This is a genomic window from Desulfolithobacter sp. (genome assembly GCF_054025815.1).
In genome coordinates this window covers 1-57,671 of the sequence record NZ_JBPMMS010000018.1, presented here as the reverse complement: position 1 = coordinate 57,671, position 57,671 = coordinate 1, and the positions used below count along the sequence as shown (strand labels likewise).

Sequence of the window (57,671 nt, the reverse complement as noted above, 5' to 3'; positions counted from 1 at the left end):
TCGTTGAACCGTTTGGGGCCCTGGCAGGCTTCCCGGGACAGCTGTCCGGATCCTGATCTTTTTTTGAAGCGATCAAGCAGGCTGGTCAGGCGGGAGGGGCTCGATTTCGAAGACATGGTAACCATAACTGTTGATGACCCGGGTGGGTCCGGGGCCGGCATCGGTTATCCTGTCGGCGTTATGACCGAACAGGGCATGGATGTGGCCATGGATAAAGTACCTGGGCCGGTATTTTTTTATCAGTGCGTTGAAGCAGCGAAAGCCCCGGTGGCAGAGATCCTCGGCATCGTGGATGTGCCGGGGCGGCGCATGGGCAAAGACGATATCGAGCTGTTTCCTCCAGCGGGTGAAATAATTGGCCGGAGAAATGAAGATGCGTCGGATCATGCTGCGCATTTCGCTTTCATGGTACTGATGCACACCGCCATTGTACCAGCGCGAGCCGGGTAAGCCCAGGATTGTCAGACCGTGGGTGGTGATTATTTTGCCCGAAAGATCCGTGCAGCCCTGGGGCGGGGACTGCTGATAGCGGATATCATGGTTGCCGGGTACATAGTAGAGGTCCGCACCGGTGAATCCCCTGAGCCGGGCCAGGTATTCCGGGGCCAGGTCGCCGCAGGAGAGGATCAGCCGGACGCCGCGCGTGAGCCCGGGATCTTTCAGGAGTTCGGGGGTCTCCCGGTCGGCAACGGTCAGTATTTTCATCGGCAGGTGATTATCGGGATCACGATGCCTGTTTTTCGAACGTGTAACCAAGTTTTTCAAGGTGTGCCAGGTCGTCGTTTATCGATGGCCCGGCCGTGGTGAGGTAGTTGCCGACAATGGCGCCGTTGGCCCCGGCCGTAAAGCATCGGTACTGTTCTTTCTCAAGCTGCTGTCTGCCGCCGGCCATTCGTATGACCGCGTCCGGGTTGATCAGCCTGAACAGGGCGATGGTGGTCAGTATTTCTGTAAGAGGCGGGAGCTCAAGGTTGGCGAACGGCGTGCCGGCGATGGGTGTCAGGATGTTGATGGGAATGGACTTGACCCCCAGTTCGCGCAGCTCAAAGGCCAGCTCGATGCGGTCATCCATGGTTTCACCCATGCCGATGATACCGCCGGAGCACAGCGACATGCCGGCCTCCCTGGCATGGCGCAGGGTTTCTACCTTTTCCTCCCAGCTGTGGGTGGTGCAGACAGTGGGGAAAAAATCGCGGTTCGCTTCCAGGTTGCAGTGGTAGCGGCTTACACCCATCTCCCGCAGGCGGCGGGCTCTGGGGGAATCCAGGAGACCCATGGATGCGCAGAAGTCCATGGAGGTCCTGCGGGCCATCTCCTGGTAGATGATGGCCATCCGGTCCAGGACGGGGGTGTTGACGCTTCGGCCGCTGGTGACCAGCGAGATGCGGTGCACGCCGTGGGCATCGTTGTCCAGGGCCATTTCCATTGCCGTGTCCATGGCGACCATGTCATAGCGCTGGATGTCGGTCCGGTAGCGGGCCGACTGGGCGCAGAACCGGCAGTCCTCCGAACAGTTACCAGAGCGGGCGTTGATGATGGAGCAGAGATGGAACCGGTTGCCCATGAAGTGGCGCCGTATATCATCGGCCACCCGGTGGAGGTCCTGCGGGTCGGGACTGTGGCCAAGGCGCCGGGCTGTCTCCCGGTCCAGGTCCTGGCCGTGGATCAGTTTTTCTCGGATATCAACAAGAGACTGCATGCGCATTCCTCACGTGTAGCAGGCCGTTGAAAAACTACTACGCTTGATGATACTGCGTCAAAATTCGGCTTAAAATGTTCATGTACTTTTCGTACACTGCGCTTTTTCACCTCATTTTTCCTTGTCTCATCTTCGTTCGATACGTTTTTCAACAGCCTGGCAGGGGAGACCGGGCTATTTTTCACAGTGGGACTTGGGAATCCGGGGCGGTCCTTCAACGATCATCTCGGCAATTGTTTTCCTGACCCGGGGGTAGAGGTGGCGGCGGTTGCCGAGCAGCTCGTTTTCCAGGGCAGCCAGCCGCCTGAGCAGAGGGGTGCGGTCCATGGCCGGAGCCGCATTTTCGTCCTCATACCGCTTTTCGACGATTTCCTGGCACCGGAAACATCCCGGAAAGCGCAGGAGCTGCCCGTCGGGCCGGGTCATGGTGGCCGGGATTCCGTGCATGCGGCAGATCAGCATCCGGTGATCGTACAGGGCGCACAACCCGTTTTCGTTGAGCGGGCACATGAGCTGAGGACGTTCGCCCCGGGCAAGGATTTTTTTGCTGTCCCGGACGTATTCCTCGGCCCGTTTGAGGATACGTTCCAGCAGGGCATCGTTCACTGACCGGAGTCCTTCCCACAGGTAGGCCCACTCGCTGTAGGTGTGGTGCTGGAACCAGGAATCGCAGCAGTTGTCCGGACAACCGGTGCAGGTCATGGTGACGCGGCGGGCCACTTCGTCATATCCTTCCTGCATTTCAGCATAGATATCAGCCAGCTCCCTCGAGAGTTCGGGCGGGAGAAAAATTTCCTTCATAAGCAGATCCGTTCCGGTCCGTACTTACCGGTTTTCTTCAAAATGTTGTACCTGGTAGGTGAGCACGGTCAGTGTACCACTCATCCAGGCGTTATCCGGCAGCCCTGCCTTGCGGCAGAGATGGGCGAGAAAGAGCTCCGGCGCCGGCAGCTGCTCCCAGACCTGGGGCAGGAACGTGGCACTGGCTCCCCCGCCCTGGATGATGACCCCGTCCACGCCGGGCCGCAGTTTGCGGACCAGGTCCCTGCCATCGTCATAAACGAGTTCCCGGGGCTGGGAGAGGATCGAGATGTCGATCTGCAGCTCATCGGTTTCATCTGCTGTCACCGGCGGAAACCGGGGATCATGAAAGGCCGCATTGATGGCATTACGCTCCACGCCCGCGGCAATCGGCTCGGAGCCCACCAGGCTGCCGATACAGCCCCGCAGCATGCCGTGTTTGTTCAGGGTGACAAAGACCCCTCGTTTTTCCTGCAGGGCCGGATCGCGGAGTTCATCCGCACTCACCGGATCCCGGACCGGCAGTCCGAGCCGCTCCATGATAGTCTGTCTGGCCAGTCGCAGCAAGATCTGGCCCTGTTTCTCTGTCAGCATGGCGTGCCCTCCCTTTTGTTTTTTTACGATTGAGACGGCTTTTGGTGGACCGCTGTTCTTCGTTAATCGGGAATTGCGGATAATTAAAACGTTATGCCCTTGCCGGAGCATGTCAACTTGATTTGCCGCCTCAGGCCTGATGTTGCGGGCGCGAATCAGGGACGGCGCATGGTATCGGTCAACGGGATTTCCCCGGCTGTGCTGAAAGGTACGGACAGGTTCAGGCTTTCTGCAAGTCGCACTTTGCCCTTCAGCACATACCGAACTGGTTTTGCTTCGGATGGGTGCCGGTTGACACCCTGGAGCGCTTTGAAGGCAGAGGAAAAGATATCCACCATGGAGGCGTACACGGTCACGGGTACCGTTGCCGCGCCAAAGGCGGGAATTCGGATCCGGCCGTCACTGATGCCGCTGGCGAAATGACGGCCGTTGATCTCCAGATCACAGGTGATGCCGGCGATGCTCAGGGGAAAATCATTGGGGTTCATGATCCGCAGCTCGACAAGAAAAACGGTTTCCAGGGGGCGGACAGTCTGGATCCTGAGGTCGGCCAGGCTGACCCTGGGGGTGCTCAGGCCGGACTGCACGGCAGCGCATCCAGCCAGGAGCATCAGCCCGAGAACCAGGGAAAGGAATCGAAGAAAAGAACGCTGTTGCAGGATGATCATCTGGGGCTCTCCTGTGGTGGTAGGGAAGCCTTGATTCTAAACAGATGCGGGCCGGCTGTCAATGAGACAGCTCTGGCTTGACGTTCCAGGCAAGAGAGGGTACCTTTTTGTCTGCGTGCGGAGGGATGCCGGAGTGGTTGAACGGGGCGGTCTCGAAAACCGTTGTGGGTTCACGCCCACCCAGGGTTCGAATCCCTGTCCCTCCGCCAAATTCGTACACGAAAAATTTGCCTGGATCCTTGCTGCCCGCTATCGGTCACCGATAGCGGGCTTTTGCTTTTTTAGCCGGATGTGCAGCACCTTCAGATCATGCCGCTCAGGGAAGTGGACCAAACTGGATCCTGTCAACGATCTGAACGCCGTTCCTATACTTGCCGGTTCAATCCTTGCTCCTTTCTTGGGAGTGGTGTGTCTTCCCGGCCCTCCGCATTTTTTTTTGTCGTTGCAGAGCTGTCGCTGTCCGTAGATCGGGATTTTCGGTTGGGCTCCTGAAGCGCCAGTGCCAGGGCTCCCAGGGGTGGCGGGGGTTGTTTTTCGAGTAGGTTTCGGTGAAGCCGAAGAAGGCGGCATGCTGGCGGAGCCACTGGTACTGGGGGGTGTCGGCAAAGCGCCAGTTGCTGGGGCTGAAGTCCACTGCCTTGCCGAGCCGGTGTTCGGAATAGCCGGGTGGGGCGACGAACCGGGCGATCTCGGCAAAGGTTTTGCCTTTTGCCAGCTGGCGGGCGAAGATTTTCTTCTGGTACCAGGTGGAGCGATAGCCTGAATCAATGGTCAGGAGAACGTCATCCTTCCGGGCCGCTTCTGCCATGGTCACCAGGGCGTCGCGGGCAGTTTTGGCCAGGTAGATGGTCCCGCCGTCATGGACGAGATGGGTGGGAACCCGGGCCAGCTCCGCAGGCGTAGGGCCTGGTTTTTCGATTTTTTGCCCCAGCCAGGCAGTGGGCACTGCATAGCTTCTGCCATCGATCACCACTGTTTCCGCCGGTGGTTCCTTTGCCTGCCTGAAAACTGTTTTTTTTGTGCTGGTGGCCGTGATCCTGATCAGGGGCTGGGGGGGATGCTTCCTGGTTTCCGGGGTGGTGAGTACCACCGGTTCCGGTGGTGGATCGTTGACAGCCTGTGGATTTGGCGGACCGGGAAGGGGGGAGACTGCAGGACGGCCCTGCCGGCCACAGGATGAGAGCAGGGGCAGACAGCAGAGCACGACGAGCAGGCCTGTGAGACAGCGGGTCTTTTTTTTCTGTACGGGCATGGTGGTGTTCTCCGGGGCCATCGCTCTGCAGGGTATCGGGGGGACAGAGCCAGGATCAGAGCCCCACTATAGCCTTTCCTTGCAGGGAAATCCAGCCGGAGGGAGATGTGGATTTCATTGTCAATGGCCGGTTGATGGTGTATAGTTTGTCCGGTCCCGGGAGGCGGCATCATGTGCGGTGCTGCCATTTTCTTTTTCCAGCAGTACAGGTGGTGGCATGAAAGTACAACCGACCAAAAAGACTAAATTTATTTTTATTACCGGTGGCGTTCTTTCTTCGCTTGGAAAGGGACTTGCCGCAGCCGCAATCGGTGCCTTGCTGGAGAGCCGGGGTATGACGGTGACCTTCCAGAAGCTTGATCCGTATATCAACGTGGATCCCGGAACCATGAATCCCTTCCAGCATGGCGAAGTCTATGTGACCGACGACGGCGCCGAGACCGATCTGGACATGGGGCATTACGAGCGCTACACCAACGCGGTCATGGCCCAGATCAACAACTACACGTCCGGCCGGATTTACTACTCGGTTATCATGAAGGAGCGGAGGGGTGAATATCTGGGCGGTACTGTCCAGGTCATCCCTCATATCACGGACGAGATCAAGGCGGCGGTTCTCCAGCTCGACGGTACCGTGGATGTGGCCATCATCGAGATCGGCGGAACCATCGGTGATATCGAGGGGCTGCCTTTTGTCGAGGCCATTCGGCAGCTGCGGGGTGATCTCGGCCGCGAATACACGCTCTTTATCCATTTGACTCTGGTCCCCTATATCAAGACCGCCGGTGAGGTCAAGACCAAGCCCACCCAGCATTCGGTCAAGGAACTGCTGGCCTCGGGAATCCAGCCCGATATCCTCATGTGCCGTACCGAGGTGCCGCTGGACAAGGGGTTGAAAAAAAAGATCGCCCTGTTTTGCAACGTGGAGCCGGAGTCGGTTATCACCGCCATTGATGTGGATACCATCTACGAGGTGCCCCTCAAGCTGCACGAGGAGGGCCTGGACGATCGGATCCTCGAAAAGCTCGGTATCTGGACCGGGGCTCCGCATATTCAGCCTTGGGAGGAACTGGTCGAGAAGATCAAGAATCCCCGACACACCGTGACCATCGGCATCACCGGCAAGTATGTCGATCTCAAGGAATCTTACAAGAGCCTGCACGAGGCCCTGGTGCATGGCGGCATTGCCAACGACGCCCGGGTTGAGCTCAAGTACATCAGTGCCGAGGATCTGGAACAGGGTGATCCCGGTGAGCTGCTTCGGGAGTGCGACGGGTTGCTGGTGCCCGGTGGTTTCGGCAGCCGCGGTATGGAGGGCAAGATCAGGGCCATCACCTATGCGCGGGAAAACAGGATTCCCTTTTTCGGTATATGCCTGGGGATGCAGCTGGCGGTGGTCGAGTTCGCCCGCAACATTGCCGGCATGCAGGGGGCCCATTCCACCGAGCTTGACCTGGAAACGGAATATCCGGTCATCTACCTCATGAAAGAATGGTATGATTTCCGCACCGGCAGAACCGAGACCAGGGACGAGAACTCCGACATGGGCGGTACCCTGCGCCTTGGAGCCTATCCCTGTAAACTTAAGCAGGGAACCCTGGCCCATGACGCCTACCGGCAGGATGAGATAAGTGAGCGCCACCGGCACCGCTACGAGTTCAACAACCGGTTTCGCGAGCAGCTCCAGGATGCCGGCCTGGAGATCAGCGGCACGTCGCCCGATGATGAGCTGGTGGAAATTGTCGAGTTGCGCGATCATCCATGGTATCTTGGCTGCCAGTTTCATCCTGAATTCAAGTCCAAGCCCATGAAACCCCATCCGTTGTTTCGGGAATTTATCCGGGCCTCGCTGGAAAACAAAAGATAAGGACAATCTCCTTGCTGTAATCGGGACCCGCTTATGCAGACCATAACACTGAGCAATCTGCCGGAAGATCGGACCATCAGGGTTGGACCAGGAGAGCCATTGCTGCTTCTTGCCGGGCCTTGTGTTCTGGAATCCGGAGAACTGGGGTGGGAGATAGCCCGGGAGATGAAGGATATCTGTACCCGGCTGGGCATTTCGTATGTCTTCAAGGGGTCTTTTGACAAGGCCAATCGCACCTCTTTGCAGTCGTTTCGCGGGCCAGGCCTTGAAAAGGGATTGCGTCAGCTGGGTCGGATCCGGGAGGAGGTCGGAGTGCCGGTGGTCTCTGATGTCCACGAACAGGGGCAGGTGGAGATGGCTGCCGAGGTGTTGGATATTATCCAGATTCCCGCCTTTCTCTGCCGGCAGACGGATTTGCTGGTGGCAGCGGCCAAGTCCGGCAGGACTGTCAATTTGAAAAAAGGACAGTTCGTCTCGCCCTGGGATATGGAACACGCGGTGGGCAAGCTTCGCGACGGTGGCTGCGACCGGATTCTTCTGACCGAGCGTGGTGCCAGTTTTGGCTACAATAACCTGGTGGTGGATATGCGCGCCCTTCCGGTCATGCGGGGCTTTGGCTGTCCGGTAATCTTTGACGCCACCCACTCGGTTCAGCTCCCCGGCGGGGGCGGTGGTAGTTCCGGTGGGCAGAGAGAATTTGTCCCGACCCTGGCCCGGGCTGCCATGGCGGCCGGAATCGACGGGTTGTTCATGGAAGTTCACCCGGATCCTGACAAGGCTTTGTGCGATGGTCCCAACAGCTGGCCGCTCGCTGATGTTGAGACGATCCTGCGCCAGCTTCTGGCTGTCCGGAGTGCGGTTGACGGGGGCCTGGATGAATAGAGATGGTTGCCATTCAGGCGCGGACGGTTACTCGGACTGCGATTTGACCGCAGCCCTGCTGGCGCGGACCAGGGAAAAGAACCGGCCGGTGGAAAGGGACGAGGCCTGGCAACTGGTCCTTCCCCGGGCCAGGCAGGTGGAGTTGCTGCTTCTGGATGTGGATGGCGTTCTCTCCGACGGGACCATTATCTATACCCATGATGGCGGCGAATCCAAGGGGTTCAACACCCAGGATGGTTTTGGCCTGCGCATGCTGCAGGACGCCGGCGTCCAGGTGGGTGTCATCACGGCCCGCAGTTCCGAGGCCGTGAGCCGGCGGTCCCGGGACCTGGGATTCTCCCATATCTACCAGGGGCGGGGTGATAAACAGAAGGTGTATGAGGAGATCCTGACCCGCACCGGCCTGCGTCCCCGGCAGACCGCCTACATGGGAGACGACTGGCTGGATCTGCCGCTTCTGACCCGGGTCGGCTTTGCCGCCGCCCCTGCCACAGCGGTTCCCGAGGTGCGCCAGCGGGTCGATTACGTTACCCGCCGTCCGGCCGGGCACGGGGCGGTACGCGAGGTCTGCGACCTGATCCTCGAGGCCCGTGGAGACCTGGCCCGGTTCCTCAGGAAATACATATGATTCTTCCGGTCAGAAATTCACGCAACCTGCTCTGGCTGCTGCCTCTGTTTCTCTTTCTCTCCGCACCGCTGTGGAAACCGTCACTCGCATCCTTTCTCAAGCCCCGGGTGACCGCCACCCCGGTCAAGGGATCCGGACCCGGAGTGAGCCAGAACTTCACCATGGATTCCGTGGCCATCACCCTGGCCAGCCAGGGCCGGATGGACTGGGTTATCCATGCCGCCCGGGCCCGGACCGGTAGAAACGAGAACGAGATCCTCATGGTTGATGTCCAGGCAGTCTATACCGGCGGGGACAGCGGCGAGAAGATGGAAATTACAAGCAGGAAAGGCACTTATTACATTTCCCGGCGTCACTTGATCCTGGAGGACAATGTGGTTCTGCAGAAGCCGACCCGCGGCGAAGAGGTGCTGACCGATCTGCTCCACTACTATGATGAGACCAAGATGGTGATCAGCCCGGTGGAGGTCGAGATAACAAGCCCGGATTTTACCCTTCGGGCCGGGCGGATGGAGTACGACCTGGTAGCGAGCTGGTATGATTTTTCTGACCGGGTGGAGGTGAATTTCTGATTTTGTCTGTAACGATATGAAATAGTGTCTGGCAAGAATTGTCGGTATAAACAGTAAGATAGAAGGTGGCCCGGAAGTTGTGAGTCAGAGGTCACTGTTAAAGTGTGATGGACTTGAAAATCAATATACTGGAAGGGATATTATGCTCCACATCAATGAACATTACCTGAAGCTGCAGGCTTCTTATCTTTTTTCCGATATTGCCAAGCGGGTGGCCGCCTTTCAGGAAGCCAATCCGGATATGGATATCATCAAACTCGGTATCGGTGATGTGACCAGGGCCCTGCCCGCGGCCTGTATTGCTGCCTTTCACAAGGCAGTGGATGAGATGGGTACCGACGCCGGGTTCCACGGTTATGGTCCGGAACAGGGCTACGCCTTTCTGCGCGAGGCCATAGCAAAACATGATTTCCAGGCCCGGGGGGCGGATATATCGGCTGACGAGATATTTGTCTCCGACGGGGCCAAGTGCGACACCGGCAACTTTCAGGAGCTGTTTTCCACCGACGCCCGGGTGGCCATTCCCGACCCGGTGTATCCGGTTTATCTCGATACCAATGTCATGGCCGGCCGCACCGGCGAGTTCAGTGATGGCCGCTACGAGGGCGTGGTGTATCTCGATTCCACGAAAGAGAACAACTATGTGCCCAAGCTGCCCTCCGAACCGGTGGACCTGATCTATCTCTGTTTTCCCAATAACCCGACCGGCTCGACCATCACTAAAGAGCAGCTCAAAATCTGGGTGGATTATGCCAGGCAGGAAAAGGCGCTGATTCTCTTTGACGCCGCCTACGAGGCCTTTATCCGCGACGATTCCCTGCCCCATTCCATTTACGAGATAGAGGGCGCGCGCGAGGTGGCTGTTGAGTTTCGTTCCTTTTCCAAGAATGCCGGCTTTACCGGCACCCGTTGCGCCTATACCGTGGTGCCCAGGGAATGCGTGGCCTATGACAGCCAGGGAAACAGGCAGCCGATTCATCCGTTGTGGAACCGGCGGCACTGCACCAAGTTCAACGGGGTCTCCTACCCGGTGCAGCGGGCGGCAGAGGCTGTGTACAGTGAGGAGGGCCAGGCCCAGGTCCGCGAACTGGTTGGCTATTATCTCGAAAATGCCGACCTCATTGCCCGGGCTGTCGGCGAGCTGGGATTTGAATATGTGGGTGGCCGGAACTCACCCTATATCTGGATATGGGGTGATCGGGATTCCTGGGAGTTCTTCGACCTTCTGCTCAACAAGGCTGGTGTGGTCTGCACCCCGGGAGCTGGTTTCGGTAAATGCGGTCAGGGCTATATCCGGCTCTCGGCTTTCAACTCCCACGAAAACGTGGCCCGGGCCATGGAGCGTATCCGTCAGGCTTTGGCTTGAGCCGGATTACTCAGTTGTCCGGCCCAGGAATTATCAAAAAAGGCCCTTTTCCCGTTGCGGGAAAGGGCCTTTTTTCTTGCTTATGATCTTGGTTTATTTCTTTTTCAGCTTGGCGTCCTTGGGATCCATCTCGTAACCCAGCGCCTTCCAGTCCATTCGTCCTTCACGGCCATGGCAGTCTCTGCACCGCAGGGCTTCCTTGGCCGGAGATACCTGATGATTGATGGGCCAGTAGGTCAGGGTCGGGGCAAAACCGTACTCGCCACTGAACTCGAGGCCAGATGCCTTCATACCTGCAGCAGCAGCCTTTTTCCAGTCAAAATTCACCCAGTAGGCATCCGGGTCTCCTTTGGGGCCCCACACCTTGGGCACAATCAGGTAGTTGTTCCTGGTATCATAAATCTGGTTGCCCTTATGTACCTTGAACGGCATGAGCTTGGCGTCTGGATCATCCTTTGAGCCAAGCGGATAGTTGAGCTTTGTGGGCACGGTTGGATCAATCCGGTCACCGAGCTGGTATGCACCGGCTTTGCCATTGTACCAGGCATAGGTTGGCACAACCTTCTGTTCGTAGACAAATTTGCCCTTTTTGAAGATATAGACCTTGTGGCCGTGCTCCTTGACAATCCGTTTATGTTTGGGCAGGGTCTTAGGATTTTGCGCCTTGGACCAGTCCCAGGACATCTTGGTGGCGTCTTTCTTGGCAAAGAACGGGATATGGCACGTCTGGCAGGCCACCCGATTGGCATGTTTGTTCAGAGTGCCGCGAACCGGTGAATTTATATGCGGTGCGGCGTCATGGCAGTCTGTGCAGTTGACCGGGTTGTCGCCGCCGGGTGAAACGAGCAGGGCGTCACCCTTGATGTCATGCTCCTCAGTGGCATGACATTCCTGGCAGGAAAAGTTGTTTCCATCGGCAGCCATATGGACATCGATATCCTTGTTCGGCTGCACCAGAGACATGTCGATATCTACATGCTTGACATTGTTGCCTCCTCCACCATTGGCATGGCAGGTCAGGCAGTTCAAACGGCTCGGCTTTCCGGCATTCTGCGCCACCTTGACCAGGTCTACCGGGTTTTTGTCGTATTTCGGGTTGCCCGTGTAACCAGCGGGCATGCCGGCGCCGGCCGGTGCATCCCTGCCCTTGTTGTAGGTTCCGGTGGTATCGTGGCAGGCCAGGCAGTCAACCCGCGACTCGTCGGAGAAGTCAAAGGTGTCATCTTTCCACCCATAGCCGACATGGCAGCTGGTGCAACGCGGCCAGTTGGATTTGATGGAGATGCAGAAATTGTTGATCGCGTCCTTTTTACCCCGCAGCACTTTTCCTCTGCCCTCTATCTCCTGCTCCTTGGCCCATGTCCAGTGCGAGGACCGCATCACCTCGCTGGCCGCGTCCTCATGGCACTCGAGACAGGCCCGGGTCACGTCCATGGGGGTCGCAAAGGGACCGCTGATCTCAGAGTGATCTTCCGGCACCTCCGCCAGTGACTGGCCTCCAGCCATGAGCAGAGCTGCCGAAAAAACGGTAAGCGCTGTTCTGTGCATCTTGTTCATTTTTCCTCCTTTGGTGAATTTTATCAAGAGATACAGTGTGTTGTCTTCGTGTTACCGTGCCTGGAAAAGCAAGGATGATGCCAGATGTCGATAATGGACAGGGTGTGGATAAATATTCATAATATCGACCTGTTAGTTATCGCGATGGGATGGGTCCCCCGTAGGGAGCGGCTTTTTCTGTTAACATGTATGTTTCGGCATTGTTTCGGTTAACGTTTCTTGTTAACCTTTACGTTGTGTTGGCTGGCCGATGAACTTTTCAAAAACCAGGACCGGTAATGTGGGGATGTCGTGATCACCGAATACTTTTGCGAAAACTGGAAACATGTGATCGACACCATGACCGAGGGGCTCATGATCGTCGATACGGATGGAACCATTCTCTATGTGAACAGGGCTTTGCAGGAACTGCTGCAATACCGGCAGGAAGAACTTGTGGGTCATACCTGTGAGATACTTGCCTGCAGTACCTGCAGCGAAGAGAGCAGGCACAGCGGAGAAAAGCACTGCAACCTGTTTACACGGGGCGAGGTGCGCAATCTTCGCTGCACGTTCAAGTGCAAAGACGGACGACGGGTCCAGGTGTATAAAAACGCCACGGTCCTGCGGGATGAGAACGGCAGCATCGTTGCCGGGGTGGAGAACCTGACCGATATTACCCCGGTCCTCTCCCGGGAGGCCGAGATCCTGGCTCTGCGGCGTCAGCTGAAGATCGAGGACAGCTTCCATGGCATGATCGGAGTGTCCACGGTCATGCAGAATATGTATCAGCTCATCGAGAGCGCCGCCCTGTCGGATGCACCGGTGCTTATTTACGGCGAGTCCGGCACCGGCAAGGAGTTGGTTGCTGATGCCCTGCATAACCTCAGTGGCAGGTGCAAGAATCCTTTTATCAAGGTCAACTGTGCGGCTTTGAACGAAAGCCTGCTGGAAAGCGAGCTTTTTGGTCATGTCAAGGGAGCTTTTACCGGGGCTGATCGTTCCCGCAAGGGTCGGTTCGAGGCTGCCCATACCGGCAGCATCTTCCTCGACGAGATCGGTGACATGCCGCTCTCGACCCAGACCAAGCTGCTGCGTGTTCTACAGGAACAGGAGCTGGAGAGAGTGGGGGACAACCGGACCATCACCATTGACGTCCGGGTGATAGCGGCCACCAACCGGGACCTGCAGGAGATGATGCAAAAGGAGACCTTTCGCCAGGATCTCTACTACCGGCTCTCGGTTATTCCCATCCATGTTCCTTCGTTGCGGGAGCGGTGTGACGACATTCCTGTGATCACCAAACACCTGATCAACCGGCTTGCGCTCAAGACCGGCAAGCCCATCTCGGGAGTCACCAGGTGCGCCATGGATCTTCTGCTCTCCCACCCCTGGCCCGGGAATGTCCGTGAGTTGATCAATGTGCTTGAGTACGCCTTTGTTCTCTGCCACGACGAAGAGATTGATGTGGCACATCTGCCGGCCTATCTTTATGGCAGGCCTCGCAGCTCCTGCGGCGACAGTCGGCAGAAGTCATCGTCCCGGCTCGCCGGCGACAATGAAAAAAGCCGAATCCAGCGTGCCCTGAGGGCCACCGGTGGCAACAGGACAAAGGCGGCCGAGTTGATAGGTATCAGCCGGGTAACTCTGTGGAAGCGTATGAAAAAATATGGATTGAGTTGAGAAGTTTTTCAGGATCCCAGCAATGCCCGCCCGTTTTCCCGGACAATTTCCTGGAAGAGATCTTCGTCCAGGTCGAGCCGCCGGAGCATTTTCAGGGTGGTGGCCTGGTCGGACCAGGGTGAATCCGAGCCAAAGAGGATGTAACCGCGCGGATGGGAGGTGATCATGTCCCGCAGCCGGATCTGGTCTAGAAAATCAAGGGAAAAGGAGATTTCCATGTAGATCGGGCGGCCGGTGAGGATCTTTCGGACCTCGTCCCACATATTCCATCCACCGAGATGGGTGGTGACCAGGCGCAGATCCGGAAAGCGGTTGACGAGGTTGAGAATTCTCCGGGGAGAGGCACAGTCGGAATCGGGAAAGCCGATGTCCTGGCCGGTGTGGAGAACCAGCAGCAGGTTTTCCCTTATGAGGGATTCGTAGAGCGGATCCAGGGCTGGATCGTCGATGACGAACTCCTGGTAGAAGGGGTGCATCTTGATCCCTTTGAAACCCTTTTTGCCGATGACCCAGATATGTTTTTTCAGCTCGGGATCGGCCGGATGGACAGAGGGCAGCGGGATGATTCTTTCCGTGCGGATGGAGGCTGACCAGTCGAAGATGGCCTGGAACTGTTCGGGACGGGTGGCTATGGAGCAGATGACCGAAGTGTCGATGCCGGCCCGGTCCATGGAGGCCAGGAGGCCGCTGACGGTTCCGTCGTGATAGGCCTTGACGCCACTGCGTTTTTCCAGGGCCGGGAGCGCAATGGCAGCCACCTGATCGGGAAAGGCATGGGTGTGAAAGTCGATGATACCGGTCATAGCCTGTGGATGTTGAGGGTGGTTTGCGGTTCCAGGCTCATTGTATATGCTGTTTTTGTTTCCTTGAAGAAAAAAATCAGAAAAGAGACGCCAGGCGCAACCCGATTTGCAGGACCAAAAGGGCATAGATTCCGGCCATCACATCATCGAGCATGATGCCCAGACCGCCATGGATGTGCTGGTCGAGCCAGTTGACGGGAAAGGGTTTCAGAATGTCGAAGAAACGGAAAAGGGCGAACCCGGCCAGGGCGGCCAGCGGGTGGGACGGGGCCAGGGCCAGGGCGATGAGCTGGCCGACGATTTCATCGATCACCACCAGGCGCGGGTCAGCCCGGTCAACGATCTTCTCCGCCGCCCCGGCGGCAATGGTACCGGCAATGAAGAGCAAGCCGGTTACCCCGAGATAGGCGGGTACTCCCAGGGACCGCAGGGGAAGCCAGATGGCTACCCCGAGAGCCGAACCCCAGGTGCCTGGCGCTTTGGGCAGGTAACCTGTCCAGGCGCCGGTGGCAATGAACATGATTAATCGATCCATGACGATTTACTCCTCTGTCTCTTGACGGCTGGCGGCCGCGGCGGTGACTGTCCGGTAAACGAACTGCAGGGCAAGGCCGTGCCGTTGGGCCATTTGCCGGCAGGCTTCGAACTCGGGGGTGATGACCGGCCCGGCCGGCGTGTCGATTTCCTTGGCCTGGATGGGGCCCCAGGGGGTTTCAAGGGTGACGTTTCGCCGGGGCAGGGTTGTGCGTTCCTCCATCCGGCTGCGCAGGCCGATACCACTGGTCTCGGCAAGTATCATCTGCCTGAGATGCGGTCCCTGGATCGGGTCGGATACCACCCGGAGCAGGTAGCCGGGGCGCCCCTTTTTCATCAGCATTGGGGTCAGGCTCACATCCAGGGCGCCGCTGTCCATGAGCTGTTGGCTCACATGGGGCCAGAGTTCTGCGTTCCAGTCATCCAGGTGGGTTTCGATCACCTACACCCGCTGAGCCTCCCGGGCCTGAAACCCTGTGCCGATTATGAATCGCAAAAGGTTTGGCCGTCCGTCCGGTCTCTGCATGGCCCCTGCCCCGTAACCGGTACGCTCCAGTTTCATGGGCGGCAGGCGGCCAAATTCCCGGGCCATTTCCCGGGCCAGGGCCGCGCCGGTGGGGGTGACCAGTTCCTGATCCAGGTTTACGCCGTAGACCGGTATTCCGCGCAGGAGTTCACACACCGCCGGGGCCGGAAGGGGCAATTCGCCGTGGGAACAGCGGACAAAGCCTCCGGGCATGGGCAGCGGAGAACAGGCAAGCTGTTCTATTTTCAGCCATGCCAGTCCGGCTGCCGCACCGACAATGTCCACCAAAGCGTCCATGGCTCCCACCTCGTGGAAATGAACTTTGTCGACAGTGCAACCATGAACGGCGGCTTCGGCCTCGGCCAGTCTGCGGAAGACGTTCATGGCCATGTTCTGCACCTGTCCCGGGAGGGTCGACTGCTCGAGAGTCTCCCTGATCTGCGGCAGGTGGCGCAGTGGCTGGGTCCCATCGCTCTCCACATGGACCCGTACAGCGTTTATTTGCTGGATGGTTTCCCGTGAAACCTTGATCCGTACACCGTACAGGCCAAGCCTTTCCACGCATTCATGAAGCTCGCTTTCAGGCCACCCGGCATCTATCAGGGCTCCGAGCAGCATGTCGCCGCTGATTCCGGAAAAACAGTCGAGATATCCGATACGCATGATCGGCCGGGAGTCAGGAAAACCGGCTGCCCACTGGCAGGTGCGTGCCGCAGAGCAGGGCCTGGATGCTCATCCGTTTCCGTCCCTCGGGCTGGATTTCCCGGATAAGAAGGTAGTTGGCGCCGGTGGCTACCAGCAGGCCGTCTTTGTCGGCCCGGCAGAGCGTGCCCGGAGGTTCGCTGACAGTACCTTCCACCAGGACCGGGCGGTAGAAACGGTAGCGCCGGCCGTCCAGGAATGAATAGGCCGAGGGCCAGGGATCGAGCCCGCGGATCAGGCAGTGCAGTTCCCGGGCCGGACGGGACCAGTCCAGGTGGCCCATTTCCTTTTTCAGCATGGGTGCCTCGGTGGCCTGGCTGTCGTCCTGGCGTACGGGCTTGATGGTTTTGTCCTTGAGGCCGGCGATGGCCTTGAGCAGGGTTTCTCCTCCCAGGCGGGCCAGTTTTTGAAACATTGTCCCGGTCGTATCTTCGTCGGTGATCGCAATCCGGGCCGGGAGCAGGATGTCACCGGTGTCCATGCCCTCGTCCATCTGCATGATGGTTACCCCGGTCTCGGTCTCGCCGTTGATCACCGCCCACTGGATGGGAGCGGCGCCCCGGTATTTGGGGAGCAGGGATCCGTGGACATTGATGGTCCCCATGGGCGGCAGGTTGAGAAGCCGGCCGGGGAGGATTTTACCGTAGGCCGCCACCACAATCAGGTCCGGGTTTATTTTCCGGACCTGGTCGAGGAACTCTCCGGTGCGGATGGACGAGGGCTGCAGGACCGGGAGGCCGTGCTGGAGGGCCACTGTTTTCACTGGTGGCGGGCTCGTTTTTTTGCCCCGGCCCCGGGGTTTGTCCGGCTGGCAGACCACACCGACAACATCATCCGGGCCCTCGATCAGGGCCTCGAGGGCGGGCACGGCGAAGTCAGGTGTGCCCATAAACAGGATGCGGAGCTTTCCGGCGGGAGCCGCGTATTCTGTCTGTTGGTTCATTTGCCCCTCTGTTTGAGGATTTTTTTGAGCTTTTTCCTGTACAGCCCCCTTTTCAGGGCACTGATCCGATCGATGAACAGTTTGCCGTGCAGATGATCCACCTCGTGCTGGATGATCCTCGCAAACCGGTCTTCAGCGTCAAACTCCATGGGGGTGCCGTCCAGGTTTTGAGCCGAAACGTGAATTTTGCGAAACCGGCGGACCCTGGATGTGTACTCGAGGACGCTGAGGCACCCCTCTTCATCCACCACCTCGTCCTCACCGCCGGAGATGACCGGGTTGATCAGGACAATGTATTTTTTCTCGTTTTCCTCTTTGGAAACATCTACGACAATGATCTGTTTCAGCACACCGATCTGATTGGCTGCCAGGCCGACCCCGGGGGCATCGTACATGGTTTCGCCCATGTCGGCTGCCAGTTGTTTCAGCTTGTCGTCGAACACGGTTATCTTTTCAGCTTTCTGCCTGAGGATCGGATCTGGATATTTCAGTATTTTTCGTATGGCCATCTTTTTGCACTCTTTCCCTTGCGGTATCGGTCTGGTGCGGACCGTGTGATGAATTATGTTGCTGTCCCCGTGAAGGAGCCAAGCGTACCGCAGCACGCCTGTTTCCCCTCTTTTTGGATAACTGCATACATACCGGATAGCCCTGGCAAACGCCACTGAAAAGAGGGGCATCCAGCTTGTTTTTTCTATGATTTTTTTGTAAGGTCTGTCGGTTAAGTATTTCATGGATCAAGGAGGAGTTATGGATAATCCCGGCCAGATCTGGGAGGCCCTGGGAGAGCTTGGCGAAGATGAATCTGCTCATGTTCTCACCCGGCTTTTTACCGTGTATGAGGACGAGCTCAAGCGGAATCCCGACTCGGTAGAGGCACGGCAGTTTTTCAAGCGTCTCGGCCAGGTCATCAGCCTAACCTGCGAATGCAACCTGAATCGAAGATAACCACATGGCACCCAAAGAAATTGTCCTTATTGTTATCTCCTATCTTGTTGGTGCTATTCCGTTCGGGCTGCTGGTATCTCTTCCCAGTGGAATCGATATTCGTACCAGGGGCAGCGGAAATATCGGTGCCACCAATGTGGCCCGCCTGCTCGGCAGGAAACTGGGGCTGCTGACCCTGTTTCTCGATATTGCCAAGGGTTTTCTGCCCATGTACCTGGCCGGTTTCTTCATCAGTGGCCAGGAGGGGGGGCAGCACAACCTGATCATCGCCCTGTGCGGGGCTGCGACCATAATCGGCCATATGTTTCCGGTCTATCTCCGTTTCCGGGGCGGCAAGGGCGTGGCCACCGGTTTGGGGGTGTTTTTGTATCTGACACCGCTGGCCGTTCTTGGATGTCTGGTGGTTTTCGTGGCCGCGGTCTGGCTGACCGGCTATGTGTCCCTGGGTTCGCTTCTGGCCTCGGCCACGGTGATTCTCTGGCTCTGGCTACTGGGAGAACCTTCCTGGGAGTTGTGGCTGGGAGCCTTTGTCGCGGTCATGATCTGGATCAAGCATTACCAGAATATCGGCCGCTTGCTCAGGGGGACCGAGAAGAGCTGGAGGGCGTCCGGGACAGACGAAAACAGGGAAGAAGCAGGCCGTGAACAGTAAGGAATGGCAGGCGGTGGAGGAGGCCAGGGAACTGCTCGGCCTGGGTGACAGGGCGACCCTGGGCGAGATAAAACGGGCCTATCACCGTCTGTGCAAAAAATATCATCCCGATGTCAGCGGCAGTCCGGACAGAGAAACCGGGGAAACAATGTATCGCATCACTGCGGCCTATGAGCTGCTCATGCGTTATGTCCGGGACTACCGCTTCCCGCTCCGTCCGGGTGAACACGACATCTATGACGCGGAGGACTGGTGGATGGACCGGTTCGGTCAGGATCCGCTCTGGAGCCGGAAGCGCAAATAATTTTTGATCATTACCATTTGTTCTTGTTGTACTATCTCGGGAGGTATTCATAGCTGTGGAACAGGAAAAAACAGAGTCATTAACCATTCTCTGCGAGGCCGGGCTGGTCAGTCCGGAATTTCTGCAGGCGGTCAACGATGTGGTCCAGAAATACCAGCTTACTCTTTATCTGAGTACGGCCCAGAATCTGCGCCTGCTGGAGGTTAAAGAGAAAGATCGACAGGCTATCATGGAGGAGTTGGCCGGCCGGGTTGGCGCCAGGTTCAAGGGGCAGGTCAAGTATCCGCTGGCTAAAGTCTGCGTTTCAACACCGCATTGCAAGTTTGGCCGGATAGATACTTTTGGTCTGGAAAAGAAGATTTCTTCGCTGCTCTCCGATCTGGCACCTGTCAAGCCCAAATTGAAAATAGCCATCAGTGGCTGCAATATGGCCTGTTCCGCTGCCATGACCACCGATATCGGTATTGTCGGGACTCCGAAAGGAATGGACGTATACGTCGGCGGCAAACTTGGTTCTTTTCCGCAGGTGGGGCGCCGGGTGGTCCGGGGGGCCGGGGAAGACAAGGTGCTGGAGATGATTCGTGAACTTGTATTGTACCATGACGGCAAGACCAAGACCAAGCAGCGTATGTTCAAACTCCTCAAGGAGCCGGATTTTCCCTACCCTGACGCAGTCTGACCGTAAACGAAAATCTTGTGTTCCCCTGGCGATCACAGGACTTTCCTGCTGTTCTGACACCCATGCAGGCTCCTACAGCCTGCACAATGAAAGCTGTTGTTGTCCCTCTGGCGGGAGGGACGGGACTTTCATGTAAAAAATTCCAGTCTGTTACCTGCAACATCCCGTGACCAGGTGGCTTTTTGTATCGACCCGTTGACAGAGCCGGGCTCTGGTCAACGGGTTTTTCTTTGCCCTGAATCCGTGATGGCTTTGTGCTGTTATTTTTTTGTAACAGCTTGATTTTTCGTGCGCCAAACGAGGGCCGGTTTGAGTCGTCAGGGAAAATGTACTTTTTTATGGTCCCGTAGGACAGGTCTGGCTCAAAGTGTGATGGACTTTTTCTGAAAGAATCATTTATAACATTGCTGGTGACCACGGTATGGCTCTGTCTGCCTGAGGGTGACAGAAAAGCTGTTGCCGGTGGGGACAGGCAGGAAAGAAAATGCAGGAGAACGACAATGACTTCAAGCGGATCTTCCCCCTCGCTGCTGCTGCGGCTTACTCTTTGCGTGCTGATTATCGGCGCCGGAGTCGGCGGTTTTGTCCTGCTGCAGAAAATGAAAAAACCGCCGCAGCACAAGGACCCGGGTGAACACGCTCTCCCGGTTGAAGTGGTGACCGTGCAGCCAGGCCGGGCAACGATCACGGTTGACGGATATGGAGAAATCCGCTCCCGGAGCAGAGTTGAGATTGCGGCCGAAGTCACAGGACGGGTTGTCTCGGTGTATGGCCGGGAACAGGACAAAGGCGGTAATCTCGAGCCAGGGGTGGTGGTCCGGGCCGGGGAGGTTCTTCTGCTCATTGATGACCGTGATTATCGGCTCGAGTACGAAAGCTCCAGGGCCCGGCTGAAAATACTTGAGCGTGACCTGGTGCTGGCGGAACGCGAACTGGCCCGGGTGCGGGAACTCTATGAGCTCAAAAGGTCAGGTTCCATCTCCAGTGTTGAGCAGGCCGAGAGCAGCTGCAATGCGGTCCGCAACCAGGTCCGGCAACTGCAACAGGCCATGGAGCTGGCCCGGTTGCGTATGAACCGATGTGTCATAAGGGCCCCTTTCACCTGCCGGATTGCCGAAGTGCATGTGGAGGTGGGCAGTTACGTGAGTCCCGGGCGTCAAGTTCTGACCCTGGTCGATGACCGGGACCTGGAGGTTCAAATCGGTCTCGACAGTCGTGAGGCCCTTCGCTGGCTCCGGTTTGAAGACCGTACTGGCGCTGGTTTCTGGTTTGGCCGCCCGCTGCCGGTAACCGGCCAGGTGCAGTGGGTCGAGGATGCCCGGATCCAGGGGCGGGCCGTGGTGGACCGGGTGGTCCGTTTCGATCCCAAAAGCCGGACCCTGGTTGTGGCGTTGCGTCTATCTGCGAAACCGGGTAGCGGGAGCAGAGTTCCCCTGGTCGAGGGGATGTACTGCCGGGTGACGATTCCCGGTGCTGTCCTGGAGAACGTCTTTGTTCTGCCTCGCCGGGCGGTCACTTTTGACAGCCTGGTTTATGTGGCTGTGGAGAACAGGCTGCAGACCAGGAAAGTGGAGGTGGCCCGGGTTGAAGATGACCGGGCCCTGGTCACCGCAGGCCTTGAGCCGGGTGAACAGGTGATCGTCACCCGGCTGGACAACCCCCTGGAGAACAGCCTGCTCTCCATCAGCAGTGTGTCGCAGACAGACGGTGTGTCGCAGACAGACGATATTCCCGGTGTCTGAGGAGAGTGTCCATGAGAAGGGTCCTGGCCGCCTTTGCCGGCAACACAGTCTTTGCCAATATCATCCTTGTCCTGATCTTCATGGCAGGCATCCTGGCGGCGTTTTCCATGGTCCGGGAGTCCTTCCCCCAGTTCTCCCTGGACCGGATTTCCATCCGGGTGGCCTGGCCTGGAGCTGATCCGGAAGAGGTGGAGGAGGGAATTTGTCTCAAGCTGGAAGAGGCGCTGGAAAATGTCGAGGGTATCAAGCAGTACACTACCACCTCGTCCGAGGGGCTTGGTTCCGCCCTGGTCGAGGTGAGCGGGGGCTATGATGTAAGCACAGTCCTTGACGATATCAAGGTCCGTGTCGATGCCATCTCCACCTTTCCCGTGGATGCGGAACGACCGGTAATCACCGAGATCACCATCCGTGATTCGGTGATGCTGCTGGCCCTTTCAGGGGACTTGAGCGAGCATCAGCTCAAAGCGTGGGCCGAACAGGTACGGGACGAAGTGCGGATGCTGGACGGTATCTCCCAGGTGGAGGTGTTCGGGGTTCGGGATTACGAGATATCGGTCGAAATTTCCCAGGCGAGGCTGCGTGAGTATGGCCTGACACTGTCTCAGGTTGCCTCTGTCATCCGCCGGGCCAGTATCAATCTGCATGGCGGCACTATCCGGACCCGGGATGAAGAAGTCAGAGTGCGTACCGTGGACCGGAAGTATACCGCTGCGGAGCTGGCCCGAATCGTCGTTTTCACAGGTCCGGGAGGTGAGCAGGTCCGACTTGGCGACCTGGCCGATATCCGGGACGGCTTTGCCGAAGATCCGGTGGTGGCCATCATCGACGGGAGGCCTTCGGTCTTCGTCATGGTGTTCAAGACCAGCACCGAGGATTCTCTGCAGATATCGCGGACCGTGAGCCGCTACGTGGAGGCGAAACAGGATCGGCTGCCCCCCGGATTGTCGCTGACCGATTTTTATGACAATACCAGCGCCCTCAAGGCCCGTATCAACCTGCTGACCCGCAACGGCATCCTCGGCATGGGCCTGGTCTTTTTCCTTCTCTGGCTTTTTCTTGATCTGCGGCTCAGTTTCTGGGCCGGCATGGGCATTCCTGTCTCGCTGGCCGGCGCCATGTTCATACTCTGGTCCATGGGCGCGACCATCAACATGGTTTCCCTCTTCGGCTTTATTATGGTGCTCGGGATTGTGGTTGACGATGCCATTGTGGTCGGCGAGTCGATTTATGTGCACCGCAAGCTGGGCAAGGAGCCACTTGCGGCTGCTGTGGACGGGGTGAGCGAGGTGGGGATGCCGGTTATCGCCGCGGTTCTTACCACCGTGGTTGCCTTTGTTCCGCTTGGTAATATCGGCGGTATCATGGGCAAATTCATTGCCATTCTCCCGGTGGTGGTTATTTCCTGCCTTTTGATTTCACTGGTCGAGTGTCTGTTTCTTCTTCCGGCCCACCTCAGCCATCTTCCGGACCTTAACCGTCCATCCAGGTCCGGAAATTTTTTTGGCAGAGTGCTCGCCAGAATACAGCGGTTTACCCAGGAAGGCCTGGAGCGTTTCGTGGCCCGGCGCTATGTTCCTTTCCTTGACCTGGTTTTGGGATACCGGTATGTCTCCCTTGCCACCGGCCTGGCGGTTCTGCTTTTGTCGCTTGGCCTGGTTCGCAGTGGCCTGGTCAAGTTTCAGGTCTTTCCAAAAATAGACGGATTTGTCATCACTTCTACTGTGGAGTTTCCCGAGGGTACGCCGCCGGAGGTTACGCTCAGGGCCCTGGACCGGATAGAGGAGGGATTTGTCCGGGTGGCCGAGCGGACTCCAACCCGAAGCGGGGAGCCCGTGATCGAGAAACGGTTGCGTCTGCTGGGGCAGACCCTGTCCGGGACCATGGGACGCACCGGGCCCAATATGGGCTCGGTCCAGTTTATCCTTCTTGATTCCGCCAGGAGGGGGGTCCATTCCAATGAATTGCTGGTGGAGTGGGAGCAGGAGATCGGTCAGATTCCCGGTGCCCGCTCCCTGACCTTTGAGGGTATGTCTGCCGGGCCGGGCGGCCCGGAGGTCGAGATTTGGCTTCAGGGCAGAGACATGAATCAGATTCTGGCCGCCAGCGGACTGGTGATGGATCAACTTCGCTCCTACGACGGGATTACGCAGATACGCAGCGACTATAGCCCGGGAAGAAACGAGTTCCGCCTTTTTCTGAAACCAGAAGCGCGAACCCTGGGTCTGACCGCCGAAGACTTGGCCCGTCAGGTGCAGTCAAGCTATTTTGGTGCCGAGTCATATCGTTTGCAGAGGGGGCGGGACGACATTCGGGTCAAGGTGCGGCTCCCGCAGGCCGAGCGCAGCAGTTTTTCCAGCTTTGAGCGTTTGCGGATCAGAACTCCTGATGGCTCGGAGGTGCCGATTCTCTCGGTGGCGGATGTTTCCTATGGCCCTGGCTTTACAGCCATTGTTCGCACTGACGGGTTGCGGAGGGTGGCGGTGACCGCGGATGTTGACGGTCGCCGGGCCAATGCCGGAGAAATTTATGCCGATCTTTCGTCCGCCTTCTTCCCGGAGCTGAAACGCAAATTTCCCGGGCTCCTGGTGTCGCTCCAGGGCGAGAAAAAAAATATGCGTGAGTCGTTTTCAAGCCTCAAGGTGAGCTTCCCCCTGGCGGTGCTTGGCATCTATGTCATCGTGGCGACCATTTTTCGCTCTTATCTCCAGCCCCTGGTCATTCTTTTCACCGTGCCGTTCGGGATTATCGGTGCCATTGGCGGTCATCTGCTGCTTGGTTATAACCTCTCCATGATGTCCCTGTTTGGGATGGTGGCCCTGACCGGGGTGGTGGTGAATGACGCTATTGTTCTGATCGAACGGATCAATGAAAATCTGGCCGAAGGAATGTCCTTCTTCGAGGCGATCAAGAAAGGTGGGGCCAGGCGGTTCCGGGCCATTCTCCTCACAACCGTGTCAACGGTGGGCGGCCTGACTCCGTTGATCATGGAGACAGACCTCCAGGCCCGGTTTCTCATCCCCATGGCCCTGTCCCTGGCCGCCGGAGTCATGTTCGCCACCGTGCTGACCCTGGTATTGATTCCTTCCCTGCTGGCCATTGTCAACGATTTGCGCCGGCTTCAGTTCCGGATCAGGACCGGCACCTGGCCTGCAAGAGAGATGGTTGAACCGGCATCAGGCCGTAGAAGGATACCCATTGAAGAAACTGTCATTCCATAGGGTAACAGGTGGGCAGAGCCGTCTGCAATTGAGCGCTCCGCAAGGCGGCGGGGTTAATCTTCTGCAGGTGTTTTTGTGAAAAATCGACGAAAAGTCAATCTGTTACACGTAGAAAGCGCAAAACCGTCACAGATTCAGGAGAGAGGAAAAATGAGACAGCGGGCAGCAGGAGAAAACTGGTTTTGGTTGTTGTTTCTGGTCATTTTCTTCCAGGTCACAACTGCGTCTGCAGGGGTGGTGCCCGAAGAAAAGACCGTGCCGGAGACGGCAGAGGCTGTTTCAGGGCAAAAAACGATTCTTGACCTTCAGACTGCCCAGCGTCTGGCCCTGGAGGGCAATCCTTCCATGGAGGCGGCCGGCGCCAGGCTTGAACAGGCCCGGGCCCGGGTCAGGCAGGCCCTGGCGGCCTGGTTCCCGTCGCTTGATTTCAGCGCCTCCGGACGGGTTGTCCACCGGTCTGACAATGAGTATGAGGCGGCTCAGGGCATGGCCATCCTCTCCGGAGGTACTGCCGAGCGAACAGTTGAAGATTACACCCTTGGGTTACAGGCGACGTGGGTTCTTTTCGACGGTTTTTACCGTCGGTTCGACAGGCAGCAGGCTGAGTATGGAGAGAAATCTCTGGCAGCAGCCCGGCTGGATGCCCGGCGCATGCTTCTTGCTTCGGTGGCCGAAGCATTTTACAATGCTCAGCTCCAGCGGGCGGCGGTGGAGATAGCCAGCGGTGATGCCAGGTTCTACTCCCAGCAGCTCCAGGATGCCCGGAACCGATTAGAAGTCGGTACGGGTTCCAGGGGCGATGTGCTCAATATGAAGGTCCAGCTCAATTCGGCCCGCACGACCCTTTTGCAGGGCAGGCGTCAGTACGAGGCTGCTCTTTACGGCCTGGCCGCCCTGCTCGGGATGTCCGATGGTACTCTGCCGCCGTACATGGAGCTCGCTCCTCTGGACCGGGAAGTGGGCAACCCGGAACCTGACCCTGTGGACCGGCAGACAGAAGCGGAGCGGTTGCTTGCCAAGGCCCTGAAAACCCGTCCTGATATCCAGACCCTGTCCATGCAGATTCACCAGGCCGAGGCCGCGATCGGAATGGCGAAGGCCAGAAATTATCCCAACATCCAGCTTCAGGGAGGGGTGTACGGCACCCGGATGGATGATCTGGAGTTTGGGAGTGCTGATTTTGGTTCCAGCATTCTGCTCAGTCTGGGCTGGAACTTTTTTTCCGGTGGTGGTGATCGGGCCCGTCAGGTTGAGGCGCGGTTGCGGCTGCGCGAATTGAGGCACCAGTATGCTGATCTGCGTAACCGGGTCGCCTCGGAAATACGCCAGGATCTGGCGTATTTGCAGGCAGCGGCGGAACAGGTCGAGCTTCAGCGGCAGACCTTGGACCTGGTTCGGGAGAATCGGGAGCTGGCCCAGGCCAAATACCAGGCCGGAACCGCCTCCATCGTTCGCCTTAACGAGGCTCAACGCAACCTGACCACCACCCATGGCCGCCTGGCCCAGGCATATGTCAATTACCACCTGGCCAGGCAGCGGCTCCTGGCGGCCACCGGGCAGAATCTTGCTCCTTTCGCCGGTCTGAACCAGTCCGGAAAGAATGGTGGCGGGCGGTAGTCAGCAGATGTCCCCCCCTAACTCTCGTATTTTCTCGTACATGAGCCGGGTGACGGTGCGTCAGGGATGGGTGCTGTTGCTGATTTCGTCGAGGATTCTGCGCACGGTCTTGGCCAGAATCTGCAGATCGACAGGCTTCATCAGCAGGGCCAAGGCTCCAGCCTCGCGGGCTTTTGATTCGTCGAGCTGCTCCGAATAGCCGGTGCAGAGAATCACCGGCAGATCCGGATTGAAGGCTTTGATTTTTTGGAGCAGGGACAGGCCTGTCATCTCCGGCATGGTATGGTCGGAAATGACCAGGTCAAATTCGCCGGGATTTTTTTGCAGCCGTTCCAGGGCCTGCTCTGGATTGCACAGGTCTGCAACCTGGTATCCGAGGTGACCGAGCATCATCCGGAAAGTGGTGCAGATATCGATCTCGTCATCGACGATCAGGATATGCTCGCTTCCCCGGGGCAAAGGGTCGTTGGTCTCTATTATCTCCGGCTCGGGTCCCTGGCTGGTGGCCGGCAGCAGGATGGTGAAAGTCGATCCCCTGCCCGGCCTTGATTCCACATCTATGGAACCGCCAAGGTCGTGGACGATTCCGTGGATCACGCTGAGTCCCATACCGGTACCCTGGCCCGGTTCCTTGGTGGTGAAAAAAGGATCAAAGATCCGGTTCATGATTTCCTTGTCGATTCCACATCCCGTATCCCGGATCACCAGACGAATCCGGGGGGGATTTCCATCTTCCCCTTGAGTTTCGGTTTCCAGGATGATATCGAGCTGCCCGCCTTTTTCTCCCATGGCGTGGAAGGCGTTGGTGCACAGGTTCATAATGATCTGCTGAAGTTGCACCGGAGAAGCCAGAACCTTGACATCCGGGGCCTTGATCTGCTGGTTTATTCTGATGGTGGCCGGGAGAGAGGCCCGCAGCAGCTTGAGACTTTCCTTGATGAGCGGGGCCACGGAAACAGGATGTTTGGCCGTGGCACCACGGCGGCTGAAGGTCAGTATCTGCTGGACCAGGTCGGAGGCCCGCTGGCCGCCCTGTCGTATATGTTCCAGGTTCTCGTAGACCGGTGAGTCGGGATCGCACATCAGCAGGGCCATGTCGGTGAAGCCGATGATGGCTCCGAGAATATTGTTGAAGTCGTGGGCAATGCCCCCGGCCAGGGTGCCGATGGCTTCCATTTTTTGGGCCTGCTGCAGCTGTGCTTCCAGCTCTGCCTCATGGGTGATGTCCCTTTTGACCGCCACGAAATGGGTTATGGCTCCTTCCTTGTCCCGGACCGGAGATATGGTGGCCATTTCGACAAACAGACTGCCGTTTTTCTTCCGGTTGATGATTCGGCCCTGCCAGACTTCTCCGGAGGTGATGGTTTGCCACATAGTGCGATAAAAGGACAGGTCGTGTTTGCCGCTGCGCAGAATACGGGGATTTTCTCCCAGGACCTCTTTCCGTGAATAGCCGGTGACCGAGGAGAAGGCTGGATTGACATACTCGATGATCCCTTCGCGATTGGTGATCAGGATTGATTCCCTGGTCTGCTCGATCGCTGTGACCAGCCGTTTGCGGGTTTCTTCGGCCGCTGATTTTTCGGTTACATCCAGGACGAGAGAGATCAGGCAGTCCTGATCGTTGAACCGGAAAGGAACCGTGTCCACCTCCACGGTTCTTTCATTGTTTCTGCAGGTGCGAATCCTGTAGGTGGTCGGTTGAAGATCTTCATGGGCCATGATCTTCCTGTACCGCTCCCTGACCTCGGCGTGGAACTCCGGCAGGACATAATCAAACATGCCCCGCCCCAGTATGTCTTCTTCCCTGGCTTCAAGCAGCTTCAGGGCCGCGCGGTTGGCATAGATCATTTTTCCCTCCCTGCTCCAGAGCACGACGCAGACAGGAAGGTGCTGAAGAAGCAGGTGGAGCTGGTCCTCCATGGTCTGCCGCCTCTTCTCCTCGCTCCTGATGGCCAGAAACCAGGACAGGACAAAGCTCAGGGCCAAAACCGCACAGATGGCGATGGAAGTGGCCAGGAGCCATTTGTTACGGAAGTCCGTCATGGCCTGGAGTATCAGCTCCTCGGGCGCAGCTATGGCTATGGACCAGTAATTTCCTGTGGGCAGGTGTATTGGTCTGTACACGGCATGCATGGTCTGGCCGGCGAACTTCCGCTTTCCGGAAGAGGGCGCGCTGAAGACCGCTTTGCCTGTTCTGCCGGCCATCATGTTTTCGATCATGGCGAGCATGTCCGGCTCTGAAGAGAGTCTTTCTGTCAGGGGAAGGGGCGCACCACCGCTGTCTGGCAGCATTTTGTTCTGTATGGGGCAATAGAGTGCTGTTCCGGTCATGGTTATGAGAATGGCCAGATTCCTGCCCGTCTGTTCGATGTTACCTATATATTTTCCGGACAAGTCGTTGAAAGGGATGAGCAGGGTGATTGAGCCCTGAAAAGTATCGCCGTCGAACACGGGCATGGCGTAAGCGATGGCCGGAAATCCCTGTACGGACATGAAAACATCGCTGATAACAGGCTTGTGGGTTGAGAGGATCTTTTTGTTGTGGGTCTGGCCGGAGACATCTTTTCCGACTATTGTTTCGGAAAAGGGAACAGCGAACATTATACGGCCTGTCCTGTCGATTCGGGTTATCGAGGCAAAGTCCGGTCCATTGATGGCGTGGAAGTCTTCCATCAGGCGGCGGCCCTGTTCATCCATTCTCATGATGGAAGGATGGCCGGCAAGATAGGTCAGAGACCTGGTGCAGTATGCAAAAAAACTTTCGATTTCTGTGGCTGCCTGGGAGGCGAGGGTGAACTGTTCCTTGTTGTACGCTTCGATGGTTTCTGTGCGGACCGAACGATATGGCAGGTAAAAGAGGGCAGACAGGGTAAGAATAGTCAGGAAAGCCAGGATTATCCTGGCAAATGATATAGTTTTTTTCATATCATGGTGACTGGAGGCAGCCTTTTCCCGTGCGGGTTCCGGCCGCCTGTTTTCCGAAGCGCCAGGCATTGGTGGCCGGATATATTGCTGCAGCAATAATTTTTCGAGTAATGTTGCTGTTCACATTATAGCAGATTATCTGCAGCGCCATAATTTTTTTCGCTTGAACAAATTTATTATTTCACCTGCAAGCCTGCAGAGTCGTGTAAGGCGATACGTAATGGTTAGACAGTGGTAACAGGTCATTTGTTTCTTTATCAGTCCAACAGGCAGGAGCACTTGGTGGAGGCCCTGGCCGCGGTACTGGAGCGGCCGCTTGCTGAGCCACTGGCTCCCGAGGTCGTGGTTGTGCAGAACCCGGGCATGGGGCGCTGGCTTTCCCTGGAGCTTGCCCGTCACTCCGGCATTGCCGCCAACCTGGCCTTTCCCCTGGCAGCCCGTTTTGTCTGGGACGTGTTTGCCGCGGTTCTCGGGCCGCTGCCCGAGGAATCGTCCTTTGACCGTAATGTGCTGCAGTGGCGGATAATGGCCCTGCTGCCCGAGTTGTGCCGGCAACCTGCTTTTGGTGAACTTGCCTCCTACCTTCATCCCGATACCGATCAGAAAAAACGGTTTCAGCTCGCCGGGCGGATCAGTGATCTTTTTGACCAGTACCTGGTGTTTCGGCCGGATATGATCCTGGCCTGGGAACGGGGTGGAAACAGTGTGTCGCCCACAGACAACTCCTGGCAGGCTATCTTGTGGCGGGCGCTGGCCGATGGTGATGAACCGCATCGGGCGGCTCTGCTCCAGCGGCTTCAGGTCCGTAGCGCCGAGGTGCTTTCGTCCGGTCGGGTTCAGGGGACAGGCTTTGACGTCCTGCCGGAGCGGGTCTGTCTTTTTGGCATCAGCTCCCTGGCTCCGGCTTATCTCGAGGTGTTGCGGATCGTGGCCAGCTTCACCGAAGTGCATATCTTTCACCTGAGCCCCTGTCACGGTTACTGGGAAGATGTGGCTTCTGACCGGGAAATGGCCAGGAAACGGCAGGGTTGGCGGCGGCAGGAGCGGACAGATGTCAGTGAATTTTATGCCCGGGGCAATCCGCTGCTGGCCTCTTTGGGCAGGGTGGGCCGGGACTTTTTTCAACTCCTGCTCGGGACGCTCAATGACGGTTCCATGCCTGTTCGGGAATACGATCTCTACCAGGAGGAAGATCCAGCAAGCCTGCTTGGATCAGTGCAGCAGGATATCCTTCATCTCCATGACCGCAGTGGAGTCGACACTCCCTCTTTTGTCCTTCAACCGGGAGACAGATCCATAACCTTTCACTCCTGTCACAGTGAGTTGCGGGAGGTGCAGGTTCTCCATGACCGGTTGCTGGAACTTTTCCAGGAACTGCCGGATTTGCTGCCTTCGGATATTCTGATCATGGCTCCGGATATCGAACGGTACCACGGGGCCATTGCCGGAGTCTTCGGAACGGCCGAAGAGCCCGGTCGGATTCCCTGGTCCCTGGCCGATCGCTCCCTTACCGCCCATCATACTGTTATCCGTGCATTTCTCGACCTGCTGGAGGTCCTTTCTGGACGGATGACCGCACCCCAGGTTCTGGCCCTGCTGGAAACCGATGCTGTCCGGAACGGTCTTGGCCTGGCCGGGGATGATGTCAGCCGGCTGCGGACCCTGGTCGCGCGCTCCGGTATTCGCTGGGGCCTTGATCAGGCCCATCGCTCTCAGTGTGTCGCAGACAGACGGTGTGTCGCAGACAGCTGTTCGTGCCATAATTCCGGTAGTTCCGGCCTGCACACCTGGTGCTTTGGCCTGGATCGTCTGCTGCTTGGCCATGTGGCCGGCCCTTCCCCCACCCCCTGCAGTGTGTCGCAGACAGACGGTGTGTCGCAGACAGACGGTGTTCCTTCCTCCGGGACTTGGGTGGACATGGAGCCGTTTGGCGATCTCTCTTCCCGCGACACCCATCTCCTTGGTGTTCTGGCCTCTCTTGTCGAACGGCTGCGGACCTGGAGCGGTATCCTTCGCGAGCCGGCCGCTCCTTCACGCTGGCAGGAGGTACTGGTTGCCCTGATTGATGATTTTTTTGTCGGTACTGAAAGTCCGGAGCAGCACAGCCTGGCTATGTTGCGGGAGATCATCGGGTGTTTCAGTAGTACCTGCTCCAGGGCAGGGTTCACCGAATCCCTGGAGCCGGACCTGGTTCGCACCTGGCTCAGGAGAACCTTAGACAGCTCTCCGGCACCCTCGCCGTTTTTGTCAGGTAAGGTCACTTTTTGCAACATGGTTCCCATGCGTGCCATACCCTTCCGGGTACTCTGCCTGCTGGGTATGAACGATGGCGATTTTCCCCGGGTGCAGCGTCCGCTCTCCTTTGACCTGATGGCCAGGGAACCCCGGATCGGTGATCGCAACCGGCGTGATGATGATCGGTACCTTTTCCTTGAAGCCCTGCTTTCTGCCCGAGAGTATCTGCATATTTCCTGGATAGGCCGGGACCAGGTGGACATGAGCTTTCTGCCGCCCTCGGTGGTGGTCGGTGAATTGCAGGACTATATCGACCGCGGGTGCGTTCCCGCGAGGTCTGATCCTGCCGCTGATGACGACAACTTCCGGGCCAGTGCGTTGTTGACAGTGGAGTACCCGCTGCAACCTTTTTCCACAAGGTGCTTTACCGACTCGGAGTACCGCAGCTTCTTCACTTACTGGATGCCGCCCCGGGAAACAGGGGCCGAAGTGGAGCCGTTTGTGTCGCAGGCCCTGCCTGGTTCCGGACTTGAAAGTGATCCCGGTGGTGAGCGGGAAGTCGTTGATATCAATCTCCTGGCCCGGTTCTGGAGTCATCCGGTGCGATTTTTTCTTCAGGAACGGCTTGGGGTGCGGTTATGGGTTGGCGAGGAAGCGCTGGCTGAAAGCGAGCCATTTGCCCTGGACGCGCTGGAGCGATATCACCTGGCCAGGCAGGGCGTGGACTGCCTGCTCGCCGGTCGGGATGAGGGGGAGTGCGGACGAATTCTCCGGGCCCGGGGGCTTTTGCCCCACGGTGGATTTGGCGATATCCTTCTGGCGGATCTATCTGAGAGCATGTCTTTTCTGGTGCGCAGGCTCTCGATGCTTGTTCGGGATCGGCGCGAGCCGTTGTCCGTCGTTGACCTGGAGGTGGCGGGAACCAGGCTGGTTGGCACGCTGTACGGGCTTTATGCCGAAGGACTTGTGACCTGGCGTCCGACCAGGTGGAAGGGGGGCGACCTGATCCGGCTTTGGATCCTGCACCTGGTGCTGAATCTTGTGGCACCGGAATGTAGGGGGCGCCGCAGTTTCCACCTGGGCACAGACTCTGTTCTTTCCCTGCCGCCGGTGGAAACCGCCCGGGAGTATTTGGCGGAGTTGCTCCACTGGTACCGGTGCGGCCTGAAGGAACCGCTCCATTTTTTTCCCCGGACCAGCCTTGCCTGGGCCAGGGCCAGGCGTCTGGGCAGGGGGACGGAGCAACGGGAGGCCGAAAAGGAGTGGTTTGGTCCGTTCAAAATCCCGGGAGAACAGCAGGACCTGGCCTATCGGATAGCCCTTCGGGGGCGTGATCCCCTGGATCAGAGGTTCCTGGAGTTGACCCGGATCTGGGATCCGGTCCTGGATGTACTGGAGGAAGACGATGCAGGTACTTGACCCCCTGACCTTTCCCCTGACCGGCCGGAAGCTGATCGAGGCCTCGGCCGGAACCGGCAAGACATACACCATTGTTCTTCTCTTTCTCCGTCTCCTGCTCGAAAAAAGGCTGCCGGTAGATGAAATTCTGGTGGTGACCTTCACCAGGGCAGCCACTGAGGAGCTCCGTGACCGGATCAGAAACCGGATCCGCGAGGCTCTGGATTTGCTGGAACAGCGCCCGGCAACGTCCAGTGATCCGCTCCTGGAGAAGCTGGTGACTCAGTCAGGTGGGGAGGAAGGGGCTACACTCCTCAAAGACGCTCTGTCACGGATGGATGAGGCGGCAATCCATACCATCCACGGTTTTTGTCAACGGGTTCTTCAGGACCATGCCGTGGAATCCGGTATGTCTTTTGACGTCGAGTTTCTTGAGAGCGAGAGCGTGCTTCGGCAGCAAATCGCCGAAGATTTCTGGCGCAGCCGGTTTTATGGCCTGGAGTCTGCTGAGGCTGCCTGGATCCTGGAACAGTGGTCCGGTCCGGTGGCGCTTCTGGGTGCTATTGAAGGCCTGTTGCTGGAAAGAGGCGTGCGTTGTCTTCCGGTCATAGATCTGAATGAAGTTGAGGAGTTGCGCCAAACCTGCCTGGTTTTACAGAGGGAGATACAGCGGGCCTGGCCCGGGGTGCGGAAAGAGGTCGCAGAGGTACTGGCCTCAGCCACGGGTCTCAGCCGGGACAAGAGAAAGGGTTATTCTCATGAGCGGGTGGAGCAGGCCCTGGCCGGTATGGACCGGCTGGCAGAGGAAGAAACCCTGGTCTGGCGCCTGTCCCCGGACACCCAGCTGCTGGCCCGGTCGGTGATGGATACAAAGGTGAAAAAAAAAGGTATCCGGCCGGAACATCCGTTTTTTACCCTCTTTGATCGTTTTTTCACTGCCCATGGTCGGCTTCTTGCCCTGAGAAGGATAGCGATTCTTGTCGAGGCCAGAGAGTTTATGATCCACGAGCTTGAACAGCGCAAGAAGGAACAGGATGCAATGTACTTTGACGACCTGCTCCATCAGCTTGACCAGGCTCTGCAGAAGGATATAGACGGGCTGATGGTGCGTCGCATCCGGTCCCGTTTCCCGGTGGCCATGGTGGATGAGTTTCAGGACACCGATCCGGTTCAGTACCTGATTTTCAAAACCATCTACAGCAGCCGGGAAGACCGGTCCGGGTTGATCATGATCGGTGACCCCAAGCAGGCCATTTATTCTTTTCGCGGGGCCGACATCTTCACGTATATCCAGGCCCGTCGCGATACCCCGGAGGAAAGCCGTTACACCATCGGCACCAACTATCGTTCCAGCAGGGCCATGGTGGAGGCGGTGAATCAACTCTTCAAAGCCAGGGACAGCTTTGTCTTCTCCAGTGATATTCGTCTTCATCCGGCGCAGGCGGCCGGTCGCATCGAAGAAGAAAAACCGCTGCTGGTGGATGGTGCCGGGTTGCCGGCTATGGAATTTCTCGTTTTACCGGCCAGAGAGCTGGCCGGATCCCGTTCCGGTGGTGTTCTGGCCAGCGAGAAAGGCAGGGAGGCGGCGGCCTCGCTGTGTGCGGCCCGGATCAGCAGCCTGCTGGCCGCCGGGCTTGAGGGTCGGGCCCGGATCGGTACCGGTGCATCGGTCCGGCCCCTGTCTTCCGGCGATATCGCGGTCCTGGTCCGCAGCCATCACGAGGCTGCAGTCATGCAGAAAGCACTTGGTACGCATAATATTGTTTCGGTCTGTTACAGCCAGGAGTCGGTTTTTGGCAGTCCTGAAGCCGAGGACATGCTGCACCTGCTCCTGGCCCTGGAAAATCCCGAAGACGAGGGGCTGGTCCGGCTTGCCCTGGTGAGTCCGCTCTTTGGCCTGGACGCGGTCGGACTCGATCGGCTCGGTCACGACGAGGACGCCTGGGAAGGGCGGCTGAACATGCTCCAGGAATACCGGCGGCGTCTGGAAGAGCATGGGCCGGTGACCATGCTGCAGTACCTGGTGGCCCGGGAAGGAATGGCCAACCGGCTGCTTCGGCATGCCGGTGGTCCGCAGACGACCTCCGGCGAGCGGCAGCTGACCAATTACATGCACCTAGCGGAACTGTTGCAGGAGTCCTGGAACCGGTCGGCCACTTCTGTGGCCGGTCTGGTCCGCTGGTTTGCGCAGCAGCTGCAGTGCTCCGGGAGGGAAAAAAAGAGCGAAAGTCAGCAGCTGCGGCTGGAGAGTGACGAGAACCTGGTCAGGATCGTGACCATCCACAAGGCCAAGGGTTTGCAGTATCCTCTGGTTTTCCTGCCTTTTCTCTGGGCGGGAAAGGTTTGTGACCGTACGAGGCCTTTTGTCTTTCACGATCCGCATACCCTGGAACGTCAGGTGGATCTGGGCAGTGAGGTCGAGTCCCATTACCACCAGGCAGAGCAGGAGAGGCTGGCCGAGGACCTGCGTCTTCTCTACGTGGCTATGACCAGGGCAATTTATGGTACGGTGATCTGCTGGGGACGGTTCCGGTCTCTGGAGCATTCCGCCCTGGCTTATCTTCTCCACCGGGATTCCGATGGCCGGGTGGTGCCGGTAAAGGAACTGCCCGATGAGCGGATTGTCGAGGAGTTGCATGATGTCGCCCGTGCCGCCCGTGTCGCGGCAAACGGTCGCGAGATAATCAAGGTGAGCCGGGTGGGGATCGAGGATGTTCCAGACCAGGGAGAGGATGGGCCGTGTCGTTTTTCAGCGACCACCGCCCGCTCTGACGAGATTGTCTCCCGCGTGTTCACCGGTCGGGTCGATCCGGGCTGGCGTGTCACCAGTTATTCCGGCCTGGTGTCGGGCCATGAGTCTGGGCTTGAGATGGACAGATACCATGATGACCTGACCCCGGCTGATCTGAACAGCCTGAACCATCCGGCCGGTCTGGAAAAGACGGCTATGACGCCCCGGGATAGGTTCGGCTTTCCGCGTGGTACGGTTGCAGGCACCTGTTTGCACAATATTCTGGAACAGTTTCTGGGCGGCGCAAGGACGGTCGGAAACGAATCAGGTCCGTTGAAAGAACTGTCTGTTTCCGAACGGGAACGATTGCAGGAAATTGTCACCGCTCAACTTGATCTGGCCGGCATTGACAACGCCTGGACCCGGGTGGTGTGCGACTGGATGGAACAGGTGGTGACCACTCCGCTTGTCAGCGACCAGTCCCTTGCCCGAGTGGATCCTGGCAGCATGATATGCGAGATGGGGTTCTATTTTTCCCTGGACGGTTTGGATCTTGGCCGCTGGAGCAAAATACTCAAGGACTTCGGCATGATTTCGCTGCCTGAAAAATCCGGGATTCTGCGCGGAATGATGAAGGGTTATATCGACCTGGTCTTCCGTGATCACGGTCGTTTCTGGGTGGTGGATTACAAGTCCAACTTTCTTGGATCAGGGGTCAAAGAGTATTGTCCGGAAAGACTTGACCAGGCCATGCTCGAGCACCGTTACGACCTGCAGTACCTTATTTATATCCTGGCCCTGCACCGTTATTTGCAAACCCGGCTCGCAGAATATGACTACGATATCCACATGGGCGGTGCCCTGTATTTGTTTCTGCGGGGTATGGCCCCGGACAATCCGGCGGGTACGGGTATCTTTCAGGCCCGTCCGCAGAGGGAGCTGATAGAATCTCTTGACCGGGCCTGCCAGGGCCGGGAAGACGAGGAGGGGTGATGGGATTGGATGGTGTGGACCTGCGGGTGGCGGATCTGCTGCGACAGGCGGTTAACAGCGGCCATCTCCGTGACCTGGACCGGCATGTTGCCCTGTTTCTCGAGCGGTTGGCCGGTGGTGACCAGCCCTGGCTGCTGCTGGCAGCGGCCCTGGTCAGCAGGGCGGTTGGCGAGGGCCATGTCTGCCTGCCCCTGGAAACCGTGTCCGGGCAACCGGTGTTCGGGACACTGGCGAGCGGGAAAGATGCACCCGCGCTGCGGACGCCGGACCTTGACAGCTGGCGCTTCAGCCTGTTGCGGTCCGGGATTGTCTCTTCTGATACTTCGACGCCCCTGGTCCTGGATCAGGATGACCGGCTTTACCTGGGCCGTTATTTTGGCTACGAGCAGCTGGTTGCCAGGGAATTGCTTGCAAAAAGCCGGGTTCTGGAAAATGTGGATACGGAGAAGGGAGCTTCGTTGCTTGGGCTGCTGTTTTCCGGACAGACGCCTGATGGCCCGATCGCTGATACAGTGGACTGGCAGCGGGCCGCGGCAGCCCTGGCCCTGGTGAAACGTCTGGTGGTGATATCAGGGGGACCCGGCACCGGTAAGACGCATACGGTGGCCAGGCTGCTCGCCTTGCTGCAGGGTATGCACGGCGGCGGCCTGCGTATCGGTCTGGCTGCGCCCACCGGCAAGGCCGCGGCCCGGCTGCAGGAGTCGATTGGCAAGGTGCTGCGTTCGGCCAGGATCAGAGGGTTTCTTGCCGAGTTGGACATCGAGGTCCCGGATCAGGCCATGACTCTGCACCGGCTTCTTGGAGTTGTCCCGGATTCCGGTCGTTTCCGGCACGATGCGGGCCGTCCGCTGGCCCTGGATGTCCTGGTCATAGACGAGGCCTCCATGATTGACCTGGAACTCATGGCAGGGGTGATAGATGCCTTGCCGCACCAGGCCCGGTTGATCCTCCTGGGTGACCGTGATCAACTGGCTTCGGTGGAGGCGGGCAGCCTGTTTGGTGATCTCTGCCGGCGGGCGGATCAAGGGTGGTCCGGCGAGCTGTGTCAGGTCATGGGCCGGCTGACCGGTATGGCGCTGAAACCCGGGGCTCCGCCTCCTCCCCCGTTCAACGATGCTGTGGTTATGTTACACAGGAGTTACCGGTTTCATGATGACAGCGGTATCGGTCGTCTGGCCCGGGCGGTTAACCGGGGGGATGACCGGGAACTGGAAGAAATTATGGCCTCCGGGGGGGCAGACCTTACTTTGGTCCCGGTCTCCGTTTCCCGACAGCGGGAATGGCTGGCCCGCGAGATCGTGGCCCGCTACCGGCGACTTTTCACGGCCAGAGATCCTGGTGAGGCCCTGGAGGCCCTGGACAGGTTTCGGATCCTCTGTGTCCTGCGCGAGGGGACTTTCGGGGTGTCCGGGGTGAACGTCCTGGTGGAACAGGTTCTTCGCCGGCAGGGATTGATTCCGCCGGACACCAGATGGTACAGGGGGAGACCGGTCATGATCCTCGCCAACCATTATGGGCTTAAACTCTACAACGGGGACATCGGGGTGCTTTGGCCCGACGGGCAGGGACGGCTCATGGCCTGGTTCCCCCGTCCGGACAAGACCCTGCGGCCCGTGGCTCCGGCCCGGTTGCCGCGTCATGAGACCGCCTGGGCCATAACCGTTCACAAGGCCCAGGGCTCCGAGTTTGAACATGTCCTTTTACTTTTGCCCGGACAGGAGTCCGGTCGGGACGGGTACAGCCCCCTTTTGACCCGGGAACTTCTCTATACCGGGATCACCCGGGCCCGGGCCAGGCTAACCATCTGCTCGTCTCCGCAGGCCCTGCGCACTGCTGTCCAGCGGCGGGTCGTCCGTTTTTCAGGACTTGCAAGTCTCCTGGGCACCGATTCTGTTCCGGATCCTCCTTGAACCGGCAATTGAGGTGTTTCTGGTGAACCCGGCGCAAGATGGTCATGCAGAAATCTGACAGACCGGTGCAATGATGTCCAGGGAATCACTGGTAGGTGTGCAGGATATTTTGGATGCCAATGGGTTTTATATGAAATTCCCGTACCACCCTCCAGAGGAGTAACAACAGCTTTCATTTTTCGTTGTGCAGGCTGTGGGACCCTGTATAGGTGTCAGGCCAGGGCAGGAAAGTGAACCGTCTCTTCAACTGACTGTCACTTTATGGTATAAATCAGAGAATATCCACTGGCGGAAAAGTTTTCTGCCGCAACCTGTTTGCTCAGCGGCACCGGCCCATGACATACGATTTCGGATTCCATCTCTGCTTCGGAAAAGAGAAACCGGCAAATCGGTGTGGAGCTTCGGGGGAACCTGGTAAGGGTTGACGCGAAGCCATGGCCTGCTGTGTCCCGCAGACAGAGGCAGGGAGACGATAGATAATGCTGCATTCGCGATCCATCCGGGGCAATTTCTACCTGATGCTCTTTGGGCTGTTCCTTTTCACGGTGCTTCTGGGCCTGACTTTTTATTTAAATCACCGTTTTACCAGCCTCAATAATACCTATGCCCAGATGCTGGAGCTTGAAAGCCGGTTTCTCCGCCTGGCAGCGGATGAAACACGGTTGCTGAAAGATCCGTTTCAATACAATAAGCTCATCCTCCGGGTAAAGGAATTCAGCCGCCGGTGTACCACCTGCCACGAAAATAAATCCGACCTGCCTGATCAGCGCCTTGAGCTGCTCATATCGTCCCAGGAGAACAGAAGTGAACTTTCCCACCTTCGCAGTGATATCCGGCGCCGGGTGGTTGAGTTAACCAGTGCGCTCCATACAGTGCACGAAAACCACCTGGTCAACCTGCGACATGTACTTGACACCAAGACCAGGACCAATCCTGAAAAAGGCGTGGACTTCCCTCCTTCCGGCAGGGAGTACCCTGCTGGAGAGCAGGAGCCTGAGGTGATCGGGGAACTCGTTGAATTACAGCATATACTGTCTGATATTTTCCTTGGTTTCCGCGCGGTCAGAGGATTGTACGATTTCCGGCGGATACAGACTGATTTTTCAACCAACATGCAGGCCTTCTACAATGCGGTGGACAGCCTCGCCGCCACGTCCAGTAAGGAGGAGGACAGGTTGCTGGTGGAGGATCTGCAGGAAAATGGTCGTATTTTCGAGCAGAGTTTCAGGCGGATCGTTGACCTGGAGAAAAAGGAAAAGGTTATTGAGCGCAGTCTCCTGCAGAACCGGCTTGGCATGATGGACATCTTCGCCTGGGTCGGGCAGAAGGTGCGGCAGGATCGGGAACTGTTCTGGCAGCGGACCATCATTATAACCTGGACCAGTTTGCTGGTTGCGGGCTTGCTCTTTTTTCTTCTTTTTTTCCAGGCCCGGTACCTTCTGCGTTCCCTGAGGATCCTGGTGGAACAGACAAGAAAGATCTCCCAGGATCCTTCCTACCAGATACCTCCGGAGTCCCATAGCCTGGAAGAATTGCAGGTTTTGCGCCAGGCAATGAATATCATGGCCCGGCAGCTCAACGAACGGATGGAAAAGCTCCGGCAGGAAATCGCCGCCCGAACGCAGGTGGAGAAACAGATTCGCCGGGCCAAGGTAGACTGGGAGCGGACTTTTGACGCGGTGCCGGACATGATCGCCATCATCGGTCCGGACTGCAGGATACTGCGGGCCAACATCCCTTTTGCCGATATGGTCGGCCTCGAGGTTAAAGAGGTGGTTGGACATTACTGTTACGAGCTGGTTCACGGCACAGACGGACCACCAAAATACTGTTTCCGGGATGTCTGCGGAGACGATCTGCGTCGGAGCCAGTACTATGAGCCTTATCTCGACAGGCATCTTGATGTGGCCCGGGTGCCTTTCAGTTACGGCGAGGATGATCCAGGAGGCGCACTTCTTGTGATTCGTGACGTGTCCGACTCTGTCAGGGCCCAGGAAGTGCACCGGGAAATGGAAGAGCGGCTCCGCAATGCGGAAAAGACGGAGATGATCGGCATGATGGCCGGCGGGGTGGCCCATGATCTTAATAACATCCTCTCGGGAATCATCAACTATCCGGAGCTGCTTTTACTGGAGACGCCTCCGGAGAGCCCTCAGAGGAAAATCCTGGCCGCCATCCGCGATTCAGGCCAGCGAGCGGCGGCCATTGTCGCCGATCTGCTTACTGTCGCCCGGGGCGCGGCAAGCGTACGGGAACTCTGTCTTCTCAACGACCTGGTGGAACAGTATATTGCCTCTCCGGAATTCACCCTGCTGCGTAATACGTATCCAGATGTGGAACTGGAGACCCGGCTGGACCCGGACCTGTACTGGTGCCGCTGTTCTCCCGTTCATGTCATGAAACTGTTGATGAATCTTATGGCCAATGGTTTCGAAGCGATCAGCGGTTCCGGCCGGATCAGGGTCTCTACCGCCAACACCACGGTGACCAGGGACAGTGCTGCGGGCCGTACTCTGGACCCAGGGCCTTTTGTGGAACTTGTGGTGGAGGATACTGGAGCCGGGATTCCTGAAGAGGACTTGCCACATATCTTTGAACCGTTTTACAGCAAAAAGAAGCTGGGACGGAGTGGTACCGGCCTGGGATTGGCCATTGTCTGGAATACGGTCCAGGATCATGGTGGAACAGTCAGTGTGGTGTCCGGGCCGGAAGGCAGCAGGTTTACGGTTTTACTGCCGGCCGCTGTTGGAGAAACTCCGCAGAACCGGGATGATTCCATAGCTTCTGAAGTCCTCGCAGGCTGTGAGGGAACCATTCTCGTGGTGGATGATGACGAGATGCAGCGGGATATCGCCTCGAGGTTGCTGAAGACGCTTGGCTACCGGGTCGAGAGTGTAGGCAGTGGCGAGGAGGCGGTTGAATTTCTTCGTCAGCGGGTGGTGGATCTTGTCGTACTGGATATGATTATGGACCCTGGCATGAACGGACGTAAGACCCTGGAAGAAATTTTCAAGATACGTCCAGGCCAGAAGGCCCTGATTGTCAGTGGTTATTCTGAGAGCGAGGAGGTGCGCAGGGCCTGCGCCCTTGGAGCCAGTGGTTTTGCCAAAAAGCCTTACACCCTGGAAGAGATAGCCCGGGAGGTCCATCGGATTCTCGGGTAAAAACCTTTCAGCCCGCAATATTTCTGCACCCGAACCGTTCCTTCCCGGACCTCCGGCTTAAGCATGTTTTTTTACACTTGTGCTGGTTTTTTGGATAATGCGGATCGGAAATATCTATGGTATGAAGGCGGTGTCCTTCTGGCTGGCTGGAATCGGGACCAGGTGGGATTTCAGCGGCGCCGTGCCGAAATATGAAGGTGAAAAGGGTAGCGAGGTTGGAAATATCCAGCCGAGAAGCAGGGGCAGGAGACAATGGAATTAAGGAAACTGGAAGTATTCTGCAAGGTCGTGGAACTGGGCAGCTTTACCCGTGCGGCCGAGGATGTGCTGTTGTCTCAGCCCACGGTGAGTGAACATGTTCGCAGCCTGGAGCAGGAGCTGGGCCAGAAGCTGCTTGACCGGCTTGGGCGGGAGGTGGAACCCACCCCGGTGGGACGGCTGCTTTACGACTATGGCCGGAAAATGCTGCGTCTGCACCAGGATGCCCTGCAGGCGGTTGAGCAGTACGGCGGCCGGTTGAGCGGCCGGATTCTTATCGGTTGCGGTACCATCCCCGGGACCTATATCCTGCCCCGGCTCATCGGCTCTTTCCGGGATCAATATCCTTCCATCCGGGCGACACTGCGTATTTCCGCCTCGCGCCATATAGCTCGGGAGGTGCTGCACGGAGAACTGGAAATCGGGGTGATCGGCGCTCGCTGGAATGAAACCGGTCTGATCTGGGAGGAGGTTTTTTCCGATCAGCTGGTGCTGGTTGTCCCGCCGGTCCATCCCTGGGCGTCCAGAAGTTCCGTGGACCTGGAGGAGTTGCTTCACGAGCCTTTTATTTTCCGTGAGTCCGGTTCCGGTACGCGGCGGGTATTCACGCAGATTCTTGAACAGCATGGCATGCGGCCATCGCAGTTGCAGGAGGTGGCGGAAATCGGATCCACGGCCGCGGTTAAGGAGGCGGTCCGGGCCGGAATCGGTATTTCCATTCTTTCCAGCCGGGCTGTGGCCGATGATGAGCGTTGCGGGCAGCTGGTCACCGTGCCGGTCAACGATGTGGTTCTGCACCGTCCCTTTTACCTTATCCGGCGAAAAAGGCGGGAACTCTCACCGGTGGCCTCGGTTTTTCTCGAGTACCTGCTGAGCCATGCACGCCTCTCCATGACAGAGACGGCGGCCGACAACAATGGTGATTCTCAGGCTCTGTCCTGATGCTGGTCTGTTCTGGAACACAAAAAAGCAGGAACCGAACGGGTTCCTGCTTTTTTGTTGCAATTGCTTTCAAAATGGGACCGCAAGAAGAATCCCTTATGGTTATTTTTTGTTTTTTTTGGCATTTTTCTTCTTGGGACGACTGTTGCCAAAAGTCCCGCGGACGATTTTTCCCCGTTTGGTTCTCAGATCACCTTTTCCCATGAGTTTACCCCCAAAAAGATTCTTCTCTGTCCTGCCTGGGTTATCCTGCATGAACAGGACATGATGTATGAAATGCACCGGGTGTCCGGAACAGGTTTCAGGTCCGAAATCTGCTCCGGAGCAACTACTTCTTATACTGCATTTTTCCTGATTTGACCAACTTTTTTGACCGCGGCACTCTCCGGCGGGAAAGGCTTATCCAGCTATCCCTTGATGACAGCCAGTGGCTTCAGGCAAATCACCACTTCGACGAGATCAAGTTGATTCTCCATAACTTCATCAATGTCTTTGTAGGCCCCGGCTGCTTCATCGAGGTCTCCCCGGCGCCGAATGGCATGAAGAATTCCCTGATCTTCGAGCCGTTTCTGCTCGACTCGCAGGTCCAGTTGTTTCCGAGCCTGCTTGCGGCCCATCTTCCGACCGGCACCGTGGGAGCAGGACATGAAACTCTCTTCACTGCCCTTGCCGCGGACAATGTAGCTGGGGCTTCCCTGTGAGCCGGGAATGATACCTGTTTCCCCTGGCCGGGCGCTGGTCGCTCCCTTGCGATGGACAACGACATCTTTATGGAAGTGGGTCTCCATTGCCGCATAATTATGGGCAATATTGATAAATCCGGGAAAAAATACTCCGGGAATCACCATGGTGAAGGCATCTTTTATTTTCTGTATGATTACCTGGCGGTTTGCCAGGGCAAAATCCACGCAGTACTGCATCTCCAGGAGATACTTTCGTCCTGCCTCGGTGTCCAGCGGCAGAAAGGCCAGCTGCCATTTCGGCGGTACCGTTGCACCCCATTTATGATTGAGCTGAATTGCCAGCTTGTTGTAATAATTGGCCACCTTGTATCCCAGGTTACGGCTGCCGCTATGTACCATGACCCAGATGTGACCGTCGCTTCCCCTCTGGATCTCGATGAAATGATTTCCACCGCCCAGGGTGCCCAGCTGCGTCAGGGCATTGTTATATTCCCGCGAAACGACAAAGAGATCTTCCATGGGAACATTACCGGGCGTTCGCGGCATCAGGGCAGGATCCTGTTTCTTTTTATGGTGCTTGAACCCCACCGGGACAGTTTTACGGATCAGGGCCATGATGGACTTGAGCTGATCGGTTTCGATATTGGTAAGGGAGGTCTGGAGAGCGCACATGCCGCAGCCGATGTCAACTCCCACCGCATTGGGAACGATCACATCCGTCGTCGCCATAACCCCGCCAATGGGCATGCCGTAGCCAAGATGGGCATCCGGCATCAGGGCAATATGCCCATGGACAAAATCCAGGTTGGCAAGGCGTTTTGCCTGCTCCATGGTTCCGGGTTCTATCTCGTCGAGCCAGAGTTTGATGGGATGTTTTTCAGAGCTGATAATCCGTTTCATCGCTGGGAGCCTCTCAACTTTTCAACAGCAAGATAATATGGCTGGCAACAGTTTCCGGGTCGTTATGGGATTCCTGAAATCCCGGAAGAAAAGACCGGATCGGGGTCAGTTGAAAATGATAATTGACCAGGCCAAGGATGGAAATGGCCAACAGGTGGGGATCCCTGTCAGGGGCAAGAGTGCGGCAAAGCATGATTATTTCCTCAAAAAAACTGCCAAAAACATTGTCTGCAAGCAGCTGCAGCCGCTTTTCGTCGCCATCCATGAGCTCTCGATGAATAAGCCTGCTGAAATCAGTATCTTCATGTGCCAGTATGCATAGATTGTGGACCAGCCGGAAGAACTGCTTTTCCGGATCTGCAGACTGGGCCAGGGCGTCACGCAGGGAAGCGGTACGTCTCGAAAATGCCTGGGCAAGTGCCTGGACATACAGGGCCTGTTTGTCAGGAAAATGGTGGTACAAAGAGGCTGCTTTTATGCCCACTGCCCGGGCTATCTGGCGCATGCTTACTCCGGCATAGCCGTTCCTGGCAAAGAGAGGAATGACAGTATCCAGTATTTCTGTTTTTGTTTTTTGTTTGCCAGCGCTCATTATTACATGAATCCAAAGGTGTGCTCACCCGGTTGTTGAGAATGTTTCCTGCCCGTTATTCATTTTCCGTTCACCCATACCGGCGCTCAAAGGAATGAGTAAAAGAAAAAGACAGGTAGAGACAACAAAGCTCCAGCCGCCGTGTTTGTATGCAAACCCGGCACCGGTAATGCCAAGCCATCCGCCCATATAATAAAACAAAACATAGAGAGCGTTGGCCTTTCCCTGGCCGCTGGTCAGCTTGCGGTTCAGAGAGCCGACAGCGGCGGCGTGGACGGTAAAAAATCCGGCACAGATTCCAAGCAGGGCAGTCACCACCGCAGGAACTGAAGGCAGTAAAATGAGGAGCAGCGAAATCCCCAGGAGAATACTGCCTGAGACCAGAGTGTTTCCGCTGCCAAAACGGTTGCTGATCTTGCCGGCTGTTGGTCCCATAAAGATGCCCATGATATAGACAAGATACAGCATGGTTGTTGATTGGGTGGAAAAATGAAAAGGTTCGGCACTTAACCGAAACGGCAGATAGTTGAAAACCGAAGAGAAGATTGCAAAACTGCCTGATGCGCAAAAATAGATGTGCAGAATCTCGCGTCGTTTCAACAAAGCTGAAAACGAAAACCCTGTTGTTTCCTGCAGGCGGCTCTTTCCTGGCCCGGTGGACGGCAATGTCAGCAGAGCAGTAAATGTTGCAACGAGGATGAGTGCTGCTGCAGAGACAAATGCATAGCGCCAGTGCAGGGGCGGGTGAATCCAGCCGCCAAGCAACCGTCCTCCCATGCCACCGAGTACCGTTGCCGAGACATAGGAACCCATGACAACGGTCAGCCTTGAATCGCGAATGGTCTTTGCCAGATACGCCGCAAGGCAGGTGGTTAAAGCAGGGAGAAAAACACCCTGGAAGAATCGGGCGCCAATTAGAATCCAGAGATCATGGGTGATGGCACAGATGATGCCATTTAATGCCACCAGAACACCGCCGGTGAGAATAATGGGCTTTATCGGCAACCGGTCCGCCAGGATACCGAAAGGCAGGTTGGACAGGGCGATGCCGAGGATGACGGCGGACACTGTGAAGGAAACCGTTACCATATCTGCACCAAATTCGCTCTGCAGCACAGGTAACACCGGCTGGGTGATGTATATGTTCGTAAACGAAGCAGATACCAGCGCAAAGACCGTCAGTTGCAGACGAAAACTGGAAGAGTCAGACATGGGTACTCAGGCAGATCATGTTTCATAAGCTGTTGCTGTCTGGATGGGTTAAAAATCATCCTTGGCGTGTTCGTCGGTTTCGCAGCCGCAGCAGTCCGTTTTCAATCAGGGAATAGACCGCTGGAACCACTACGAGGGTGAGCATGGTGGAGCTGAGCATACCACCAATAACCGCCACAGCCAGGGGGCCGTTGGTGTCGGATCCCGCGCCATAGCCAAGTGCTGCCGGCAGCATGGCCAGGATGACGGTAAAGGAGGTCATGAGAACCGGCCGCAGTCGCAATGGACAGGCCGAGTTCAAAGCCTCCTGGATGGACTTGCCTCTGGCCCGGAACTGATTGGTCAGGTCCACCAGAAGTATGGAATTTTTAGCCACAAGTCCCATGAGAAGCACCAATCCCACCATGGAAAAGATATTCAGGCCGTGGTGGAAAAGATACAGGCCGCCAATACCGCCGACAATGGCCAGGGGCTGCGCGACCATGATGATCAGGGGCTGGATGAACGAGTTGAATTGACTGGCCAGGACCATGTACACCAGGATAACGGCCATGAGAAAGGTAAAACTGATATAGTACACGGTCTTGCCGAACTCCTCGGCCCGGCCGGTCATCTTGACTTTATACCCCAGCGGGAGCAGATCCTCTGCCGCCGCCTTTACTTTGTTCACTGCAGTGCCCAGGGGGACCAGCGGGGTGGCAAAGAATTCCGCTGCGTATTGCAGGTCATACCTGGAGATCACTGCCGGGCCCACCACTTTTTCCAGGTGAGCGATCGTGTCGAGCCGGACCAGCTCGCCGCTTCTGCTTCGCAGATAAATACGACGCAAATCCCGGGGCGTATTGATAGTTCCGGCAGCCGTCTTCAAACGGATGTCATAGCGTTCGCCATCGCCGGGCTCATCATTGTATTTTGCCACGTCATAGCCGCCGGCCAGAACATTGATCGCCAGAGCCACATCAAGCGCGGATAACCCGAGGTCCGCCGCCCTGGTGCGGTCAATCACCAGTTTGATCTGGGGCAGATTGAGCTGCAGATCCAGATCGATGGTGCCAAGATCCGGATCCGCCGCCAGTTTCCTGTTCAACCTGTGGGCCAACTCTGCAACCCGGCCCAGCTCCGGCCCGGTCAGGTTGAACTGCAGCGGCTCTCCGCGCATGCCGCCCACCACGGATACCGGTGCGGGAAAGGCCTGGACCCCCGGGATTGTTGCCAGCTCCCTGCGCAGAGTGTCGATGAGTTCATATTGCTTGAGAGTGCGCTGCGAGCGGGGCGTCATCCGCACGGAGATTTCTCCTCTGGACACCTGTCCGGTGGCATCGGTGCCGATGGATGAAAGGTAGGAGGCAATTTCGCGGGGATGGGATTTAAGTACCTTCTCGACTTCGGCCAGGCGGTCGCTGGTATAATCGATGGATGAGCCCAGGGGAGTTTTCAGGGTAATGAGAAAATGACCCTTGTCTTCATCGGGCATGAAACTTTTTCCGATTTTGCCAAACAGGGGGAAGAGGAGGGCGACTACCATCACGGTGAGAAGAACCACTGTCCAGCGAAAACGCAGGGCAAAACGCAAAGTGGCGGCATAACCCCGTTCCATGGCCTGGAAAAAGGACTCAAGCAGACCATGGAACCGTCCGCGTTTGCTGTTGATGCGCAGAAAACGGGAACAGAGCATGGGCGTGAGGCTGATCGCTATGAACAGAGATGTCAACACACCCATTGTGACCACCACTGCAAAAGCAGTGAAAAAACGACCGATTATGCCGCCCATGAAGATGACCGGCGCAAAGATGCAGGCCAGGGAAAATGTGGCGGCAAGCACCGCAAAGGCCACCTGTTCGGTACCAGTGAGAGCAGCTTTGTGCGGATCCATGCCCGGCTGTTCTTCCCGGATCCGGAAAATATTTTCCAGAACCACAATGGCATCGTCCACCACGACACCGATGAGCAGGAGCAGGGCCAGCAGGGTCATCTTGTTGAACGTATAACCGGAAAAATACATCACCATCACTGCTCCCAAAAGAGAAACCGGGATGGCGACCGAGATGATCAGGGTGGAACGGAAGGACTGGAGAAAGGCAAACACGACCAGGGCCGCAAACAGGGTGCCCAGAATGATATGTTCTTTCAGTGCGTTTACTGATTCTTCGATGAAGTTGGAGTCGTCTGAGGCAATCTCTATACGCAGTCCCGGTGGCAGCTGCGGAGTGATTTCATGGTCCAGTTTTTCCTTGACCGCACGGACAATGGCCACAGTATTGGAACCGGTTACTTTAACAATACCCAGGCTGACGCAGGGCTTGCCGTTGAACCGGGCCAGCTTGCGCTTGTCTTCAAGGCCGTCTGTGATCGTGGCGATCTGCTGGAGACGGATAGGGGCTCCGTTCCTGTAGGCAATGATCATCTCACCAATATCTTCGACTCTGTGGAATTCCAGGTTGAGCTTGATAAGGTTTTCTGTCATACCATCTACAAGATAACCGCCCGGAAGCTGTATGTGGTTGAGATGGAAGGCGCGGATGACGTCCCCGATGCTTATGGACACCCCGGCCATGGCGTCCGGGTGCAGGTCGACCCGGATGGTGCGGTCACGTTTACCGGCTATTTTGACCTCTCCTACACCATCGATGGATTCCAACTGTTTTTTGACGGTTTTGCGGGCATACTGGTTGAGCTGCTGCAGGGTGCGGTCACCCAGGAGGGCCAGCCACATCACCGGTGCGGCGCCGACCTCAATCTTGGCAACCACCGGTGGGTCAGCCTCTTTTGGCAGGTCACGCAGGGACTGGTTGACCTTGGCCTGAACCTCGTTAAAGGCCACATCCACATCACGACTTAACTCGAATTTGATCACAACCACGGAAACTCCGGGCGCTGAGCGGGAAGTGATATGCTCGATGCCGGGTGTCGAGTTGACCGCGGTTTCGATGACGTTGGTGACCGTAGTATCGATGATATCCGGATCGGCGCCGATCATGGTGGTGGTGATGGAGATCATCGGGAAAGCGATCTCCGGATATTCGTCCACGCCAATGCGGTTGTAGCTCACCAGGCCAAAGAGGATGATCACCGCGCTGAGCATGGTGGCCAGAACATGGCGCCTGATAGAAAGTTCTGGGAGATTCATTTCTTATGCACCTGTTCCTCGCGCACCAGGACCCCATTGGCAAGAAAGCCTGCCCCGTCAACAGCGATCCGCTCGTTTCCGGACAACCCGCTGACAATCTCCACAAGATCGCCCTGGTGCTGACCAGTGGTTACCTGGATCTCGCGGACGGCATTGTCCACAACCTGATAGACAACCTCTCCGGCCGGACGTCTGACCACAGCCCGGGCAGGAACAAGCAGGGCATGTTCGTGTCTGTCGATGACGACCCTCCCGTTGACTGTACCACCAGGCAGCCAGCCGCCAGGGTTGTCTATATGGATAATGGTTTCCACCGCCCGGTTCTGTGGAGTTACCGTCGGGCGTATCTGATCGATACCAGCTTCGACCATGCGGCCGGGAGTCAGGGGTGATGTCAATGTAACCTGTTGTCCGACCGTGAGCCTGGCCGCGACATTTTCAGGAAAAGGCAGCACGATACGCAGTTTCTGATTTGCCACCATCCGGTAAAGAGGGGTCCCTGTGTCGACAAAATCACCTGCCGAGACAAGCCTTTTTTCGATTATCCCGTCCATCGGGGCAACCACAGAGGTCTTGTCAAGACGGCGTCTGCTGTCAGCCAGACGGGCATTGGCAGCTTCAAGCTGCTTGCGAAGCGCTGCAAGTTGTACCAAAGCGTTGTCAACCCTTTCCTGGGAAATGGAGTTTTTTGCCAGCAGGTTGCGGTAGCGTTCAACAGTCCGTTCCTGGTTCCTGATCAGAGCCTTGAGCCGGCCTATTTCTGCCTTCAGGGCCTTTACTTCAAGTTTTTGCCGCGTATTGTCGATGGAGGCCAGGAGGGTTCCGGCCCGCACTGCCTGGCCGGTATCAGCAAATATATTTTCTATTTTACCCGCCACTTCCGCAGCCACCACAGGACTGCTTTCCGCCTCGATCCATCCCATGGACTCTTCGCTGATAACCACAGTGCCGCGGATAACCTGGGCAATGGTTACCGCGGTTTCTCTTTCATTCGTGCCAGCCTGGGAAACACTGTTTACTGTCCAGACAATGACAGCAAAAAGAACCATACAGGAAACGCGGATGTTCAACATGTTTCTATCTCCTTTTGTCCTGCCGAAGCAATCTCCCTGAACGAACGTTAGACAGGGAGATAACAAAAAGTAAATGAAACGTAAAGAAAAAATGAGCTTGGGGAAAGAAGATGAAACAAGTAGCCCATAACACATGAAGTGCCGGTGATTTTGAAATTTTTCAACAGTGGGGAGGGGCCGCAGAAGAAGGCCGGTGTGGAAAAAGATAAACCCCCGAGTCCTTGTGGACCCGGGGGTTATGAAAACCGGTCTAACCGGTTGTATCTGGTGGCGATGCAGGGACTTGAACCCCGGACACTACGGATATGAGCCGTATGCTCTAACCTGCTGAGCTACATCGCCATGTATGTGCACCGGTATATTGAAACCGTGCCAATATTCAAAATTTTTCAGAGTTTGTCAACAGGAATCCTTGTGTTTTACCTGGCCCCTGGAGACAAAAGTCCTTTTCCTGCCGCAGGGGCTGGAAAAGGACTTGAATTTACAGCATAAGCTGGTCGGTCATGTTACATCATGCCGCCGCCCATGCCGCCCATGCCGCCCATACCGCCTGCAGGCATTCCGCCGCCGGCGCCTTCTTCTTCAGGCTCATCGGCGATCATGCATTCGGTGGTCAGCAGCATGCCGGAAACAGAGGCTGCGTTCTGGAGAGCAGTACGGGTAACCTTGGCCGGATCAATGACTCCGGCTGCCAGCAGATCGCAGTACTCTTCGGAGGCGGCATTGAAGCCGTTGGGACCGTCGAGTTCCTTGACCTTCTCGACAATAACAGAGCCTTCCTGACCGGCGTTGGCCGCGATCTGGCGCACCGGCTCTTCCAGAGCCCGGGCAATGATTTTCTTGCCCAGCTCCTGCTCGGCCGGCAGTTCGAGGGCTTCCAGGGCCTTGAGGCAGCGCAGGTAAGCCACTCCACCGCCGGGAACGATACCCTCTTCGACCGCGGCGCGGGTAGCGTTGAGGGCGTCCTCGACCCTGGCCTTCTTCTCTTTCATCTCAACCTCAGTGGCAGCACCGACGTTGATCACGGCAACACCGCCGATCAGCTTGGCCAGGCGCTCCTGCAGCTTCTCACGGTCATAGTCCGAGGTGGTCTCCTCGATCTGGGCCCGGATCTGCTTGACACGGGCTTCGATTTTCTCCTTGTCGCCGGCACCGTCAACGATGGTGGTGTTGTCCTTGTCGATGACCACGCGTTTGGCCGAACCAAGATCGTTGACAGTGGCGTTCTCGAGCTTGATACCGAGATCCTCGGTGATAACCTGGCCGCCGGTGAGGATGGCGATATCCTCAAGCATGGCCTTGCGGCGATCACCAAAGCCGGGAGCCTTGACCGCGGCAACGTTCAGGGTGCCGCGCAGTTTGTTGACAACGAGCGTTGCCAGGGCCTCGCCGTCCACGTCTTCGGCGATGATGACCAGGGGTTTGCCCATCTTGGCCACCGACTCGAGGATCGGCAGCAGGTCTTTCATGTTGGAGATCTTCTTCTCGTTGATGAGGATCAGCGGATCCTCCATGTTCACCTCCATGCGCTCGGCATCGGTCACAAAGTAGGGTGACAGGTAGCCGCGGTCAAACTGCATACCCTCGACCACGTCCAGGGAGGTCTCCATGGATTTGGCTTCCTCGACTGTGATGACGCCTTCCTTGCCAACCTTGTCCATGGCCTCGGCAATGATGTTGCCGATGGTCTCGTCGTTGTTGGCGGAAATGGTGCCGACCTGGGCGATTTCTTTCTGCTCCTTGGTCGGTTTGGCGATATTGGCCAGTTCGGCGACAACGGTATCCACTGCCTTGTCGATACCGCGTTTGATCTCCATGGGGTTGGAGCCAGCGGCAACCAGCTTGGCGCCTTCCTTGTAGATGGCCTGGGCCAGCACAGTGGCGGTGGTGGTACCGTCACCGGCGACATCCGAGGTCTTGGAGGCAACTTCCTTGACCATCTGGGCGCCCATGTTCTCAAACTTATCCTTGATCTCAATTTCCTTGGCAACGGTCACGCCATCCTTGGTGATGACGGGTGCGCCAAAGGATTTTTCAATCAGCACATTGCGACCCTTGGGACCAAGGGTAACCTTGACAGCATCAGCCAGGGTGTTTACACCGGCAAGCATTGCCTCGCGGGCTTTTGCGCTGTATTTCAACTCTTTTGCAGCCATATCTTTTTCTCCTTTTTTATAAACAGTAGTTATCGTCCTTAGTTTTCAACAACACCGAGGATGTCGTCCTCACGCAGGATGAGGTAATCTTCGCCGTCCAGTTTGACATCGGTGCCGCCGTATTTGGAAAACAGAACCCGGTCACCCACCTTGACATCAATGGCCACGCGCTCGCCATTGTCGCCAAGTTTTCCGGGGCCTACAGCGATAACTTCGCCTTCGGCCGGCTTTTCCTTGGCGGAATCGGGAATGATGATTCCACCAGCGGTTTTCTCTTCTCCTTCCAATCTCTTGACCAGGATGCGGTCATTCAATGGACGAATTTTCATGGACAAACCTCCTGTTACTGAATTTTTAATGTGAAATTGATTTGAGCCGTAAAAAATGATTGAGTCCGGTATTCGGCTCAAATCCGCCATAACCGGACAAAAACACTGTTTCGTGCTTCATGCTGCGCAAAACAATAGGGACGGTTTTTGAAAAATCAAGGGATCAGGCGGAAAAAAAATTCTCCGCCTAATCTATTGAAAAAAAGGATTTTTTAAATGGAGGGAAAAAGAGAGGTAAAAAATTATCCGACTCGGACAAGCCAGTTGTGCACGTCGTCGCGAAAGCCACGCTGCAGGGCCTGGAGTTCATCGAAGAAACGCTGGGAGAGTTCACCGGTCCGGCCGTCGTTGATGACGATATTGCGCTCCCTGTAGCAGAGTTCGCCCACCGGAGAAATAACCGCCGCGGTGCCGGTGCCGAAGGCCTCCTTCAGGGTAGAGTTTTCCGCCGCCTCGATGATCTCGTCGATGGTCACGGGGCGTTCCGCGACCTTGAGGCCCCAGTCCCGGGCCAGCTGGAGTACGGAATCACGGGTAATGCCAGGAAGAATAGTACCGCTGATGGGCGGGGTGACCAGCTCGTCGCCGAGGACAAAGAAGATATTGGATGTCCCCACCTCCTCGATGTAGCGGCGCTCGATGGCGTCGAGCCACAGGACCTGGGTACAGCCTTTTTTCTGGGCTTCGGTCAGGGCCTTGACTGAGGCCGCGTAGTTGCCTGCAGTCTTGGCCTCGCCCACGCCGCCGGGTACGGCACGGACATAGTTGTCCTCAACATAGATCTTCACCGGATTGAACCCCTCGGAATAGTAGGCACCCACCGGGCTGTTGATGATGAAGAAGAGGTATTCGTCTGCTGGCCGCAGGCCAAGGGCCGGTTCGGTGGCGATCATGGTCGGGCGGATGTAGAGGGTGGCACCCTCTGCTTCAGGGATCCAGTCCCTGTCCAGGTAGACTAACGCCTTGAGGGCCTGAAGAAACCGCTCAGTCGGAATGCGCGGCATGCACATCCGCACGGCCGAACGGTTGAGGCGCTCAAGGTTGTCGTTGGGCCTGAAAAGCAGTACCTGCCCGTTCTTGCCGCGATAGGCCTTGAGGCCTTCGAAAATGGCTTGCCCGTAATGAAAAACCATTGCTGCCGGGTCCAGTTTAAATTCCTGATAGGGCTTGATTTCGGCGTCGTGCCAACCTTTTTCCCTGTTCCAGCGGGCGGTGAACATGTGGTCGCTGAAGTGGACGCCAAAACCGAGTTTGTCCGGGGCCGGTTTTTCTCTTTTCTGTTGCGGAGAAGCCTTGTGGAGGGTGATTTCAAGATCTTTATACAGCATGGTCGGGATCCTGTTGCAGGTTATGATTTTCTTTTTTAACCATAAAGCGGTAATGTTTACTGTGATGTCAGTTTTTGATGAATTCGTAAAAAGTCCATCATACACTATAGATGGCTAAGCACAAAAGTTCGATATACGAGGAGTAGTGGTGTCGGCCAAGCGGATGCGTACATATGGTGCGTTGAGCATTGGCCGTACCCACTACAACGCAGTAGATCGGACTTTTTGCGACGCCATCAGTTTTTGAAAACAAACAGAACCTGAAGATGATAAGCCCATGAAACATCCCGAGTTGGAAAAATCAGCCGCTGTTCGTCCGGAGCAAGCAGCGATGGACGGGAGCTTCGACAGGCCTGGACCGGTGCAGACCCGGTATTTCTTTTTTATATTTCTGGCAGCGCTCTGTCTGCTGGGGCTGGTTCTGTCACCATTCTGGCAGCTGCTGGTCCTTGCCTTTCTGCTCTCCGGGATCTTCCGACCGATTTATCTCTGGCTGACCCGCTGGGTTTCTCCCTGGATGGCTTCGCTTCTGACCTGTGGCCTGATCGTGCTCATCGTCTTTGTGCCGCTGATCTTCTGTATCGGCGCCCTCTCGTCCGAGGCCCTCAGCCTTTACCATCTGGGCAAGGACTCCAATGTGCTGCTGAAACTGCAGCAATTCATTCAGAATAATACATTGCTCGTACAGGCACAAGTGGTACTCGCCGACATGGGGATAAATATTGAACCCACGGATGTCATCGGCCTGGTGTCGGATCTGAGCAAGACCGTGGGGCTGTTCATCTATGGCAAGGCCTCTAACTGGGCCGCCAATATCATGAGCTTCGTCCTCCAGTTCTGTATCCTGATCCTGGTGATTTTTTTTCTGCTCATCGAACTCGAGCGGTTGATCAATTTCATGAAACACCTCTCGCCGCTGCCCGATACTCAGGATGATCTGCTGATGAAAAAATTTCTCGAGATTTCCGGTGTCATCCTGGTGGGAAACGGGTTGAGCGGTGTTTTCCAGGGAATCATGGGCGGTGCGTTTTTTGTACTCCTGGGTTTTAAGTCACCGGTGCTCTGGGGCGGGGTTATGGCCATCCTCGCCTTTCTTCCCATTTTCGGAATTGGTCTTGTCCTCCTGCCCAGTGCGGCCATTCTGCTCCTCAACGGCTATTTTGAAAAGGCGATGTTGACCCTGGTCTTTTACGTCGTTCTTTCATTTTCCGTCGAATACCTGATCAAACCTAAATTCGTCGGCAGTCACGTAAAGATGCACACCCTGCTGGTTTTCCTGGCGATCATCGGGGGCATGAACATGTTCGGGGTGCTGGGAATTATCTACGGCCCCCTGATCGTGACCGGCTTTCTCACCCTGTCTGATATTTACCTCAAAGAGTATCGCCCGGTCCTGGAAGATTCAGACCGATGACCGGTCGGAACGGGAATCTGACGTTATGACGAAGGAAAGATATTTCAGTGGCAGGTTCGTCCTCCGGGCGGGTCTGCTCATGTCTGGTTCGCTGGCTGCCGTTGCCGGTGGCCTCCTCATGCTCCGCGCATCGGAACCGCCCTCTGGCTGGCTGTCGGTCCCCGGTACGGTTATCGGCCGGGAAATCACCCTTGAAACCCGATATGTTGACCATGAAAATTTGACCGAAACCTGCTACCGGGGGATCGTTCGCTACAGTTATGATGTACCGTCCGGGCGCTGGGTGAATGATGACCTCTATCTTGATGGTTCCCCTTGTATTGAAGGGAATCATGGGAGAGAGATGGCTGAAAAGCTGATAGAGCCTTACGAGGCCGGAAGCCGGGTCCGGGTCTTTTATAATTCGGAGTATCCGGGGCAATCGTACCTGGTTTCCCCCGGGAGTCGGGAGGGGTGGACACTGGTAGTGGTTGGCGCGCTGGGACTGTTGATTCTGTCCGGCTGGGCAGCTCTGCGCCGGGCGTTTGGGACAGGAATACCGGACATTGTGTCGCCGGGGCTGGACCTGAGGACCCGGGATAATGAATAGGGGGTTGTGTCGCTGGACAGTGTGTGGTCGGGGCGGCAGGATTCGAACCTGCGACCTCCTGCTCCCAAGGCAGGCGCGCTAACCAGGCTGCGCTACGCCCCGACAATCACAGTTGATGAAAAGTGGATATTCTGATACAGGTTTTTCTGCTTGAGCGCAACTGTTTTTTACGCCTGCGTGGAGCATGCTGCCCACCTGCCGCATGAATGCGGTTCCTTTTGGAGAAGGTGTTCTTCCAGTTCAATTTTTCCGGAAAACACTGCCTGGCGAGAAAAAATAAAATCAATCAATAGAGGTTCAACTTTCTCTTGACTCGTTTTCAGCGCTGTGCTATTAAAGGTTGCCTTTGAACGAGGCCAGGAAGCATCGTTTGCGTCTCTTTGCGTGTTCCTCGGTAGCTCAGCTGGTAGAGCAGGTGGCTGTTAACCACCCTGTCGGGGGTTCGAGTCCCTCCCGAGGAGCCAGATTTCAATCCGCCAACTCTGGCGGTTCTTAGTTAACGCAGAACCCCGACGGGAGACCCCCTCGGGGTTTTGTCGTTTATCCCGGTTTTTCTATCAGTTACACGCCTCCACACACCCTTGTCGATTCTCCGTTTTTTGTTCGCCGTCATTTAACAGGCCTACATCCACCGCGACCCCGTTCCGACGATTCGAGGTCTCCTCCGGTAGGTATCCGTCGAGGCCGGACAGGCAGTCTGCCCGGCGGGCGGACCTCCCTTCCCAGCGACATCCACAGCGCTTCCTCCCCGCGGTGCTTCCCCGCGAAGGAGGAGCCCATGCGCGACGACGTTCATCTCCCGACGGAACCCGGCGAGGTCGCGAGCGAGATCGCCTCGATCCTGGCGCAAGGATATCTCCGCTGCCGGAAAAGCCGATCCCTTGACACATCCCCAGGTGAAGATCGGCTGCATGTAACGCAAGTCGAAGAATCTGAGGCGTTTACTTCGATTCGCCTTGATAGTTCCGGCCACCGAATCCTTTATTCACAGGCGGGTTAACGCTTTGAGACGCCGCCGGAGAACGAGCCGGCGGCCAGGATGAACAGCCATTACGAAAGGAGGTTTTCGGTATGAACACAGAGGCTTGCGAGGATATCCAGGCGTTGGGCAGAATGACCGTCGGACAGCTCAAGGACAAGTGAGGTAGGTTGAAAAAAATGGACACCAATGTTTTTATTATCTGACAAAACGGAGGTGTCAGCAATGGTAAAAGTTCCATACGGTCGGTATATCAAGGAGTTTCGTGAAGAGGCCACCTGTCTGGTCTTGGAACATGGGATGTCAGCAGGTGAGGCCGCTAAACGCCTTTCCATGCCTAAAAGCACTCTGGAAACCTGGGTGCGGGCAGCCAGGAAAGGAAACCTGGGAAACATTGGTAATGGACGTGTCCCGCTCACCGAGGTTGAGCAGGAACTTGCCAGGGTGAAGCGTGAGCTTGCCGTTACCAGAATGGAGCGTGACATCCTAAAAAAAGCAGCCGCGTACTTTG

General features: G+C 56.9%; 43 protein-coding genes, 4 tRNA genes and 1 pseudogene (1 of these 48 running past the window's edge). 23 read left to right on the top strand and 25 right to left on the bottom strand.

Translation table 11 applies throughout. The annotated features are described in order from the left end of the window. The 6 genes from ACXJJY_RS05225 to ACXJJY_RS05200 all read right to left on the bottom strand — a co-directional run. Nucleotides 1–116 carry the beginning of an Lrp/AsnC ligand binding domain-containing protein gene (locus tag ACXJJY_RS05225; protein WP_456385714.1) on the bottom strand. The gene continues 1,015 nt to the left of window position 1, outside the view, so 116 of the gene's 1,131 nt are visible here — the first part of the coding sequence; the start codon lies at nt 114–116; its stop codon lies off the left edge, out of view. Beyond that, nucleotides 73–705: a metallophosphoesterase family protein gene (locus tag ACXJJY_RS05220; protein WP_456385712.1), complete on the bottom strand. Its 633-nt coding sequence runs from the start codon at nt 703–705 to the stop codon at nt 73–75. Before ACXJJY_RS05220 ends, ACXJJY_RS05225 begins: the two co-directional genes overlap by 44 nt. A 19-nt stretch (nt 706–724) precedes the next feature. Beyond that, on the bottom strand, nt 725–1,699 hold the full coding sequence (gene bioB / locus ACXJJY_RS05215) for a biotin synthase BioB (protein ID WP_456385710.1): 975 nt from the start codon (nt 1,697–1,699) through the stop codon (nt 725–727). A gap of 174 nt (nt 1,700–1,873) precedes the next feature. Further along, nucleotides 1,874–2,500 (bottom strand): hypothetical protein, encoded by a 627-nt coding sequence (locus ACXJJY_RS05210; protein ID WP_456385708.1) that lies wholly within the window; start codon nt 2,498–2,500, stop codon nt 1,874–1,876. A 24-nt stretch (nt 2,501–2,524) separates the two neighbouring features. After that, on the bottom strand, nt 2,525–3,094 hold the full coding sequence (gene amrA, locus ACXJJY_RS05205; RefSeq protein ID WP_456385706.1) for an AmmeMemoRadiSam system protein A: 570 nt from the start codon (nt 3,092–3,094) through the stop codon (nt 2,525–2,527). A gap of 155 nt (nt 3,095–3,249) precedes the next feature. Continuing rightward, nucleotides 3,250–3,762 carry an LEA/WHy family protein gene (locus tag ACXJJY_RS05200; protein ID WP_456385704.1) on the bottom strand — a complete coding sequence of 171 codons (513 nt, stop codon included), beginning with the start codon at nt 3,760–3,762 and terminating at the stop codon, nt 3,250–3,252. A gap of 119 nt (nt 3,763–3,881) precedes the next feature. On the opposite strand from ACXJJY_RS05200, the gene ACXJJY_RS05195 reads away from it, so the two are divergent. Continuing rightward, nucleotides 3,882–3,971, top strand: a tRNA-Ser gene (locus ACXJJY_RS05195). A 170-nt stretch (nt 3,972–4,141) separates the two neighbouring features. Here the strand turns inward: ACXJJY_RS05195 and ACXJJY_RS05190 are convergent. Beyond that, complete coding sequence (locus tag ACXJJY_RS05190; protein ID WP_456385702.1) at nt 4,142–5,014, bottom strand: M15 family metallopeptidase; 873 nt, start codon at nt 5,012–5,014, stop codon at nt 4,142–4,144. Nucleotides 5,015–5,231: 217 nt separating this feature from the next. Here ACXJJY_RS05190 and pyrG point away from each other — a divergent pair, with 217 nt between their 5' ends. The 5 genes from pyrG (at nt 5,232) to ACXJJY_RS05165 (ending at nt 10,329) form a co-directional block, all read left to right on the top strand. Beyond that, entirely contained in the window at nt 5,232–6,881 is a 1,650-nt protein-coding gene (pyrG, locus tag ACXJJY_RS05185) for a CTP synthase (protein ID WP_456385700.1), read from the top strand. Nucleotides 6,882–6,914: 33 nt separating this feature from the next. Beyond that, nucleotides 6,915–7,763, top strand: a complete 849-nt coding sequence (gene kdsA / locus ACXJJY_RS05180; RefSeq protein WP_456385698.1) for a 3-deoxy-8-phosphooctulonate synthase — start codon at nt 6,915–6,917, stop codon at nt 7,761–7,763. Beyond that, nucleotides 7,756–8,391 (top strand): KdsC family phosphatase, encoded by a 636-nt coding sequence (locus ACXJJY_RS05175; protein ID WP_456385696.1) that lies wholly within the window; start codon nt 7,756–7,758, stop codon nt 8,389–8,391. The genes kdsA and ACXJJY_RS05175 overlap by 8 nt, the downstream gene beginning before the upstream one ends. Next, entirely contained in the window at nt 8,388–8,963 is a 576-nt protein-coding gene (gene lptC, locus ACXJJY_RS05170; protein ID WP_456385694.1) for an LPS export ABC transporter periplasmic protein LptC, read from the top strand. The genes ACXJJY_RS05175 and lptC overlap by 4 nt, the downstream gene beginning before the upstream one ends. Nucleotides 8,964–9,105: 142 nt before the next feature. Then, nucleotides 9,106–10,329 (top strand): LL-diaminopimelate aminotransferase, encoded by a 1,224-nt coding sequence (locus ACXJJY_RS05165; RefSeq protein ID WP_456385692.1) that lies wholly within the window; start codon nt 9,106–9,108, stop codon nt 10,327–10,329. Nucleotides 10,330–10,422: 93 nt separating this feature from the next. On the opposite strand, the gene ACXJJY_RS05160 is transcribed toward ACXJJY_RS05165, so the two are convergent. Then, the gene (locus ACXJJY_RS05160; protein ID WP_456385690.1) at nt 10,423–11,886 is read right to left on the bottom strand and encodes a tetrathionate reductase family octaheme c-type cytochrome; all 1,464 of its coding nucleotides are present in this window, start codon (nt 11,884–11,886) and stop codon (nt 10,423–10,425) included. A gap of 291 nt (nt 11,887–12,177) precedes the next feature. Here ACXJJY_RS05160 and ACXJJY_RS05155 point away from each other — a divergent pair, with 291 nt between their 5' ends. After that, nucleotides 12,178–13,548, top strand: a complete 1,371-nt coding sequence (locus tag ACXJJY_RS05155) for a sigma-54 interaction domain-containing protein (protein WP_456385688.1) — start codon at nt 12,178–12,180, stop codon at nt 13,546–13,548. A gap of 8 nt (nt 13,549–13,556) precedes the next feature. Here ACXJJY_RS05155 and ACXJJY_RS05150 read toward each other — a convergent pair whose 3' ends face one another. The 5 genes and pseudogenes from ACXJJY_RS05150 to def all read right to left on the bottom strand — a co-directional run bounded on the left by ACXJJY_RS05150 (nt 13,557) and on the right by def (nt 17,565). Next, nucleotides 13,557–14,351, bottom strand: coding sequence for an amidohydrolase family protein (locus ACXJJY_RS05150; RefSeq protein WP_456385686.1), 795 nt, complete (start codon nt 14,349–14,351; stop codon nt 13,557–13,559). A gap of 76 nt (nt 14,352–14,427) precedes the next feature. Continuing rightward, nucleotides 14,428–14,886 (bottom strand): phosphatidylglycerophosphatase A family protein, encoded by a 459-nt coding sequence (locus ACXJJY_RS05145; RefSeq protein WP_456385684.1) that lies wholly within the window; start codon nt 14,884–14,886, stop codon nt 14,428–14,430. Nucleotides 14,887–14,892: 6 nt separating this feature from the next. Further along, nucleotides 14,893–16,074: pseudogene (gene larC / locus ACXJJY_RS05140) on the bottom strand (nickel pincer cofactor biosynthesis protein LarC). A 13-nt stretch (nt 16,075–16,087) separates the two neighbouring features. Next, a complete protein-coding gene (gene fmt / locus ACXJJY_RS05135; protein ID WP_456385682.1) occupies nt 16,088–17,056 on the bottom strand; it encodes a methionyl-tRNA formyltransferase in 969 nt (322 codons plus the stop codon). Continuing rightward, nucleotides 17,053–17,565, bottom strand: a complete 513-nt coding sequence (def, locus tag ACXJJY_RS05130; protein WP_456385680.1) for a peptide deformylase — start codon at nt 17,563–17,565, stop codon at nt 17,053–17,055. Before def ends, fmt begins: the two co-directional genes overlap by 4 nt. Before the next feature lie 241 nt (nt 17,566–17,806). On the opposite strand from def, the gene ACXJJY_RS05125 reads away from it, so the two are divergent. The 7 genes from ACXJJY_RS05125 (at nt 17,807) to ACXJJY_RS05095 (ending at nt 26,219) form a co-directional block, all read left to right on the top strand. After that, a complete protein-coding gene (locus ACXJJY_RS05125) occupies nt 17,807–18,004 on the top strand; it encodes a hypothetical protein (protein ID WP_456385678.1) in 198 nt (65 codons plus the stop codon). Between the two features lie 4 nt (nt 18,005–18,008). Beyond that, nucleotides 18,009–18,656 carry a glycerol-3-phosphate 1-O-acyltransferase PlsY gene (gene plsY, locus ACXJJY_RS05120; RefSeq protein WP_456385676.1) on the top strand — a complete coding sequence of 216 codons (648 nt, stop codon included), beginning with the start codon at nt 18,009–18,011 and terminating at the stop codon, nt 18,654–18,656. Further along, on the top strand, nt 18,646–18,960 hold the full coding sequence (locus ACXJJY_RS05115) for a J domain-containing protein (RefSeq protein ID WP_456385674.1): 315 nt from the start codon (nt 18,646–18,648) through the stop codon (nt 18,958–18,960). Before plsY ends, ACXJJY_RS05115 begins: the two co-directional genes overlap by 11 nt. Nucleotides 18,961–19,015: 55 nt before the next feature. Further along, nucleotides 19,016–19,639 carry a ferredoxin-like domain-containing protein gene (locus ACXJJY_RS05110; RefSeq protein WP_456385672.1) on the top strand — a complete coding sequence of 208 codons (624 nt, stop codon included), beginning with the start codon at nt 19,016–19,018 and terminating at the stop codon, nt 19,637–19,639. Between the two features lie 500 nt (nt 19,640–20,139). After that, complete coding sequence (locus ACXJJY_RS05105) at nt 20,140–21,381, top strand: efflux RND transporter periplasmic adaptor subunit (protein ID WP_456385670.1); 1,242 nt, start codon at nt 20,140–20,142, stop codon at nt 21,379–21,381. Nucleotides 21,382–21,392: 11 nt separating this feature from the next. Then, nucleotides 21,393–24,602, top strand: coding sequence for an efflux RND transporter permease subunit (locus tag ACXJJY_RS05100; RefSeq protein ID WP_456385668.1), 3,210 nt, complete (start codon nt 21,393–21,395; stop codon nt 24,600–24,602). A gap of 150 nt (nt 24,603–24,752) precedes the next feature. Further along, entirely contained in the window at nt 24,753–26,219 is a 1,467-nt protein-coding gene (locus ACXJJY_RS05095) for a TolC family protein (RefSeq protein ID WP_456385666.1), read from the top strand. A gap of 60 nt (nt 26,220–26,279) precedes the next feature. Here ACXJJY_RS05095 and ACXJJY_RS05090 read toward each other — a convergent pair whose 3' ends face one another. Beyond that, nucleotides 26,280–29,147, bottom strand: coding sequence for a PAS domain S-box protein (locus tag ACXJJY_RS05090; protein ID WP_456385664.1), 2,868 nt, complete (start codon nt 29,145–29,147; stop codon nt 26,280–26,282). 246 nt (nt 29,148–29,393) lie between these two features. Here ACXJJY_RS05090 and recC point away from each other — a divergent pair, with 246 nt between their 5' ends. The 5 genes from recC to ACXJJY_RS05065 all read left to right on the top strand — a co-directional run bounded on the left by recC (nt 29,394) and on the right by ACXJJY_RS05065 (nt 42,778). After that, complete coding sequence (gene recC / locus ACXJJY_RS05085; protein ID WP_456385662.1) at nt 29,394–32,801, top strand: exodeoxyribonuclease V subunit gamma; 3,408 nt, start codon at nt 29,394–29,396, stop codon at nt 32,799–32,801. Continuing rightward, nucleotides 32,788–36,504 (top strand): exodeoxyribonuclease V subunit beta, encoded by a 3,717-nt coding sequence (gene recB / locus ACXJJY_RS05080; RefSeq protein ID WP_456385660.1) that lies wholly within the window; start codon nt 32,788–32,790, stop codon nt 36,502–36,504. The genes recC and recB overlap by 14 nt, the downstream gene beginning before the upstream one ends. Next, the gene (gene recD / locus ACXJJY_RS05075) at nt 36,504–38,414 is read left to right on the top strand and encodes an exodeoxyribonuclease V subunit alpha (RefSeq protein ID WP_456385658.1); all 1,911 of its coding nucleotides are present in this window, start codon (nt 36,504–36,506) and stop codon (nt 38,412–38,414) included. The genes recB and recD overlap by 1 nt, the downstream gene beginning before the upstream one ends. A 479-nt stretch (nt 38,415–38,893) precedes the next feature. Next, nucleotides 38,894–41,578 (top strand): response regulator, encoded by a 2,685-nt coding sequence (locus ACXJJY_RS05070; protein ID WP_456385656.1) that lies wholly within the window; start codon nt 38,894–38,896, stop codon nt 41,576–41,578. A gap of 252 nt (nt 41,579–41,830) precedes the next feature. Beyond that, entirely contained in the window at nt 41,831–42,778 is a 948-nt protein-coding gene (locus ACXJJY_RS05065) for a selenium metabolism-associated LysR family transcriptional regulator (protein WP_456385654.1), read from the top strand. 102 nt (nt 42,779–42,880) lie between these two features. Here ACXJJY_RS05065 and ACXJJY_RS05060 read toward each other — a convergent pair whose 3' ends face one another. The 10 genes from ACXJJY_RS05060 to ACXJJY_RS05015 form a co-directional block, all read right to left on the bottom strand. Then, nucleotides 42,881–42,982 (bottom strand): 30S ribosomal protein THX, encoded by a 102-nt coding sequence (locus ACXJJY_RS05060; RefSeq protein WP_267927160.1) that lies wholly within the window; start codon nt 42,980–42,982, stop codon nt 42,881–42,883. 203 nt (nt 42,983–43,185) lie between these two features. Further along, nucleotides 43,186–44,361, bottom strand: a complete 1,176-nt coding sequence (locus tag ACXJJY_RS05055) for an RtcB family protein (RefSeq protein WP_456385652.1) — start codon at nt 44,359–44,361, stop codon at nt 43,186–43,188. A 13-nt stretch (nt 44,362–44,374) separates the two neighbouring features. After that, nucleotides 44,375–44,953: a TetR/AcrR family transcriptional regulator gene (locus ACXJJY_RS05050; RefSeq protein WP_456385650.1), complete on the bottom strand. Its 579-nt coding sequence runs from the start codon at nt 44,951–44,953 to the stop codon at nt 44,375–44,377. A gap of 24 nt (nt 44,954–44,977) precedes the next feature. Beyond that, nucleotides 44,978–46,165, bottom strand: a complete 1,188-nt coding sequence (locus ACXJJY_RS05045) for an MFS transporter (RefSeq protein WP_456385648.1) — start codon at nt 46,163–46,165, stop codon at nt 44,978–44,980. A 55-nt stretch (nt 46,166–46,220) separates the two neighbouring features. After that, entirely contained in the window at nt 46,221–49,292 is a 3,072-nt protein-coding gene (locus tag ACXJJY_RS05040; RefSeq protein WP_456385646.1) for an efflux RND transporter permease subunit, read from the bottom strand. Continuing rightward, a complete protein-coding gene (locus tag ACXJJY_RS05035) occupies nt 49,289–50,365 on the bottom strand; it encodes an efflux RND transporter periplasmic adaptor subunit (RefSeq protein ID WP_456385644.1) in 1,077 nt (358 codons plus the stop codon). Before ACXJJY_RS05035 ends, ACXJJY_RS05040 begins: the two co-directional genes overlap by 4 nt. Nucleotides 50,366–50,630: 265 nt before the next feature. Then, nucleotides 50,631–50,707 (bottom strand) — tRNA-Met (locus ACXJJY_RS05030). Between the two features lie 164 nt (nt 50,708–50,871). Then, nucleotides 50,872–52,521: a chaperonin GroEL gene (gene groL / locus ACXJJY_RS05025; RefSeq protein ID WP_456385642.1), complete on the bottom strand. Its 1,650-nt coding sequence runs from the start codon at nt 52,519–52,521 to the stop codon at nt 50,872–50,874. A gap of 38 nt (nt 52,522–52,559) precedes the next feature. Continuing rightward, entirely contained in the window at nt 52,560–52,850 is a 291-nt protein-coding gene (gene groES, locus ACXJJY_RS05020) for a co-chaperone GroES (protein WP_267927148.1), read from the bottom strand. 242 nt (nt 52,851–53,092) lie between these two features. Next, entirely contained in the window at nt 53,093–54,178 is a 1,086-nt protein-coding gene (locus ACXJJY_RS05015; protein ID WP_456385640.1) for a branched-chain amino acid aminotransferase, read from the bottom strand. 277 nt (nt 54,179–54,455) lie between these two features. Here ACXJJY_RS05015 and ACXJJY_RS05010 point away from each other — a divergent pair, with 277 nt between their 5' ends. Together ACXJJY_RS05010 and ACXJJY_RS05005 are read left to right on the top strand one after the other, a co-directional pair. Further along, entirely contained in the window at nt 54,456–55,592 is a 1,137-nt protein-coding gene (locus ACXJJY_RS05010) for an AI-2E family transporter (RefSeq protein ID WP_456385638.1), read from the top strand. Nucleotides 55,593–55,617: 25 nt separating this feature from the next. Further along, nucleotides 55,618–56,181, top strand: coding sequence for a DUF3592 domain-containing protein (locus tag ACXJJY_RS05005; RefSeq protein WP_456385636.1), 564 nt, complete (start codon nt 55,618–55,620; stop codon nt 56,179–56,181). Nucleotides 56,182–56,205: 24 nt separating this feature from the next. On the opposite strand, the gene ACXJJY_RS05000 is transcribed toward ACXJJY_RS05005, so the two are convergent. Next, nucleotides 56,206–56,283: transfer RNA gene (locus tag ACXJJY_RS05000), tRNA-Pro, on the bottom strand. A 286-nt stretch (nt 56,284–56,569) separates the two neighbouring features. Between ACXJJY_RS05000 and ACXJJY_RS04995 the strand changes: the two genes are divergently transcribed. After that, nucleotides 56,570–56,645: transfer RNA gene (locus ACXJJY_RS04995), tRNA-Asn, on the top strand. A gap of 740 nt (nt 56,646–57,385) precedes the next feature. Continuing rightward, nucleotides 57,386–57,671 (top strand): transposase (locus ACXJJY_RS04990; protein WP_456385634.1); only part of this gene is annotated, 286 nt, incomplete at its 3' end.

Coding starts and splice junctions, on each gene's coding strand:
- ACXJJY_RS05220 (WP_456385712.1), bottom strand. CDS start 705: ATGAAAATACTGACCGTTGCCGACCGGGAGACCCCCGAACTCCTGAAA.
- bioB (WP_456385710.1), bottom strand. CDS start 1,699: ATGCAGTCTCTTGTTGATATCCGAGAAAAACTGATCCACGGCCAGGAC.
- ACXJJY_RS05210 (WP_456385708.1), bottom strand. CDS start 2,500: ATGAAGGAAATTTTTCTCCCGCCCGAACTCTCGAGGGAGCTGGCTGAT.
- amrA (WP_456385706.1), bottom strand. CDS start 3,094: ATGCTGACAGAGAAACAGGGCCAGATCTTGCTGCGACTGGCCAGACAG.
- ACXJJY_RS05200 (WP_456385704.1), bottom strand. CDS start 3,762: ATGATCATCCTGCAACAGCGTTCTTTTCTTCGATTCCTTTCCCTGGTT.
- ACXJJY_RS05190 (WP_456385702.1), bottom strand. CDS start 5,014: ATGCCCGTACAGAAAAAAAAGACCCGCTGTCTCACAGGCCTGCTCGTC.
- pyrG (WP_456385700.1), top strand. CDS start 5,232: ATGAAAGTACAACCGACCAAAAAGACTAAATTTATTTTTATTACCGGT.
- kdsA (WP_456385698.1), top strand. CDS start 6,915: ATGCAGACCATAACACTGAGCAATCTGCCGGAAGATCGGACCATCAGG.
- ACXJJY_RS05175 (WP_456385696.1), top strand. CDS start 7,756: ATGAATAGAGATGGTTGCCATTCAGGCGCGGACGGTTACTCGGACTGC.
- lptC (WP_456385694.1), top strand. CDS start 8,388: ATGATTCTTCCGGTCAGAAATTCACGCAACCTGCTCTGGCTGCTGCCT.
- ACXJJY_RS05165 (WP_456385692.1), top strand. CDS start 9,106: ATGCTCCACATCAATGAACATTACCTGAAGCTGCAGGCTTCTTATCTT.
- ACXJJY_RS05160 (WP_456385690.1), bottom strand. CDS start 11,886: ATGAACAAGATGCACAGAACAGCGCTTACCGTTTTTTCGGCAGCTCTG.
- ACXJJY_RS05150 (WP_456385686.1), bottom strand. CDS start 14,351: ATGACCGGTATCATCGACTTTCACACCCATGCCTTTCCCGATCAGGTG.
- ACXJJY_RS05145 (WP_456385684.1), bottom strand. CDS start 14,886: ATGGATCGATTAATCATGTTCATTGCCACCGGCGCCTGGACAGGTTAC.
- fmt (WP_456385682.1), bottom strand. CDS start 17,056: ATGAACCAACAGACAGAATACGCGGCTCCCGCCGGAAAGCTCCGCATC.
- def (WP_456385680.1), bottom strand. CDS start 17,565: ATGGCCATACGAAAAATACTGAAATATCCAGATCCGATCCTCAGGCAG.
- ACXJJY_RS05125 (WP_456385678.1), top strand. CDS start 17,807: ATGGATAATCCCGGCCAGATCTGGGAGGCCCTGGGAGAGCTTGGCGAA.
- plsY (WP_456385676.1), top strand. CDS start 18,009: ATGGCACCCAAAGAAATTGTCCTTATTGTTATCTCCTATCTTGTTGGT.
- ACXJJY_RS05105 (WP_456385670.1), top strand. CDS start 20,140: ATGACTTCAAGCGGATCTTCCCCCTCGCTGCTGCTGCGGCTTACTCTT.
- ACXJJY_RS05100 (WP_456385668.1), top strand. CDS start 21,393: ATGAGAAGGGTCCTGGCCGCCTTTGCCGGCAACACAGTCTTTGCCAAT.
- ACXJJY_RS05095 (WP_456385666.1), top strand. CDS start 24,753: ATGAGACAGCGGGCAGCAGGAGAAAACTGGTTTTGGTTGTTGTTTCTG.
- ACXJJY_RS05090 (WP_456385664.1), bottom strand. CDS start 29,147: ATGAAAAAAACTATATCATTTGCCAGGATAATCCTGGCTTTCCTGACT.
- recB (WP_456385660.1), top strand. CDS start 32,788: ATGCAGGTACTTGACCCCCTGACCTTTCCCCTGACCGGCCGGAAGCTG.
- recD (WP_456385658.1), top strand. CDS start 36,504: ATGGGATTGGATGGTGTGGACCTGCGGGTGGCGGATCTGCTGCGACAG.
- ACXJJY_RS05070 (WP_456385656.1), top strand. CDS start 38,894: ATGCTGCATTCGCGATCCATCCGGGGCAATTTCTACCTGATGCTCTTT.
- ACXJJY_RS05065 (WP_456385654.1), top strand. CDS start 41,831: ATGGAATTAAGGAAACTGGAAGTATTCTGCAAGGTCGTGGAACTGGGC.
- ACXJJY_RS05060 (WP_267927160.1), bottom strand. CDS start 42,982: ATGGGAAAAGGTGATCTGAGAACCAAACGGGGAAAAATCGTCCGCGGG.
- ACXJJY_RS05055 (WP_456385652.1), bottom strand. CDS start 44,361: ATGAAACGGATTATCAGCTCTGAAAAACATCCCATCAAACTCTGGCTC.
- ACXJJY_RS05050 (WP_456385650.1), bottom strand. CDS start 44,953: ATGAGCGCTGGCAAACAAAAAACAAAAACAGAAATACTGGATACTGTC.
- ACXJJY_RS05045 (WP_456385648.1), bottom strand. CDS start 46,165: ATGTCTGACTCTTCCAGTTTTCGTCTGCAACTGACGGTCTTTGCGCTG.
- ACXJJY_RS05040 (WP_456385646.1), bottom strand. CDS start 49,292: ATGAATCTCCCAGAACTTTCTATCAGGCGCCATGTTCTGGCCACCATG.
- ACXJJY_RS05035 (WP_456385644.1), bottom strand. CDS start 50,365: ATGTTGAACATCCGCGTTTCCTGTATGGTTCTTTTTGCTGTCATTGTC.
- groL (WP_456385642.1), bottom strand. CDS start 52,521: ATGGCTGCAAAAGAGTTGAAATACAGCGCAAAAGCCCGCGAGGCAATG.
- groES (WP_267927148.1), bottom strand. CDS start 52,850: ATGAAAATTCGTCCATTGAATGACCGCATCCTGGTCAAGAGATTGGAA.
- ACXJJY_RS05015 (WP_456385640.1), bottom strand. CDS start 54,178: ATGCTGTATAAAGATCTTGAAATCACCCTCCACAAGGCTTCTCCGCAA.
- ACXJJY_RS05010 (WP_456385638.1), top strand. CDS start 54,456: ATGAAACATCCCGAGTTGGAAAAATCAGCCGCTGTTCGTCCGGAGCAA.
- ACXJJY_RS05005 (WP_456385636.1), top strand. CDS start 55,618: ATGACGAAGGAAAGATATTTCAGTGGCAGGTTCGTCCTCCGGGCGGGT.